Raw genomic sequence first — 57671 nt, forward strand, 5'->3', positions numbered from 1 at the left:
GCCGGAGGCGCAGCCCCTGCTGTCCTGGCGCTACCCGCCCACCGGCCCCCGCCCGATCGCGCGCCCCATGCGCACCGTCGCCCCGGGTAGCAGGTCGTCTGACCAGTTCACCCCGGAATCGGCGAACAGCAGGATTACCGTCGAGCCCATGTTGAAGCGCCCCATCTCCTCGCCCTTGCGCAGGAAGGGGGCGGGGCGGTCCTCGCCGTAGCGGGTGGTGGTGATGCGCCGGCCGTGGGGCGGGGTGACGAGGCCGGCCCAGACCGTCTCGATGGCGGCGACGTTGATGGCGCCGACCAGGACCATGGCCATGGCGCCCAGCGGGGTGTCGAAGACCGTGACCACGCGCTCGTTGCGGGCGAACAGCCGCGGCACGGTGCGCACGGTATGCGGGGCGACGCTGAACAGCCGGCCCGGGACATGGGTCATGCGGCGCAGGGTGCCGTCCACCGGCATGTGGATGCGGTGATAGTCGCGCGGCGAGAGGTAGAGGGTGGTGAAGCGGCCGCCCGCGAATTCCTCGGCCAGGCCGTCGGAGCCGCCGAGCAGTTCCAGCACGCTGTAGTCGTGTCCCTTGGCCTGCACGAGCCGGCCGCTCGTCACGGGGCCGGCCTGGCTCACGGTGCCGTCCACCGGCGAGGCCACCTGCTGCGGGTCCCTGGCCAGCGGTCGCAGCTCGGGGCGGATGGCCCGGGTGAAGAACGCGTTGAAGCTCGCATAGGCCCCGGGGTCCGGCTCCAGGGCCTCGCTCATGTCCACGCCGAAGTGGCGGATGAACCAGCGCAGGAAGGGGGCCTTCAGCGGCGTACGCAGCCGGGTGAGGGCGAAGATCACGCGGGAGATGGCGTGATGGGGCAGTGCATACAGCGGCAGGGACTTGAGGTAGTCCCCGACGGACGGCTTGTGATCGGTCATGCCTGTGTTCAGCGGTAGTGCTTGCGCAGCGTGGCGAGGTCGCGGGCCATGGCCAGCGGGTCGTGGGGGGCGCCGAACACGGCGCTCAGCCGGCCTTTGGGGTCGATGAGCAGGATCGAGGCGCTGTGGTCCACCAGGTAGTTGTCCGGGTCGTTCGGGTCCGGCGTCTTGACGGCGAGGATGCCGAGCGGGCCGGTCAGCCGGGTGATCTCGGCGTCGGGGCCGGTGATGCCGACGATGTCGTCGTGGAAGTAGCTGACGTAGTCGGCCATGCGTTCCGGGTGGTCGCGTTCCGGGTCCACCGAGACGAAGACGCCCTGCACGGGGTGTTCGCCGGGCTCGACGGCCTTGAGCGTCGAGCTGATGGTGGCGAGCGTGGTGGGGCAGATGTCCGGGCAGTAGGTATAGCCGAAGAAGACGAGGCTCCAGCGGCCTTCGAAGCGGGTCTGGTCGAAGTCGTCGCCGCGATGATCGGAGAGCCGGAATTCGGGGACCTGGTAGGCCTCGCCGCCCAGCGCGGTTCCGACCTCGAGACCGGGGGCCGTGTTGCTGGCCGAGGGGCCCGTGAAGCGGGCGGCCAGCAGGCCGAGCACGACGGCCAGTATGGCGACCCCGGCGTAGACGAGGGCGGTTTTGAGTTTGCGCGTATCCATAGGGGGCGTATTATTCCACAGCTTCCGACCTACTCACAGACAATCGCGATGCAGCAACGTTCCTCCACCACCGGCCTCGAGACCATCCGCGACTTCATCCGCTGGGGCATGAGCCGCTTCAACGAGGCGGGCATCCATTTCGGTCACGGCACCGACAACGCCCTGGACGAGGCCGCCTATCTCACGCTGCACGCCCTGCACCTGCCCACGGACCTGCCGCCGACCCTGCTCGACGCCCGTCTCACGCCCGAGGAGAAGCAGGCGGTCGCCAATCTGCTGGAGCGTCGCGTGAGCGAGCGCAAGCCGGCCGCCTATCTCACCCGCCAGGCCTTTTTCGCCGGGCTGGAGTTCTTCGTCGATGAACGCGTGCTGGTGCCGCGCTCGCCCATCGCGGAGCTGATCCACGACGGCTTCGCCCCCTGGGTGGCGGCGGACGAGGTGCGCCGGGTACTCGACCTGTGCACCGGCAGCGGCTGCATCGGCATCGCCTGCGCCCACGCCTTCCCCGAGGCGGAGGTGGATCTGGCCGACATCTCCCCCGATGCCCTCGCCGTGGCCGGGGAGAACATCCGCCGCCATCAGCTCGGCGAGCGGGTGCGCGCCATCGAGTCCGACCTCTTCGCCGCGCTGGGCGATGCCCGTTACGACATCATCGTCTCCAATCCTCCCTACGTGGACGCCGAGGACATGGCGGCCCTGCCCGAGGAATACCGTGCCGAGCCCGAGCTGGGGCTGGCCGCCGGCGACGACGGCCTGGACATCGCCCATCGCATCCTGCGCGAGGCGGGCCGTCACCTCAATCCGGGTGGCATCCTGGTGGTGGAGGTCGGCAACAGCGAGGCGGCGCTGGTCGCGGCCTATCCCGACGCGCCCTTCACCTGGCTGGAGTTCGAGCACGGCGGGCAGGGCGTGTTCCTGCTCACCGCCGAACAGCTCGCGGCGCTGGAACTGCCCGCGGCTTGACCGAGGTCATCGCCCGGGCGCATCCACGCGGGTAAGTTGCCCGGCATGACGACTTCCCAGCAGATCGAATTCGATACCGACCTGATCCGCCGCTACGACACGGCCGGGCCGCGCTATACCTCCTATCCCACCGCCGTGCAGTTCCACGAGGGGTTCACGGCGGCGCGTTATGCCGAGATCGCGCGGGCCACGAACGCGAAAGGCGGGCCGCTGTCGCTGTATTTCCACCTGCCGTTCTGCGACACGGTCTGTTACTACTGCGCCTGCAACAAGGTGGTGACGAAGAACCGCGACCGGGCGCAGCCCTACCTGGACCGCCTGCATCGCGAGATCGCGATGCAGGCGGCGTTGTTCGACGACCACCGGCCCGTCGACCAGCTGCACTGGGGCGGCGGCACGCCGACCTTCATCAGCCACGCGCAGATGCGCGAACTCATGCGCGTGACCGGCGAGCACTTCAACCTGCGCGGCGACGACAGCGGCGAGTACTCCATCGAGATCGACCCGCGGGAGGTGCACCCGGACACCATCGCCACCCTGCGCGAGATCGGTTTCAACCGGCTGAGCCTGGGCGTGCAGGACTTCGATCCGCGCGTACAGCAGGCCGTGAACCGCATCCAGAGCGAGGAAGAGACCCTTGGCGTGATCCGAGAGGCGCGCGCGGCGGGCTTCCGGTCGATCAGCGTCGACCTCATCTACGGCCTGCCGCTGCAGTCGCCCGGGAGTTTTCACGACACGGTGGCGCGCATCATCGACGTGAATCCCGACCGCGTCTCGGTGTTCAACTACGCGCACATGCCCGAGCTCTTCAAGCCGCAGCGACGCATCAACGAGACCGAGCTGCCCAGTCCCGCCGACAAGCTCGAGATCCTGCATCAGACCATCGATCAGCTGTCGGCGGCGGGTTACGTCTACATCGGCATGGACCACTTCGCCAAGCCCGATGACGAGCTCGCCGTGGCCCAGCGCGAGGGCACGCTGTACCGCAACTTCCAGGGCTACTCCACGCACGCCGAGTGCGACCTGGTGGCCATGGGCGTGACCTCCATCGGCATGGTGGGCGATGCCTATGCGCAGAACCTGAAAGGACTCGAGGACTACTACGCCCGCATCGATGCCGGCGAACTCGCCGTGTTCCGCGGCGTGGAACTCGATGCCGACGATAAACTCCGACGCGCCGTCATCACCGACCTCATCTGTCACTTCGTGCTGGATTTCGCCGTGGTGGAGCGGGGCCACGGCATCGTCTTTGCCGATTACTTCGCCGAGGAACTCGAGGCGCTGAGGGTCATGGAGGCCGATGGCCTGTTGAGCCTGGATGCCGGGGGCATTCGCGTGAGTCCGCGCGGGCGCCTGCTGATCCGCAACATCTGCATGGTGTTTGACCGCTACCTGCGCGAGGCGCGCGAGCGGCGTTTCTCCAGGGTGATCTGACCCCGCAGCTGCCCGCCGGGAGGTCGGCGGGCCTACGTCGTCAGACCGATGGCCGCTTCCAGCCGCTGCTTGATGTGTTCGGCCAGATGGGAGCCGGGAATGCCGTCACCCAGCGGTATCTTGCGCCCGTTGCGGGAGAGCGCGTGCAGCTGGTAGTACACCGTGCGCCTGCCGCCCACGGTGCTCGAGCCCCCCTGTTTGATCCGGATCTCCTCCACATCGTCGACAAAGCCACGGCGTGCGCGGCTCAGCCCGAGCAGGGTGCGCCGGCTGGTGATCTCGCCGTTGTGCACGATCACTTCCAGCGAGTTGCCGGCGATGTAGACGCCTGCGAGGAACAGGCCGAGGCCGACCAGGCCGAAGACGAGACCGAACAGCCCCCCGGCCCAGGCGAACCAGTCAGAAGGGTCTTCCACGATGCCGCGCCCGAGGAACACCACCGGCACGAAGAACACCACCCCGAACACGAGCAGGGCGACGCCCATGCCGCGCAGTCGCGAACTAGGGTAGGCGAAGCGATGGCTGTCGCCGCGGGTCTCGATCCCGACCACCTTCGCCGGGATCTCGATGTCGGCGTGCACGGACTCCAGCTCGGGGGCGGCACGGATGTGGCTGGGGCGTGGATTCTCGTTTTGCTCCACCGGGATCGTCACGCGTCGGTCCAGGTCCACGCCGGGCACCTCGGCGGTGAGATGCAGTTCCCACTCGTGGTAGTCGCGATCCGGCTCATCGCTCGGCGGCAGGTCGGGCGGCGTGTCGAAGCGGAACTCGAGCTGGGTGCCGCGGCCCACCGCCATGGGCGTGAGCGTCTGGGTACGCTCCCACAGCACGGTCTCGCTGCGGCTGGTGCTCTTGCCGCTGCGGCGGATACGCACGTGCTTGCACAGCAGCTGCACGTCCACCTGTTCCCGGCTGGCCAGCCGGCCTTCGAGTTTGATGGTGCCGGCCACCGCGCCACCGACCTGGCCCGGGTGCGGATCCAGTCGTACCTCGACCACGCCAAAGCGCTTCCAGCCGAGATAGCCCTTGACCGTCATGTATCCGAGCCACAGGGCGGCGAGCGGGAACAACAACACAACGAGAATGGCCAGGTTGCCCTTGCCGATCTCCTCCGGGATCGCCAGGACGCCGGGCAGCGGGATGAGCGTGAACATCGCCGTCATGAAGCCGAACACGTAGACCTGGGCCAGCCCCTTTTCGCGGATCACGGGGCGGCCGTGCAGGTCCTGCCCGGCCTTGCGCTGGGCAAGGCGGCCGATGAAGGTGAAGAACAGGCCGGCCCCCGCGAAGACGATGGCGAAGATGGACATGAAGCCCATGAGCGGCCAGCGCAGTTCGCGGTCGAGCAGGGCCTCGGTCGGATCGGCGGGGTTCACCCAGGCGGTGAGGTGGTGGTTGTTGCGCTGGGCATGGGCCAGCTTGCTGTGCCAGCGCTGGTGGTAGTCGCCGATGTTGTCGCTGCCGCCGTGCACGCTCACGCGGGTGCCCGTGTAGTCCCGGCCATCGAAGCGGTAGCGGTAGGTGGCATCGACCCGGTAGGTGGTGCCGTCGTCGCTGCGCGAGACGTGCAGGTCGGTGGCAAGCACCGTGGCCTGCACCGGCACCCAGTCGCGGGCCTCGAGATAATTGAGTGCCGCGCCACCGATCATGAAGATCCCGAAGCCGAGCCCGACGGCGACGAAGATCAGGCCGAAGTAGTTGAGGCCCTTGCCGGCCTTCTTTTTCGTGGTGGTTTTCACGCGCCGCTCCCGCCCAAAGACCGATGCATTATGCGGTTTTTGGCCGTGGCTGATAAGGCGGAAGGCGGGCACGCGCGAACGGCGACACGGCGCGGAAACCTGCTACAATGCGCGCCATGTCAGGAAACAGCATCGGCAAACTGTTCACGGTCACCTCCTTCGGTGAGAGTCACGGCCCGGCCATCGGCTGCATCGTCGACGGCTGCCCGCCCGGTATGGAACTCTCCGAGGCCGACCTGCAGCAGGACCTGGAGCGCCGCCGCCCCGGCAAGACGCGCCACACCACCCAGCGCCGTGAACCCGACCAGGTGGAGATCCTCTCCGGCGTGTTCGAGGGCCGTACCACCGGCACGCCGATCGCGCTCATGATCCGCAACGTGGACCAGCGCTCCAAGGACTACGGCGACATCATGAACACCTTCCGTCCGGGGCACGCCGATTACACCTATTACAGGAAATACGGCCTGCGCGACTACCGCGGCGGCGGCCGTTCCTCGGCCCGCGAGACGGCCATGCGCGTGGCGGCCGGCGCCATCGCCAAGAAGTACCTGAAGGAACGCCATGGCGTGCTCATCCGCGGCTACCTCGCCCAGCTCGGCCCCATCCGGGCCGAGGCCTTCGACTGGGACGAGGTGGAGAACAATCCCTTCTTCTGTCCGGACGCCGGCAAGGTGGCCGAGATGGAAAAGTACATGGACGCCCTGCGCAAGGAGGGCAACTCCATCGGCGCGCGCATCAACGTGGTGGCCCAGGGCGTGCCGCCGGGCTGGGGCGAACCCATCTTCGACCGGCTGGATGCCGACATCGCCCACGCGATGATGGCCATCAATGCGGTCAAGGGCGTGGAGATCGGCGCGGGCTTTGCCTGCGTGGAGCAGAAGGGCACCGAGCACCGCGACGAGATCACCATGGACGGTTTCCTCTCCAACCACGCCGGTGGCGTGCTGGGCGGCATCTCCTCGGGGCAGGACATCGCGGTGTCCATCGCGCTCAAGCCGACCTCCAGCATGCGCCTGCCCGGACGCAGCGTGGACCTCGACGGCAACCCCGCCGAGGTGATCACCACCGGCCGCCACGACCCCTGCGTGGGCATACGCGCCACCCCCATCGCCGAGGCCATGCTGGCCATCGTGCTGATGGACCACATGCTGCGCCACCGCGCCCAGAACGCCGACGTCACCACGGACCTCCCGGACATCCCGGCCTCTGCCTGACGGCATGCGTGCCACCGCCCCAGGCCCGGCCCCGTATTACCGGCTGTCCGGGCTGTACTTCTTCTATTTCGCGAGCATCGGGGCCTTCGTCCCGTTCTGGTCGCTGTACCTGGCCGACCTCGGCTTCGCCCCCGCCGCCATCGGCGAGCTGATGGCCATCCTGGTCGCCACCAAGATCATCGCCCCCAACCTCTGGGGCTGGATGGCCGACCACACCGGCCAGCGCATGCGCATCATCCGCATCGCCACCTTCCTCGCCTTCCTCATCTTCATGGGCGTGATCTTCGTCAGCGGCTACTGGCCGCTGGCCATCCTCATGGCCGCCTTCAGCTTCTTCTGGCACGCGACCCTGCCGCAGCTGGAGGCCACCACCATGGGGCACCTGCGCGAGGACGCCCACCGCTATGCGCACATCCGCCTGTGGGGGTCGATCGGCTTCATCGTCAGCGTGAGCCTGATGTCGCCGGTGTTCGATGCCATCGGTATCCAGTGGTTGCCGGTGATCGTGCTGCTGCTGCTGGGCGGCATCTGGCTCAATGCCCTGTTCGTGCCGGGCGAGGGGGAGGTGGTCGCGCAGGACGACGGCGTCTCGATCTGGCGGGTGCTGCGCACGCCGGCGGTGATCGCGCTGTTCGCCGCCTGCTTCTTCATGCAGGCCAGCCACGGCCCCTACTACACCTTTTTCAGCATCTACCTCGAGGACCACGGCTATGCGCGCAGCGTGGTCGGCTCGCTGTGGGCGCTGGGAGTGGTCGCCGAGGTGCTGGTCTTCACCCAGATGCACCGGCTGCTGCCGCGCTTCGGCGCCTCGCGCCTGCTGCTGTTCGCCATCGTCGTGACCACGCTGCGCTGGGTGCTCATCGCCCTGTTCGTGGACGTGGTGCCGGTGCTGCTGGTCGCCCAGCTCATGCACGCGGCGAGCTACGGGCTGTATCACGCCGCGGCCATCTCGCTGATCCACAGGCTGTTTCCCGGACGCCTGCAGGGGCGCGGCCAGGCCCTGTATTCCAGCCTGAGCTTCGGGGTGGGCGGGGCGCTGGGCAGCCTGGCCAGCGGGTATGTCTGGGAGGGCCAGGGCGGGGCGGCCACCTACCTGCTGGCGGCGATGCTCGCCGGCCTCGGCATCCTGGCCGCCATCGCCACCCGTGTCCTGGTCCCGCGCCTGCTGGCCGCGCAGGGGCGCTCGCTGAGGGACGTCTAGGCAGGGGAGGCGCCTGGCCGCTAGTCCGGGTGTGCGGCCAGTGTCTCGATGAAGGCCTGGGCGGCGTTGGACAGCGTGCGCTCGCGGTGGCGTACCGTGCCGAGCTGGCGAACCAGCCGTAATTCTTCTACATGGAGTTCCCGGAGTTCCGGGCCGAGCATGGTGCGGGGCAGCGCGCTCCAGCCCAGGCCGATGGAGACCATCATCTTGATGGTCTCCATGTAGTTGGTCTCGAGATTGACGTTGAGTGTGGTGCCCGTGGCCGCCACGGCGCCGGCGATGATCTCGCGGGTGTAGGTGCCCACGGCCGGCAGGATGGCGGGGTAGGCGGCCAGCTCGCGCAGCGCCACCTGGCCCCGCCCGGCGAGCGGGTGGTTGAGCCCGGTGACGACCACCAGCGGATCGTCCCAGACGAGGCCTGTGTCAAGGACGGGCGCGGGGGCCGAGGGTAACGTGACCACCGCCAGTTCCAGATCGCCGTGCTCCACCGCGGCGCAGGCGGCCTCCGAATCCATGAAGCGCAGGTCCAGTTCCACCTGCGGATGGTCGCGGGTGTAGCGGCGCAGCACCGGCGGCAGGCGATGCAGGCCGATGTGGTGGGAGGTGGCCAGGCTGAGCGGGCCGCGCACCTCCAGCGAGAGGTTGGCGATGAGCCGGCGGCTCTCCTCCAGCTCCTGCAGGATGCGCCGGGCATTGGGCAGCAGGGTGCGGCCCGCCTCGGTGAGCGCCAGGCGCCGGCCGATGCGGTCGAACAGCGGCGTACCGAGTTCGGTCTCCAGCCCCGCGAGCCGCTTGCTCACGGCCGGCTGGGTGAGGTGCAGGGCCTCGGCGGCGCGGGAGACCGAGGCCGCCTCGGCCACGGCGACGAAGGTCTGCAGGGCCTGGATCTCCATGGCGATGCCTCCTGATTGGATTCCTGTGAGGAATCAAATATATGAAAAATATGAATTGGCGTTATTCTAACGCGATGCGTAGACTGGTCGCCATCCTCAAGTGAGATCCGATACATGGCTGGAAAAACGCTCTACGACAAGCTCTGGGACGCGCACGTGGTGCGCGAGGAAAACGGCACGGCGCTGCTCTACATCGACCGCCACCTGGTGCACGAGGTGACCTCCCCGCAGGCCTTCGAGGGTCTGCGCCTGGCGGGGCGCCAGCCCTGGCGCGGCAGCTCGGTGCTGGCGGTGCCGGACCACAACGTCCCCACCACCGACCGCAGCCACGGCATCGCCGACCCGGTGTCGCGCACCCAGGTGGAGACGCTGGACGCCAACTGCCGCGAGTTCCGGATCACCGAGTTCAGCATGAACGACAGCCGCCAGGGCATCGTGCACGTGATCGGCCCGGAGCAGGGCGCGACCCTGCCGGGCATGACCGTGGTCTGCGGCGATTCGCATACCTCTACCCACGGCGCCTTCGGCGCGCTGGCCTTCGGCATCGGCACCTCCGAGGTGGAGCACGTGCTCGCCACCCAGACGCTGCTGCAGAAGAAGTCGAAGTCCATGCTCATCAGCGTGGACGGGCAGGTCGGCCCGGGCGTCACCGCCAAGGACATCGTGCTCGCCATCATCGGCGAGATCGGCACCGCCGGTGGCACCGGCTACGCCATCGAGTTCGGTGGCGAGGCGATCCGCGCGCTGTCGATGGAAGGGCGCATGACCGTGTGCAACATGGCCATCGAGGCCGGCGCACGCGCCGGCATGGTGGCGGTGGACGAGACCACCGTCGAGTATGTACAGGGCCGCCCCTACGCCCCGCGCGTCGACGAGTGGGATCGCGCCGTCGCGGCCTGGTTCGAGCTGCATTCGGACGAGGACGCCGAGTTCGATCGCGTGGTGCGCATCGATGCCGCCGGCATCAAGCCGCAGGTCACCTGGGGCACCTCGCCCGAGATGGTCGCACCGGTCAACGGCCGCGTGCCGGACCCGGAGCAGGAGATGGACGCGGTACGTGCCGACGGCATGCGCCGCGCACTGGAATACATGGGGCTTTCGCCGAACATGCCGATCAGCGATATTGCGGTCGACAAGGTGTTCATCGGCTCCTGCACCAACTCGCGCATCGAGGACCTGCGCGCCGCCGCTGCCGTGGCCAGGGGGCGCAAGGTCGCCGACAACGTCAAGCTGGCCATGGTCGTCCCGGGCTCGGGCCTGGTGAAGGCCCAGGCCGAGAAGGAAGGCCTGGACCGGATCTTCCTCGACGCGGGTTTCGAGTGGCGCGAGCCCGGCTGTTCCATGTGCCTGGCCATGAACGCCGACCGGCTCGAGCCGAGCGAGCGCTGCGCCTCGACCTCGAACCGCAACTTCGAGGGTCGCCAGGGGCAGGGCGGGCGCACCCACCTGGTGAGCCCCGCCATGGCCGCGGCCGCGGCAGTGGCCGGGCATTTTGTCGATGTGCGTGAACTGGTTTCCTGAGACAGGAGTGGTCGTGATGAAGCGAGTCGTGGCAATGGCATTGCTGGTGATGGTCCTGGTGGCACTGAGCGGCTGCGAGACCATGAAGGGCCTGGGCAAGGACATCGAGAACCTGGGCGAGAGCATGCAGAAGAGCAGCGAGAACAGAGACTAAGATCATGCAGGCATTTACCGTCGTGGATGGGCTCGTGGCCCCGCTGGATCGTTCCAACGTGGACACCGATGCCATCATCCCCAAGCAGTACCTCAAGTCGGTCAAGCGCACGGGCTTTGGCCCCAATGCCTTCGACGACTGGCGTTACCTCGATCCGGGCGAGCCCGGCATGGACATGAGCCAGCGTCGACCGAATCCCGACTTCGTGCTCAACCAGCCGCGCTACCAGGGCGCCGAGATCCTGCTGGCGCGCAAGAACTTCGGCTGCGGCTCCTCGCGTGAACACGCGGTGTGGGCGCTGACCGACTATGGTTTTCGTGCCGTGATCGCGCCGAGCTTCGCCGACATCTTCTTCAACAACAGCTTCAAGAACGGGCTGCTGCCGATCCAGCTCGACGAGGCGGTGGTCGACCAGCTGTTCCGCGAGACGGAGGCGACCGAGGGCTACCGCCTGGTCATCGACCTGGCGGCGCAGACGGTGACCACGCCTGCGGGCGAGGCCTTCGGCTTCGAGGTCGATCCCTTCCGCAAGCACTGCCTGCTGAACGGACTGGACGACATCGCGCTGACCCTGCAGCACGCTGACGCGATTCGCGCCTACGAGGAAAAACGCCGGGCCGAGGCGCCCTGGCTGTTCCGCGAGGCCGCGTCCTGAACACGATGCCTGTGACGCATCACGACTGACATATAAAGATACAGAGGCACTAGATCATGACGAGCAAACTGCTGGTACTGCCGGGCGACGGCATTGGTCCTGAGATCGTGGCCGAGGCCGTGAAGGTGCTCGAGGCCCTGCGCCGCGACCATGGCCTGTCCATCGAGATGGAAGAGGCCCCTATCGGCGGTGCCGGCTACGACGCCGAGGGGCACCCGCTGCCCGAGGTGACGCTGGAGCTCGCGAAGCAGTCCGATGCGGTGCTGCTCGGTGCCGTCGGCGGCCCGCCGTACGACACCCTGCCGCGCGAGCTACGCCCGGAGCGCGGCCTGCCCGGCATCCGCTCGGAACTGGATCTGTTCGCCAACCTGCGCCCGGCCATCCTCTATCCGCAGCTGGCCGAGGCCTCCACGCTCAAGCCCGAGGTGGTCGCGGGGCTGGACATCATGATCGTGCGCGAGCTCACCGGCGGCATCTACTTCGGCGAACCGCGCGGCATCCGCACCCTGGATGGCGGCGAGCGTGACGGCTACAACACCATGCGCTACAGCGAATCCGAGATCGAGCGCATCGCGCGCGCGGCCTTCGACGTGGCAATGAAACGCAACAAGCGCCTGTGCTCGGTGGACAAGGCCAACGTCATCGAGGTCTCCGAGCTGTGGCGCGAGGTGGTGACCGCCGTGGGCAAGGACTACCCGGAGGTCGAGCTGAGCCACATGTATGTCGACAACGCCGCCATGCAGCTGGTGCGTGCACCCAAGCAGTTCGACGTGATGGTCACCTCCAACATGTTCGGCGACATCCTCTCGGATGCCGCGGCCATGCTCACGGGCTCCATCGGCATGCTGCCCTCGGCCTCGCTGAATGCCTCGGGCCTGGGCATGTACGAACCCATCCACGGTTCCGCCCCCGACATCGCGGGCCAGGGCATCGCCAATCCGCTGGCCACCATCCTCTCCGTGTCCATGATGCTGCGCTACAGCCTGGAACAGCCGCAGCTGGCCGACCGTATCGAGGCCGCCGTCGGGCGCGTGCTCGACCAGGGGCTGCGCACCGCCGACATCTACTCGGCCGGCTGCCGCAAGGTGGGCACGGCCGAGATGGGCGACGCCATCGTCGCCGCGCTGGCCGACTGAACCGAGCCCCGCGCGCGACCTTCATTCACCGAATACAGACTGGGATAGATACTCATGAGCAAGACATACGATGTAGCCGTCGTCGGCGCCACCGGTGCTGTCGGCGAAACCATGCTGTCCATACTCGCCGAGCGCAGGTTCCCGGTGGGCAAGGTCTACCCGCTGGCCTCCAGCCGCTCCGCCGGCAAGAAGGTCGACTTCGGCGGCAAGCAGATCACGGTCGAGGACCTGGCCACCTTCGATTTCTCGAAGGTGCAGATCGGCCTGTTCTCCGCCGGTGCCTCCATCTCCGCCGAGTTCGCGCCCAAGGCGGCGGCCGCCGGTTGCGTGGTCATCGACAACACCTCGCAGTACCGCTACGACAAGGACATCCCGCTGGTGGTGCCCGAGGTCAATCCGCAGGCCATTGCCGATTACACCGTGCGGGGCATCATCGCCAACCCGAACTGCTCGACCATCCAGATGCTGGTGGCCCTCAAGCCGATCCACGACGCCGTGGGCATCGAGCGCATCAACGTCTGCACCTACCAGGCGGTGTCCGGCACGGGCAAGGAGGCCATCGAGGAACTGGCGCGCCAGAGCGCGGACCTGCTCAACGGCAAGGGCGAGGTGGCCTGCGAGGTCTACCCGAAGCAGATCGCCTTCAACTGCCTGCCGCACATCGACGTCTTCCAGGACAACGGTTACACCAAGGAAGAGATGAAGATGGTGTGGGAGACCCGCAAGATCATGGGGGACGAGAGCATCCTGGTGAACCCGACGGCGGTGCGCGTGCCCGTGTTCTTCGGCCACTCCGAGGCGGTGCACATCGAGACCCGCGAGAAGATCAGTGCCGAGGCCGTGCGCAAGCTGCTGGAAAAGGCCCCGGGTGTGAAGGTGCTGGACGATCGCAAGGACGGTGGCTACCCCACGGCCGTGACCGAGGGCGCCAACAACGATCCCACCTGGGTGGGGCGTATCCGCGAGGATATCTCGCACCCGCGGGGCATCAACCTCTGGGTGGTGGCCGACAACGTGCGCAAGGGGGCGGCACTAAATAGTGTTCAAATCGCCGAGATTTTGATAAAAGACTATTTGTAATCTATAGTTACAGCACTTATTTCGAGTGGCTTGCTTAAAGTAAACTCTCGGGAGTTGCTGTCAGGGCCCTGGTGTTGGAGAAAAATAAGGGAGGCTGGGGTGCATGGCCGGCATGAACGTCATAATGAGGGGAATAACAAGTGCGTAGATTGGCCTTGGGCTTAGCCCTGCTGGGAACCCTGATTCCGGCAATTTCCCACGCCCTGGGACTGGGGGAGATCGAAGTCGACTCGGCACTGCATCAGCCGCTCAAGGCCGAGATCGACCTGGTGTCGGCGACCGAGAGCGACCTGGCGACGTTGCGGGTCGAACTGGCCTCGGCCGAGGTCTTCGAGCGGGTCGGCATCGATCGTCCCTACCTGCTGCGGGAACTCCAGTTCGAGCCGGTGATGAACGCCAACGGCGAGCCCGTGATCCGCGTCACCACCGCCCAGCCCATTCGCGAGCCCTTCCTCAACTTCCTGGTCGAGATCCGCTGGCCCCGTGGCCGGCTGCTGCGCGAATACACCATTCTGCTCGACCCGCCGGTCTTCTTCGAGGAGCGGCGGGCCGCCGCGGCCGCCGCCCCGGAGGTCGCCCCCGAGCCGGCCGCCGTGCCGGTGCCGCCGGTGGCAGGTGCCCCCGAGCTGGCTCCTGCTCCTGCTCCGGCACCTGCTCCGGCGCCCATGCCCGAGGCGGTCGCGCCCGAACCCGAGCCTCTAGCGGCCCCCGTCGAGCCCGAGCCGGTGCCGGCCTACGAGCCCCCGCCGCCAGCCCCCGTGTCCCGTACCGAGCCGGTCCCGCGTGCCGGAGGGGACAGCGTGATCCTGCCGGCCCCGCGCGAGACCTATAGCTATGGGGACGCCGAGCCGGTCGCCACGGCGCCGGAAGAATTCGAGCTCTTCCCGCGCATCCCGATCGATGTGGCGGCGGCCCGTACCGAGGAGCTGCGTACCCAGCGGGGCGACACCCTCTCGCAGATCGCCCAGCAGGTCCGTCCCGACGACAGCATCTCCATGCCGCAGATGATGATGGCCCTGCTGCGCGCCAATCCCGAGGCCTTCTACAACGACAACATCAACAACCTCAAGAGCGGCTATGTCCTGCGCGTGCCCTCGCGCGAGGAGATCCAGTCCCTGAGCCGTGCCCAGGCCATGGCCGAGGTGAGCGAGCAGAATGCCCTGTGGCGCGAATACCGCGCCCAGGTGGCCGGCCAGGCCGTGCCCCAGGGCGTGGCCAGCGTGCCCGCCGGCGAGGCGGCTCCGGCCGCCGACGGCGAGACCGTGAGCGAGGCCCCGGCAGAGACTGCCGAGGGACGTCTGGAACTGGTCGGCACCGAGGAGCAACGTGGCACCGAGGGTGGACAGGTGGTTGGCGATGGCGAGGACACCGCCAGCCTGCAGCGCGAGCTCGCCATACTGCGCGAACAGGCCGAATCCCGCCGCATGGAGACCCAGGAGCTCCAGTCCCGGGTCCAGGAACTGGAAGAGACCCTGGCCCGCAAGGACCGCCTGATCGAACTGAAGGACGAAGAACTGCAGAACCTGCAGGCGCGGGTCGAAGCGGAGGCGTCTGCCGCCCCGGCAGCAGAACAGGCACCGACGGCCGGACCGGCCGAGGAGCCTGCCGCCGAGCCGATGCCGGAGGCAGCATCGGAGCCGGAGGTCGCGCCCACTACCGAGGAGCGTGCGGAACCGGCAGATACCGAGGCCGCCGCGCCGGAGACCGTCGAGCCCGCCCCGGCCGAAGCCCCCGTGGCTGAAGAAGCACCCGTGGCTGAAGCGCCCATGGATACCGAGACCGCCCCGGCCCCCGTGCCGGAGCCCAAGGTGACGCCGCCCCAGCCGGCGCCGGCACCGAGCTTCCTCGATGACCTGCTGGCCAACCCGAACATGTTGATGGCCGCGGGCTTTGGTGGCCTGCTGATCCTGGCCCTGGTCGCGCTGCTGCTGCGTCGCGGCAAGGGCGGCGACAAGCCGAAGGCCGAGAAGAAGCCCCGGGAGAAGAAGGAAAAGAAGGGAAAAAAGTCCGGGGCGGCTGAGGCAGCAGCTCCAGCCGCAGCCGTCGCGGCGGCGCCCCTGGCGAGTGAAGCGGCCGAGCCGGCACCGGCGGTCGAGTCGCCGGCCAGTACCAGGGCCGAAGCGCCAGCGGAGATGGATTTCGACCTCGAGGCCGAGGCCCCCGCAGCGGTGGATCTGGAGTCCACGCAGGCCCTCAGCGCTGCGGCGCCTGCGGCGCCCGGCGAGTCCGGCGACATCGAAACCGACGAGACCACGGAAGAGGCCGATGTCTACATCGCCTATGGTCTTTACCAGCAGGCGGAAGACCTGCTGAAGACGGCGATTGCCGGTCATCCGAACAAGCCGGTCTACCAGCTCAAGCTGGCCGAGACCCATTTCGCTGCACGCAATCTTGCCGGCTTCGAAGAGGCCGCCCGCGGCCTGCACGAGGCGCTGGGCGACGAGTCGAGCCCGATGTGGGCGCGTGTGGCGGCCATGGGCAAGGAGCTCAAGAGCGATAACCCGCTGTTTACGGGGACCGATACCGGCGGCTTCTCGGCGGCCGATTTCGAGCGCGAGAAGCCGGCCACCGCGGATATCGACCTCGGGGCCGATCTCGACGAGTCGCTCTCCGCCCCGCAGGACGATGCACTGGATCTGGGTGGTGATCTGGACCTGGGTGACTTCGACCTGGGCGAGCCGGAGCCGACGCAGGAAGAGACGTCCCTGGGCTTTGCCGGCGCCGACGAGACCATGAGCATGGACATGTCGGACGTCGCGGAGTCGGACGAGGCGGATGCCCTGGATCTCGGCGATTTCGGCGCCGATCTCGACCTGGGCGAGGGCGCCACGGCCGATACGGATGCCACCGGCGAGTCCCCCTCGCTGGCCGAGGAGACCGGCGAGCTGGAGTTCGATCTCGGTGAATTCGATCTGGGCGGCGGCGAGGCCGAAACGGAGACCAAGCCCGACACCGAGGCCACCGACGACGCACTGGACGTCGGTTTCGAGCTCGATACCAGCGATTTCGACCTGGGTGGCGAAGAGGCCATGGAAGAGCCCGCGACCGCGGCCGTGGACGAGACGGTGGAGCTGGATGTCGGCGATCTGGACTTCGGTCTGGACGAGGCGGCCACCGCCGAGACCGGGAGCGAGGGCCTGGCCTTTGGTGAAGAGGAGGAGGAAAGCGACCTCATTTCCGGTGGCGATGAAGTCGGCACCAAGCTCGATCTTGCCAAGGCCTACATCGACATGGGTGATGACGAGGGTGCCCGCAGCACCCTGGAAGAGGTCATGACCGAGGGCAACGCGGCACAGAAGCAGGAGGCGCAGGAGTTGCTGAACCAGATCGCCTGATCTGCCGACGCGCCGCGTGCGATCGAAGGCCGGGGCCCTGGTGGCCCCGGCTTTTTTTGTGCGCGTCAAACGGGGTACCATCGCCGCCCATGCATCCGCTCATCCGCATCCTCGGCCTGCTGGCCCTGCTGGTCTTTCTCGCCCGCGCCGACTGGCCGGCGTTGCTGGTTGCCGCACTGCTGCTCGCCTGTCTCTATGGACTATCCACCGTCGCCAACGGGGCGCGGCTGTGGCGCATGGTCGCGCGCCTGCGTTACTTCTTCCTCGCGATCCTGCTGGCCTTCGGTCTGGGGACGCCGGGCGAGGCGCTGGCGGACTGGCCGGGTCTCGCCTGGTTCAGCCGCGAGGGCCTGGTCCTGGGCGGCGAGCGGGTCGCGGGCCTGGTGCTGATCGTGGCCGCCGTCCACTGGCTGCTGGAGACAACCGCGCGCGACGAACTGGCCGCCAGCCTGTACTGGCTGCTGCGGCCGCTGGCCTGGCTGCGGGTGCCGGTCGACCGCTTCGTGCTGCGCCTGGTACTCACGCTCGAGCGTATCGAGGCCATGCTGGATCATGCCCGGCGCGTACGGGGGCGACCCGGGCAGCCGGAGGCCCGCGATGGCCTGGTTCAACGGGCCGCAGTGCTCGGCGAGCAGACGCTCGGTCGGGCGGAGGCGGAACAGGGTGCCGTGGTGAACCTGCAGCTGTCGTCCCTCCCCGGGGTGTGGCAATGGGCCGGCTGGCTGCTGTTCGTGGTCGCTCTGCTGCTGCTGGGGCCGGCGAGGATGCTGTCATGAGAATCGCCCTGGCCGTGGAATACGATGGCAGCCGTTACATGGGCTGGCAGCGCCAGTCGCATGGCGACACCGTGCAGGGGCGGGTCGAGGCCGCACTCTCGCGGGTGGCCGATCACCCCGTGGAGGTCTACTGCGCCGGCCGCACCGATGCCGGGGTGCATGCGCTGGGGCAGGTCATCCATTTTGACAGCGATGCCGATCGCAGCCTGCGCGCCTGGGTGCTGGGTACGAACTGCAACCTGCCGGACGACATCGCCATCCGCTGGGCCCAGCCGGTCGCCGACGACTTTCATGCCCGTTTCTCCGCCCGTTCGCGCCGCTATCGCTACGTCATCGACAACCGCTGGGTGCGTCCGGCCCTGCACCAGCGGCGCGTCACCTGGCACTATCATCGCCTGGACGAGGCGCGCATGCACGAGGCCGGTCAGGCCCTGCTCGGCGAGCACGACTTCTCTTCCTACCGGGCGCTGGGCTGCCAGGCCAAGCACCCTGTGCGCGAACTCTACGAACTCAGGGTCACCCGTTCCGGCGACTTTCTCTACCTGGACGTGCATGCCAACGGCTTTCTGCACCACATGGTGCGCAACATCGCCGGGGTGCTGATGGCCATCGGCCAGGGCGAGCGCCCGGTGGAATGGGCGGAGGAGCTGCTGGCGGTGCGCGACCGCACGCTGGGCGGGGTGACGGCCCCGGCGCATGGCCTGTATTTCGTCACCGCCTACTACGATGCGGACGTCGATCTGCCGCCACCTCCCGCCCCGCCGGTGTTCGGCTGAAGACCCCGCCAGGGGCGTGGTTTGCGTCGTCCAGCCCCGCGATTTCTGGTAGGCTAGGCGGTCCATTGAAAACCCGTGGCGAGGCCATGCGAACCCGCATCAAGATCTGCGGCATCACGCGTCTGGAAGACGCCCTCTGCGCGGCCGAACTCGGCGCCGATGCGCTGGGCTTCGTCTTCTATCCGAAGAGCCCGCGCCACATCGAGCCGGCCGCGGCGCAGGCGATCGTGGCGGCCCTGCCACCCTTCGTCACCACGGTGGGGTTGTTTCTGGATGCGCGCGCCGAGGTCGTACGCGAGACCCTGGCCGAAGTGGCGCTGGACGTGCTGCAGTTCCATGGTGACGAGTGCCCGGCCGACTGCGGCCTCTACGGGCGGCCCTATCTCAAGGCCGTGCCCATGGGTGGGGCCATCGACGTGGCTGGCTACATGAACACCTATCCGGATGCCGCGGGTTTTCTGCTCGACAGCCACGCCCCGGGCGCGGCCGGCGGTACCGGCGAGACCTTCGACTGGCGGGTGATCCCGCCCAGACTGCCGCGTCCGGTGATACTGGCCGGCGGGCTCAACGCCGGCAACGTCGCCCAGGCATTGCACCAGAACCGGGTGTGGGGCGTGGACGTCAGCAGCGGGGTGGAGCAGGCCCCGGGCATCAAGGATGCCGTCAAGATGGCTGCCTTCATAGACGAGGTAAAAAGTGTCGACAGCGAGTGAGAAAACCCAGCCGATGATCTGGTCCGCCTATCCGGACGCACGGGGTCATTTCGGCCCCTATGGTGGCCGTTTCGTGGCCGAGACCCTGATGCAACCCCTGCTGGAGCTGCAGGCCGCCTACGAGGAGATGAAGGCCGACCCGGCCTTCCAGGCCGAGTTCGACCGTGACCTGGCCGATTACGTCGGGCGCCCGAGCCCGCTCTACCTGGCCGAGCGCTGGACGCAGAAGCTCGGCGGTGCGCGCATCTATCTCAAGCGCGAAGACCTCAATCACACCGGTGCGCACAAGGTGAACAACACCATCGGCCAGGCCCTGCTCGCCAAGCGCATGGGCAAGACCCGCATCATCGCCGAGACCGGCGCGGGCCAGCACGGCGTGGCCTCGGCCACGGTGGCCGCGCGCCTGGGCCTCAAGTGCGTGGTGTACATGGGCGAGGAGGACGTGCAGCGCCAGGCGCCCAACGTCTACCGCATGCGCCTGCTGGGCGCCGAGGTGGTGTCGGTGAAGTCCGGCTCGCGTACGCTCAAGGATGCGCTGAACGAGGCCATGCGCGACTGGGTGACCAACGTCGACGACACCTTCTACATCATCGGCACCGTGGCCGGCCCCCATCCCTACCCGGCCATGGTGCGCGACTTCCAGTCCGTGATCGGCCGCGAGGCGCGGCGCCAGATCCTGGAGAAGGAAGGCCGCCTGCCGGATGCGCTGGTCGCCTGCGTTGGCGGCGGCTCCAATGCCATCGGCCTGTTCCATCCCTTCCTCGACGATGCCGAGGTGGCGATGTATGGCGTCGAGGCGGCCGGCTTCGGCCTGGACACCGGCCGGCACGCCGCCCCGCTGTGCGCGGGCAAGCCCGGCGTGCTGCACGGCAACCGCACCTACCTGATGGAGGACGTGGACGGGCAGATCATCGCCACGCATTCCGTCTCCGCCGGTCTGGACTATCCCGGCGTCGGCCCCGAGCATGCCTGGCTGAAGGATGCCGGGCGCGCCAACTACGTGGCCGTGACCGACGAGGAGGCCATGCAGGCCTTCCACGAGATCACCCGCACCGAGGGCATCATCCCGGCGCTGGAGAGCAGCCACGCCCTGGCCTACGTGCGCAAGCTCGCGCCCCAGCTCGGCCCGGACAAGGTGATCGTGGTCAACCTGTCGGGCCGTGGCGACAAGGACATCAACACCGTCGCCCGCCTGGAAGGAATCACGTTATGAGCCGTATCCCGCATCGCTTCGCCGACCTCAAGGCGCAGGGCCGCAAGGCCCTCATCCCCTATGTCACCGCCGGCGACCCGCGGCCGGAGACCACCGTGCCGCTCATGCACGCGATGGTGGCGGCCGGCGCCGACCTCATCGAGCTGGGCGTGCCGTTCTCCGACCCCATGGCCGACGGCCCGGTGATCCAGCAGGCCTGCGAACGCGCGCTGGAACACCACGTCAGCCTGCGCAACGTCCTGGAGATGGTGGCCGAGTTCCGCGAGCAGGACCAGGACACCCCGGTGGTGCTCATGGGCTATCTCAACCCGATCGAGATCATGGGCGTGGAGGCCTTCGCCCAGGAGGCGGCGGCCGTGGGCGTGGACGGCGTGCTCACCGTGGACCTGCCGCCGGAGGAGGGCCACGAGCTGGTCGAGGCCCTGAAGGCCCAGGCCATCGATCCCATCTTCCTGCTCTCGCCGACCAGCACCGAGGCCCGCATCGACGCCATCTGCCAGGCGGCCAGCGGCTTCGTCTACTATGTCTCGCTGAAGGGCGTGACCGGGGCCGCCACCCTGGACGTGGAAGCCGTCGCGGCCAAGCTGGCGGCGATACGCCGCCATGCACAGACCCCGGTGGGTGTGGGTTTTGGCATCTCGGATGCCGACACCGCGGCACGCGTGGCCACCGTGGCCGATGCGGTGGTGGTCGGCAGCGCCATCGTGCGGCGCATTGCCGAAAACGTGACCCAGCCCGAGGTCGCCCGGGAGCAGGTCGGGGCATTGTTAAGCGCCATGCGCGAGGCCATGGATGCCGCGGTGAAGGCCGCCTGAGCGGTCCACGGAATCGAGACAGAGAACAACGACAGGATTGAGGACACCACCATGAGCTGGCTGGAACGACTGCTTCCTTCACGCATCCGCACCGACGCCACCGGCAAGCGCGGCGTACCCGAGGGATTGTGGAACAAGTGCGACGCCTGCGGCGCCGTGCTCTATCGCGCCGAGCTCGAGCGCAACCTCGAGGTCTGTCCCAAGTGCTCCCACCACATGCGCATCGATGCGCGCCGTCGCCTGGATGTCTTCCTGGACGAGGCCCCGCGCGAGGAGATCGGTGGCGAGATCGAACCCGTCGACATCCTCAAGTTCCGTGACAGCAAGCGCTACAAGGATCGCCTGGTCGCCGCGCAAAAGGCCACCGGCGAGAAGGACGCGCTGATCGTCATGCGCGGGGCGGTCAAGGGCCTGCCGCTGGTGGCGGCGGCCTTCGACTTCCGTTTCATGGGAGGTTCCATGGGCTCGGTGGTGGGCGAGCGCTTCGTGCGCGCGGCCAATGCCAGCCTGGAGGCCGAGATCCCCCTGATCTGCTTCTCCGCCAGTGGCGGGGCGCGCATGCAGGAGGCGCTGTTCTCGCTCATGCAGATGTCCAAGACCTCGGCGGCACTGGCCCGCCTGTCGCGCCGGGGCGTGCCCTTCATCTCGGTGCTCACCGACCCGACCATGGGCGGGGTGTCGGCCAGCTTCGCCATGCTGGGCGATGTGCACATCGCCGAGCCTAACGCCCTGATCGGTTTCGCCGGTCCGCGCGTCATCCAGCAGACCGTGCGCGAGACCCTGCCGGAGGGTTTCCAGCGCAGTGAGTTCCTGCTCGAGCACGGTGCCATCGACATGATCGTCGATCGTCGCGACCTGCGCGACCGGGTGGCGAGCCTGCTCGCCATCATGACCCATCGTCCGGCCCCCTGATCCCGCCCGGAACGCTGCGGGCCCATGCGCTTTCAGACCCTCGACGAATGGCTGGCCTGGCAGGAGACCGCGCATAGCACCGCCATCGACCTGGGCCTGGAGCGCGTCGGCGAGGTGGCCCGGCGGCTCGGCCTGACCCGGCCCGACGCCCCCGTCATCACCATCGCCGGCACCAACGGCAAGGGCTCCTGCGTGGCCTATTTCGAGGCCATCCACCAGGCCGCCGGCCGGCGCGTCGGTGCCTATACCTCGCCGCATCTGCTGCGCTACAACGAGCGTGTGCGCGTGGATGGCCTTCCTGTCACCGACGAGGCCCTCTGCGAGGCCTTCGCGCGCATCGATACGGCGCGCGGCGATATCAGCCTCAGCTATTTCGAGTTCGGCACGCTGGCCGCGCTGGAGGTGTTCCGCCAGCAGGCGGTGGACGTGATCCTGCTGGAGGTCGGTCTCGGCGGCCGGCTGGACGCCGTCAACATCCTCGACGCCGACCTGGCGCTGATCGCCAGCATCGGTCTCGACCACGTCGAGTGGCTGGGCGAGGATCGCGAGTCCATCGGCCGGGAGAAGGCCGGGATCATGCGTGCCGGACGCCCGGTGGTCTGCGGCGACCGCGAGCCGCCGGGCTCGATCCTGGCGCATGCCGCCTCCGTGGGGGCGACACTCTATCGCATCGGCGAAGAGTTCGACGTCGAGCTTGGGGAGGGCGACTGGAGCTGGCGCACGGACGATCGGCGGCTGGACGAACTGCCCCGGCCGGCGCTGGCCGGGGCCGTCCAGTACGACAACGCCGCCTGTGTGCTCATGGGTCTGGAACTGCTGCGCGAACGCCTGCCGGTCTCGCGTGCCCATATCGAGGTCGGGCTGTCCGCGGCCCGTCTGGGCGGGCGTTATCAGCGGCTGCCCGGGCCTGCCGAGACCATCCTGGACGTGGCCCATAATCCGGACAGTGCACGGGTCTTCGCTCAGACCCTGGCGGCAGATCCCGTCGCCGGACAGACCCTGGCCGTGTGTGCCGTGCTGGCCGACAAGGACCTGGAGGCCATCGCCCGGCCGTTCCTTCCCCTGGTCGACGCCTGGTACGTCGGCGGGCTCGACGTCGCCCGGGCGCGTCCGACCCAGGCGCTGGCCGACGAGCTGCAGGCGCTGGTGCCGGCCGGCATCGGTGTGGAGCGACACCCCACGGTCTTCGAGGCCTACGAGGCTGCCCGCCGCGCGGCCCTGCCCGGCGACCGCATCATCGTGTTCGGCTCCTTCTACACCGTGGCCGCCGTGCTGGACCGATGCCTATAATGCCCGTGCCCACTGAGTGACGAGAGACAGCGTGGATATCCCTATCAAGCAACGACTGGTCGGACTTGCCGTGCTGATCGCCCTGGCCGCGATCTTCCTGCCCATGCTGCTCGACGGCTCCGGCCGCGAGGGGCATGTGCGGGTGGACATGGACATCCCGCCGGAACCGCTGTTTCCGGCGCCCGAGCGCCTGCCGGAACGGCCGACGGCGCCCGAGCCGGTCGAACGCAGTCTGCCGGCCGAGGCGCCGGCCCCGGTGCAGGCGTCGGAGCCGGCCCCGGCACCTGCCGAGACGGCCAGGCCGCGGCCGGCCGAGCCCGTGGCCCGGGCCACGCCCTCCGCCCCCGCCGAGCGTGGTGAGGCCGTGACCGAAGAGGGTTGGGTCGTGCAGGTCGGCAGTTTCAGCGAGGAGGGGCGTGCGCAGACGCTGCGCAAGAGCCTGCGTGAGAAGGGCTTCGAGGCCTTCGTCGAGCCCTTCAGCAGTGGCGAGATTCACGTGTATCGCGTGAAGGTGGGGCCGCCGGCCGCGCGCGCCGACGCCGAGGGGCTGGCCGTACGCCTGGAGCAGGAGCAGGGGCTCAAGGGCCTGGTGGTCTCTCAGCCCTGAGGTTTTGCATGTCTTCACGCCGTCGGCTCTGTTAGAATTGCCGGCCTCACACACCACGACCGATCCCTTCGAGGACTGATCCCGCCAATCCAATGAGCTGGTTCGATCTTGTCATCCTGGGCGTGATTGCCATATCCGCCGTGGTGGGCGCCTATCGCGGCCTGATCAAGGAGGCCGTGTCGCTGGCCACCTGGATACTGGCCGTCTGGGTCGCCATCCGCTTTTCCGCCGCCTTCTCCTCGGTGCTGCCCGACGCGCTCTCCAGCGCGAGCTTCAGCCTGGGCGAGCTGGAATTCCGGCTCGACAATCTCAAGGTCGGCATCGCCATGGTCATCCTGTTCATCCTGACCTGGATCGTCGGTGCCATCGTCCAGTTCCTGCTGCGCTATCTGGTGCAGGTGGCCAATTTCACCGCCACCGACCGCCTGCTCGGCGCCGGCTTCGGCGTGCTGCGCGGCGGCCTGCTGGTGGTGGCGCTGCTGCTGCTCGCGGGGCTCACCACGGCACCGCGTGCCGGCTTCTGGCAGAACTCGCTGCTGATCCCGCCCTTCGAGCAGGTGGCCGTCTGGGCCCTGCAGCTGCTGCCGGATCACGTGGCCCACTACTTCTCCTATGCTAGTTAAGGCCTGATAAGGGCATCGTTACACAATCGTGAGGTTTGAATGTGCGGCATCATCGGAATCGTAGGTCACTCGCCCGTCAATCAGGCGCTGTATGACGGGCTGACCGTCCTGCAGCATCGTGGCCAGGATGCTGCCGGTATCGTCACCTACGACGACGGGCGACTGAACCTGCGCAAGGACAACGGCCTGGTGCGCGACGTCTTCCATACCCGTCACATGCGCCGCCTGAGCGGGCACATGGGTATCGGCCACGTGCGCTACCCGACGGCGGGCAGCTCCTCCTCGGCCGAGGCGCAGCCCTTTTACGTCAATTCGCCCTTCGGCATCACGCTGGGTCACAACGGCAACCTCACCAACGCCGACCAGCTGAAGCAGGAGCTGTTCCTGCAGGACCGCCGCCACATCAACACCTCTTCGGATTCCGAGATCCTGCTCAACGTCTTCGCCCAGGAACTGCTGCGCCAGGACAAGCTGCGCCTGAGCCCGGAGGACGTGTTTGCCGCGGTGAGCGGCGTGCATCGCCGCTGCGAGGGGGCCTACGCCGTGACCGCGATGATCGCGGGCTACGGCATCGTCGCCTTCCGCGATCCCTTCGGCATCCGTCCCGTGGTCTATGGCCGGCGCGAGGCGGAGCAGGGCCCCGAGTTCATGGTGGCCTCCGAGAGCGTGGCCCTGGATGCGCTGGGCTTCGAGATGGTGCGCGACCTGGCGCCCGGCGAGGCGATCTACATCTCCATCGACGGCGAGGTCAGCACCCAGCAGTGTGCGCAGAACCCGGTGTACTCGCCCTGCATCTTCGAGTATGTGTATTTCGCGCGCCCGGATTCGGTGATCGACAACGTCTTCGTGCACAAGGCGCGCATGCGCATGGGTGACAAGCTCGCCAAGAAGATCATGCGCGAGTGGCCCGATCACGACATCGACGTGGTCATCCCGATCCCGGACACCAGCCGCACCTCGGCGCTGGAGATGGCGAACACCCTGGGGGTGAAGTACCGCGAGGGCTTCATCAAGAACCGTTACATCGGCCGCACCTTCATCATGCCGGGCCAGACCCAGCGCAAGAAGTCCGTGCGCCAGAAACTCAATCCCATCGACCTCGAATTCCGCGGCAAGAACGTGATGCTGGTGGACGACTCCATCGTGCGCGGCACCACCTCGGGCGAGATCGTGCAGATGGCGCGCGATGCCGGCGCCAACAAGGTGTACTTCGCCTCCGCCTCGCCGCCGATCCGCTATCCGAACGTGTACGGCATCGACATGCCGGCCGCCAGCGAACTCATCGCCCACGGCCGTACCGAGCAGGAGGTCTGCGAGGCCATCGGCGCCGACCGGCTCATCTACCAGGACCTGCAGGACCTGATCGATGCCGTGCGCAAGGGCAACGCCAATCTGCAGCAGTTCGACTGTTCGGTGTTCACGGGCGAGTACGTCTCCGGGATCAGCCAGGCCTATCTGGACGCGATCCAGGAGGCGCGCAGCGACGCCAACAAGTCCAGGCGCGATCGCTCGCTGGCCACCATCGATCTGCACAACTCGGTCTGAGATGCGACGGCTCGGGCTGGCGCTGTGCCTGCTGGTGTCCGGCCTGCTGCCGCTTGTCGTGCAGGCCGCGGTGGATGACGCGAGGACCCAGGACCTGATGCCACGTATACCCCTCAGCGATCCCTGGCAGCCCGTCCTCGACGAGCTCGCCCTCCGCTATCCCGGGCATGACCGGCAACGGGTGGTGATCGTGAGCGTGGGCGAGCAGCAGCTGCATTACTTCGAGGAGGGCCGGCTGGTGCGCAGCTACCCGGTCTCCACCTCGCGCTATGGCATCGGCAGTGCCGAGGGCAGCAACCGCACGCCACTGGGCGTGCACCGGGTGCGGCGCAAGATCGGTGCCGATGCGCCCCTGGGCACCATTTTCAGGGCCCGCCAGGACACGGGTGTCGTGGCCGAGATCGTGCACGAGCCGCGCTTCACCGACGACGACTACGTCACCAGCCGCATCCTCTGGCTGGATGGCCTGGAGGAGGGCCGCAATCGCGGCCCCGGGGTGGATTCCTTCCAGCGCTACATCTATCTGCACGGCACGCACGAGGAGGGGCTGATCGGCCAGCCGGCCTCGCATGGCTGCGTGCGCATGTACAACCGCGACGTGGCCGAGCTCTTCGATGCCCTGCCCGAAGACAGCCTGGTGGTGATCGTCGAATAGCCTCCGAGTGACGGCCGTTTGACAGCCCGCCAGGGCTGGCATAGGCTTTTCGCAACGCGCCGATTTGAATCTCAGCTTGCGGGCGCTCAACAAATGCAGCTAAAGCGGGAGTCCATCAGGACCTGCTTTGGCATTGCTGAAGCGGGTTTTTTTGTGCCCGCATCAAATGATATGGAGAGGAACAGCCATGACCATTGATGACAGCGGCGACGCCTACGGCTTCGAGACCCTGGGCGTACGTGCGGGGCAGACGCGCACCGCCGAGGGCGAACAGTCCGAGCCCATCTTCCCCACCTCGAGCTTCGTCTTCGAGAGTGCCGCGCAGGCCGCCGCCCGCTTTGGCGGGCAGGAACCCGGCAACATCTACTCGCGCTTCACCAACCCGACGGTGCGCATGTTCCAGGACCGGCTGGCGGCGCTGGAGGGGGGCGAGTCCTGCGTGGCCACCTCGTCCGGCATGGCGGCGATCCTGGCCACCTGCATGGGCCTGCTCGAGGCCGGCGACCACGTGGTGTGCTCGCGCGCGGTATTCGGCACCACCACGGTGCTGTTCAACAACTACCTCAAGAAGTTCGGCGTGGCCACCGACTTCGTGCCGCTCACCGACATGGCGGCCTGGGAGGCGGCGATCCGGGACAACACCCGGCTGCTGTTCGTGGAGACACCCTCCAACCCGCTCACCCAGGTCGTCGACATCCGCGCGCTGGCCGAGCTCGCGCACCGGCGCGGCTGCCTGCTGGTGGTGGACAACTGCTTCTGCACCCCGGCCCTGCAGCGACCGCTGGAGCTGGGTGCGGACATCGTCATCCACTCGGCCACCAAGTACCTGGACGGGCAGGGGCGCTGCATCGGCGGTGCCGTGGTCGGCGATGCCGAGCGCGTGGGCAAGGACGTGTTCGGCTTCCTGCGCACCGCCGGCCCCACCATGAGCCCCTTCAACGCCTGGGTGTTCCTCAAGGGCCTGGAGACCCTGAAGCTGCGCATGGAGGCCCATAGCGCCAAGGCCCTGGAGCTGGCCACCTGGCTCGAACACCAGCCGCAGGTGGCGAAGGTGCACTATCCCGGCCTGGCCTCGCATCCGCAACACGCGCTCGCCGCGCAGCAGATGTCGGCCTTCGGCGGCATCATCGGCTTCGAGCTCGCCGCCGGCCAGGCGGACGCCTGGAGCGTGATTGACCACACGCGCATGATCTCCATCACCGCCAACCTGGGGGATACCAAGTCCACCATCACCCATCCGGCCACCACCACGCACGGGCGGCTCACGCCCGAGCAGCGGGCCGATGCCGGCATCAGCGACGGGCTGATCCGTATCGCCGTGGGCCTGGAGGACGTGGATGACCTCAAGGCCGACCTGCAGCGCGGGCTCGACCAGCTGCGCTGATGCGCATGACGGGCCCGCGCGACGACCTGCTGGCCATCTACGCCGCCGCGCTGGCGGCCGTGGGTGGCGAGCGGGCAGTACTGCGCGCGCTGGCCGACACCCCCTTGGCAGGCCAGTGGCAGGTGGTGGCCATCGGCAAGGCGGCCGCCGCCATGTGGCGCGGGGCGCGGCAGTCCCTGGGCGAACGGCTGGGCGCCGGTCTCGTCATCACCAAGACCGGGCATGCCGAGGGGCTGGTCACGGGGCCCGGGCTCGAGGTCATCGAATCCGACCATCCGGTGCCCGGCACGCAGAGCCTCGCGGCGGGTCGGCGCCTGCTGGCCTTTCTTGGGGACGCCCCGCCGGATGCCCGTTTCCTGTTCCTGATCTCCGGCGGTGCTTCCAGCCTGGTCGAGGTCCTGCCCGAGGGGGTCGATGCCGGGTGGCTGGCCCGCCTCAACACCTGGCTGCTTGGCAGTGGTCTCGATATCGCGGCCGTCAACGCCGTGCGCCGCCGTGCCTCGCGCATCAAGGGGGGTGGCCTGCTGTCCTGGCTGGCGGGGCGGGAGGCGCGCTGTCTGCTGATCTCCGACGTGCCGGGAGACGACCCGGCGGTGATCGGCTCGGGACTGCTGGTCCCGGGTGATGCGCCGCCGCTGCCCGCGGGGCTGCCGGACTGGATACGCGACGGGTTGCCGCCCCTGCCGCGGCCGGACAGCGGTGTTACCGTCGACTGCCGTATCGTGGCCGACCGTCGCCGTGCCCTGGATGCGGCCGCGGCCGCGGCGGCGGCGCGTGGTTACCCCGTGCACCGGCACGAGGCCTTTCTCGCCGGCGAGGCGCAGGCCGTGGGCGAGCGCCTGGCCGAGGCCCTGCGACAGGGGCCGGCAGGTGTCCACCTCTGGGCCGGTGAGACCACCGTGCGCCTGCCGGCACGGCCCGGGCGGGGCGGGCGCAACCAGCACCTCGCCCTGGCCGCCGCGCAGCGCCTGGCCGGTGGGGCCGGCATCTGGCTGCTGGCCGCCGGCACCGACGGCAGCGACGGCCCGACCGGGGACGCCGGCGCCCTGGTCGACGGGCAGAGCGCGGCGCGCATGGCGCTGGACGGCTGCGACCCGGGGGCGGCGCTCGCACGGGCCGACAGCGGCCCCTGCCTGGAGGCGGCCGGCGATCTCATCCGTACGGGCCCGACTGGGACCAACGTGATGGATCTCGTCATCGGGCTTAAAATCGACGGCCCGACCCAACCCCGCGCGACACCATGATCCGCAACCTCCACCAGGCGGCCCATGCCGCCCTCATGCTGGACGACCCGGCGGCCAAGCGCAGCGCCGCCGCCGAACTGCAGGCCCGCTGGGCGGCCGGCGAGCTGCTGCGCGAGACGGCGCCCGCAGCGGTGCCCATCGCGATCCCGGGCAGGCCGGACCGGCCCTTACTGGTGCATCCGCGCGACGTGCCCCAGCGTCGGCTCAACAGCGACGCGGGCCGGGCGGCACTGGTCCATGCCATTGCCCATATCGAGTTCAATGCCATCAATCTCGCCCTGGATGCCGTCTACCGCTTCCGTGACCTGCCAGATGCCTATTACGGCGACTGGTTGCGCGTGGCGGCCGAGGAGGCCAGCCACTTCGCCCTGCTGCAGGAGAGGCTGGCCGAACTGGGCCATGCCTACGGCGACCTGCCGGCGCACAACGGGCTGTGGGAGATGGCGGTGAAGACCGCCCACGATCCGCTGGTGCGCATGGCGCTGGTGCCACGCGTGCTCGAGGCCCGCGGACTGGACGTGACACCCGGCATGATGGAGCGGCTGCGCCAGGTGGGCGATACGCGCACCGTGGCGATCCTCGAGGTCATCCTGCGCGAGGAGATCGGGCATGTGGCGATCGGCTCGCGCTGGTATGCTTGGTGCTGCGAACAACGTGGCGTGGACCCGCAGGCGACCTTCCTCGACCTGCTGGACGAATACATGACGGGCCGCCTGCGTGGCCCCTTTCACGAAGAGGCGCGACGCCAGGCCGGCTTCACCGAGGCCGAACTGGCGAAACTCAACGCGCTCGACAGCAACTGAAGACGGGATGAAGACATGCGTTTGAAACTGACGATGGTCCTGGGCGTACTGGCCCTGGTGACACTGGCCGGCTGCTCCGGCCAGGACGATGAGACGGCCGGCGAGACCGCCCAGAAGGAGAACAGCCGCGAGCTGGTGCTGCACTTCCAGGAGAGCGAGCCGGGCATCGAGCCCTATCCGGTGCGCATGCTGGTGACGCCGGGCTTTCTGCGCATCGACGACGGCGTGGACGACGGCGGCTTCGTGCTCTACGACCGCAGCTCGCGCCAGATCTACAGCGTCAGCCACGAGGCGCGCCAGATCCTGTTCATCGAGCATCGCGACATCGCCATCGAGCCGCCGCATGCCCTGGTGGACGAGGTGGCGGTGTCCAGCGACCCGCAGGCCCCGACCATCGGCGGCCGTGCGCCCATGCAGGTCGAGCTGACCACCAACGGCGAGCTCTGCCACGAGCTGGTGGCCGTGGAGGGTCTGCTCGAGGAGGCGCGCCTCGCGCTGATCGAGTATCACGAGACCCTGGCGGGCGAGCAGGCCGTCAATCTCAACAAGACCCCGGTGGAGTACCAGACCGACTGCATGCTCTCCAGCCTGGTCTTCGGCGCCACCCGCTATCTCGATCACGGCTTCCCGATCCAGGAACGCAGCTACAACGGCTACACGCGTGCACTGGTGGATTACGAGGAGTATGCCGAGCTTTCGCCGGAGCTGTTCGTGCTGCCGGATTACCGGCACTACTCGATCACCCCGCTGGAAGACGAACCGGCCGGGGAGTCGTTGTAGGCGATCTTCGGAGGCCTGCCCGTGTGGCAGGAGGGGAGGACAGGGCCGGGCGGCAACGCCCGGCCCTGCTGCTGAAGCGGGTTACTGGCTGACGCTGGCCTTCTCGATGACCACGGGTTCCATGGGCACGTCCTGGTGCATGCCGGCGCGGCCGGTGCGCACGCCCTCGATCTCCTTCACCACGTCCATGCCCTCGACCACCTGGCCGAACACGCAATAGCCCCAGCCCTGCTGGGTCTCGCTGGTGAAGTTCAGGAAGTCGTTGTCCTTCACGTTGATGAAGAACTGGGCCGTGGCCGAATGCGGGTTCGGGGTGCGGGCCATGGCGATGGAGCCGGCCACGTTCTTCAGGCCGTTGCTGGCCTCGTTGCGGATCTCGGCACGGGTGGCCTTCTGTTCCATGTCCACGGTGAAGCCGCCGCCCTGGATCATGAAGTTGGGGATCACGCGGTGGAAGATGGTGCCGTCGTAGAAGCCGTCCTCGGCGTACTGGATGAAGTTCGCCACCGTTTCCGGCGCCTTGTCCGGGTAGAGCTCGATGACGATCTTGCCCTTGTTGGTGTCGAGGGTGACGGTGGGGTTGGTGGAATCATTCATGGCGTAGGCCCCTGCGGAAACGATGAGAAGAAGCAGCGCGATGCCCAGACGTGTGATGGTCTTCATGATTACGCAGCCGTTTGAAGTGGAAAGCGGCATGATAAGAGGGCGGCGCCGGCGAGTCCAACCCACACGCTGCGCATGTGGATAACTTTTGTCCGGTTGCGGTGATTCCGTTACCATTCGCGCCATGCCAGCCACCCCCGCCAAGACACGCTTCGCGCCCAGCCCCACCGGTGAGATCCACCTCGGCAACGTGCGCACGGCGCTGTTCAACGTCCTGCTGGCCCGCAAGACGGGGGGCAGCTTTCTGCTGCGCATCGAGGATACCGACCAGGCGCGCAGCCACGAGGACCATCGCCTGGCCCTGCAGGCCGACCTGCGCTGGCTGGGGCTCGACTGGCAGGAGGGGCCCGAGGCAGGGGGTGCGCACGGCCCCTACCTGCAGTCTGAACGCCATGCGATCTATGACCGCTATTATCACCAGCTGATCGACGCCGGCCTGGCCTATCCCTGTTTCTGTTCGGACGTCGCCCTCAAGCAGGTGCGCAAGCGCCAGCTGGCCGCCGGCCAGCCGCCGCGCTACCCCGGCACCTGCACGCGGCTCACGCCGGAGGAGGCGGCCGCGAAGCTGGCGCAGGGCATCCAGCCCACGCTGCGCTTCCAGGTGCCGAAGGGGCGGGTGATCGAGTTCGACGACCTGGTGCGCGGCCGGCAGTCCTACCGCAGCGACGACATCGGCGATTTCATCATCCGCCGGTCGGATGGCACCCCGGCCTTCTTCTTCACCAACGCCATCGACGATGCGCTGATGGAGGTTACCCACGTGCTGCGCGGCGAGGACCACATCACCAACACGCCGCGCCAGCTCTTGCTGCTGGAGGCGCTGGGTCTGCCGGCGCCGGTCTATGGCCACATCGCCCTTATCGTGGGCCCGAATGGCGGGCCGCTCTCCAAGCGCGAGGGCTCGGCCAGCGTGCGTGGTTTGCGCGAAGCGGGTTATCTGCCGCTGGCCATCAACAACCACCTGGCGCGCATCGGCCACACCTATGACAGCGACGCCTTCATGTCCATGGACGAGCTGGCGGCAAACTTCGATGTCGCGCGGCTGGGGCGGGCCGCGGCGCGCCATGACGCGACACAGCTGCGGCATCGTCAGCAGCAGGCAGTCGCGGCCCTGGATGATGAGGCCATGCTCGACTGGCTGTTGCAGTCCGATGCGGGGCTGGAGCGCCTCCCGGCGGGCGAGCGGCCGGCCTTTCTGCAGGCCGTGCGCGACAACGTGACGCTGCCGGCAGACGCCCGCCGCTGGGTCTGTGTCGTGTGTGACGACGAACTCGCGCCCTCGAGCGAGGCCCGCGAGGTGATCGAGCGCGCCGCGGGCGGCCTGTTCGCCGCCGCCATCGAGGCCCTGCCCGAGCGTGCCGACGACTTCCGTGCCTATGCCCGGGCCGTGGGCGAGGCGGCGGGCGTAAAGGGGAAGGAACTCTTCATGCCCCTGCGCGCGGCCCTCACCGGCGAGGTCCACGGCCCCGAGATGTCCCAGCTGTTTCCCCTGATCGGCGTGGAACGGGCGCGTGCGCGCCTGGCCCGCTGGCTAGCCTGAGAACCGACCATGTTGCAGATCTTCAACAGCCTCACGCGCAGCAAAGAGACCTTCACGCCCATCGAGCCCGGCAAGGTGCGGATGTATGTCTGCGGCATGACCGTGTACGACTACTGCCATCTCGGCCATGCGCGCGTGCTGGTGGTGTTCGACATCGTCTACCGCTACCTGCAGGCCCTGGGGCTGGAGGTGACCTATGTGCGCAACGTCACCGACATCGACGACAAGATCATCAAGCGAGCCAACGAGAACGGCGAACTCATCGGCGCGCTGACCGGGCGCTTCATCGAGGCCATGCACGAGGACGCCGCGGCACTCGGCGTGCTGCCGCCCACCCACGAGCCCCGGGCCACCGACAACATCGATGCCATCATCGCCATGATCGAGACCCTGATCGAGAAGGGCTACGCCTACGTGGCAGCGAATGGCGACGTGTACTACGACGTGCACAGGTTCGAGGCCTATGGCCGGCTCTCCGGCAAGCGGCTGGAGGACCTGCGGGCCGGCGCCCGCGTCGAGGTGGGCGAGATCAAGCGCGACCCGCTGGACTTCGTGCTGTGGAAGGCGGCCAAGCCGGACGAGCCGAGCTGGCCCTCGCCCTGGGGCGAGGGACGTCCCGGTTGGCACATCGAGTGCTCGGCGATGTCCACGCAGCTGCTCGGCAACCACTTCGATATCCACGGAGGTGGCCAGGACCTGCAGTTCCCGCACCACGAGAACGAGATCGCGCAGAGCGAGGCCTGCACCGGCGAGCACTTCGTCAATTACTGGATGCACAACGGCTTCGTGCGCATCAACGAGGAGAAGATGTCCAAGTCGCTGGGCAACTTCTTCACCGTGCGCGAGATCCTGGAACGCTACCGGCCGGAGGAGGTGCGCTACTTCATCCTCACCAGCCACTACCGCAGCCCGCTGAACTATGCCGACGCCCAGCTGGACAACGCCCGCAGCGCGCTGACCCGCCTCTATACCGCCCTGCGCGGTCTGCCGGCGGCGGCGCCCGCCGAGCTGCCGGCCGTCCGCGAGCGGTTTCACGCCGCCATGCAGGACGATTTCAACACCCCGGAGGCCCTGGCGGTGCTCTTCGACCTTGCCCGCGAGGTCAACCGGGCGCGGGAGGCGGGCGACGAGGCGGCCGCGGCCGCGGTCGGCGCCCTCCTGCGTGAGCTGGGCGGGCTGCTGGGACTGCTCGGCGATACGCCCGAGGCCTATCTGCGGGGTGCGGCCGGCGCCGCCGGGGGGCTGGCGGATGCCGAGATCGAGGCCCTGATCGAGGCCCGCAACGCCGCGCGCGCCCGGCGCGACTGGGCCGAGGCCGACCGCGTCCGCGACGAACTCAAGGCCGCGGGTGTGGTGCTGGAGGACGGCCCCGACGGCACGACCTGGCGCCGGGAATAGTCGCCGGCTACACTCGAATTCGGCGCCGATCCGGCGTTGACGAGGGCGGGTTGCTTGCGTATGATGCGCAGCTTGCGCCGCACTGGTCAGTTTTTTGCGTGTGCCAGGATACGTCCGGGGTATAGCGCAGTCTGGTAGCGCGCCTGCTTTGGGAGCAGGATGTCGGGGGTTCGAATCCCTCTACCCCGACCAATTCGGGGCAGGGGCCGGGTCCCACAGTTCATACTCTGCGCCCGTAGCTCAACCGGATAGAGCAACGGCCTTCTAAGCCGTCGGTTGCAGGTTCGAGTCCTGCCGGGCGTGCCATTTCCGGTCTGCCCGGCGGGAGGGAATGCAGATTCCCGTAGCAGTTCGATGGTGGGTGTAGCTCAGTTGGTAGAGCCCTGGATTGTGATTCCAGTCGTCGTGGGTTCGAGTCCCATCATCCACCCCATTATTTCCTGAAGTTTCAGGGCCGTTAGCTCAGTTGGTAGAGCAGCTGACTCTTAATCAGTAGGTCCGGGGTTCGAGTCCCTGACGGCCCACCAAATCAGAAAGCCGCCCTCGGGCGGCTTTCGTCGTTTCTGCATCCCGTGACTGGGTGTTGCCCCGCGGGCAATGTATAATGTCCCGTTTACGCCCGCCAGACGGGCCTCGCGGCGAAAGTGGCGGAACTGGTAGACGCGCTGGATTTAGGTTCCAGTGGGGCAACCCGTGAGAGTTCGAGTCTCTCCTTTCGCACCAGACAGGCGTGCCCGGGTAGCGGTGACTCATCGTGGTCTGGGCGCAAGCAGTTGATAACGTAAGAATTTTCAGTAATCGAGCATCCCCAGAGGTATCTTTGCCATGCAAGTTTCCGTGGAATCCCCCAGCGCGATCGAGCGCAAGATCACCGTCGAAGTGCCGGCGGAGCGCATCGACCAGGAAGTCGAGCAGCGCCTCAAGTCCATGTCCGGCCGCGTGCGCATCGACGGGTTCCGTCCCGGCAAGGTGCCCTTCAAGGTGGTGAAGCAGCGTTTCGGCAAGGAGGTCTTCAACGAGGTGGTGGGCTACGTGCTGCAGGCCACCTTCCAGGAGGCGGTGGTGCAGGAGAAGCTGCGCCCGGCCGGCAGCCCCGAGATCGAGTCCATGGACGCCCAGCCCGGCAAGCCGCTGTCCTACGTGGCGAAGTTCGAGGTCTACCCGGAGTTCGAGGTGGCCGCGGTGGACGCCCTGGAGGTGACCCGCCCGGTGGCCGAGGTGACCGAGGCCGATATCGACAAGATGATCGACAACCTGCGCCAGCAGCGCAAGGAATTCATCGCCGTGGAGCGCGCCTCGCAGAACGGTGACCGCATCACCATCGACTACGAGGGCTTCATCGACGGTGAGGCCTTCGAGGGTGGCAAGGCGGAGAACGCCCCGGTCGAACTCGGCAGCGGTCGCCTGATCGAGTCGCTGGAGAGCCAGCTCGTCGGCCTCAAGCCCGGCGAGGAGAAGACCCTGGATGTGAAGTTCCCGGACGATTACCACGCCGAGCAGCTCAAGGGGAAGGACACCCAGTTCAAGATCAAGGTGAAGGAAGTGGCCGAGCCGCAGCTGCCGGAGGTCACGGATGAGTTCATCCAGCAGTTCGGTATCACCGAGGGCGGGATCGAGGCCTTCCGTACCGAGGTGCGCAAGAACATGGAGCGTGAGCTGGAGCAGGCGATCAGCGGCCGGATCAAGCAGCAGGTGATGGACGGCCTGTTCGACAGCAACGACGTGCCCATGCCCGAGGCCCTGGTGAAGGAAGAGATCCAGCGCATGCGCGAGCAGACCACCGCGCAGATGGGCGGCGCGCAGGGCGTGAACCCCGCCATGTTCCCGGACGAACTGTTCGAGGGCGAGGCCCGCAAGCGCGTGAGCCTTGGCCTCATCATCGGCGAGGTCGTGCGCAGGAATGACATCAAGCTGGATCGTGATAAGGTGGAGGCGAAGATCAAGGAGTTCGCCGCCAGCTACGAGGATCCGGAGCAGGTCGAGCAGTTCTACCGCAGCAACCGCCAGGCCATGAACGGCCTGGAGGCCATGGTGCTGGAAGAGCAGGTGGTCGACTGGGTGCTCGGCAAGGCGAAGGTCTCGGAAGAGAAGACGGACTTCGACAGCCTCATGAACCCGCAGAAAGGAGCCGAATAAGCCATGAATGACTTCCTCAAGGGTGGTGCCGGCGCGCTCGACACCCGGGCGCTGAACCTGGTGCCCATGGTGGTGGAGCAGACGGCGCGCGGCGAGCGTGCCTACGACATCTATTCGCGCCTGCTCAAGGAACGCGTGGTGTTCATCGTCGGCCCCATCGAGGACCAGATGGCGAACCTGATCGTGGCCCAGCTCCTGTTCCTGGAATCCGAGAACCCGGACAAGGACATCAACATCTACATCAACTCCCCGGGCGGTTCGGTGACGGCGGGCATGGCGATCTACGACACCATGCAGTTCATCAAGCCGAACGTGAGCACCATGTGCGTCGGCCAGGCGGCCAGCATGGGGGCGGTACTGCTCACCGCGGGCGAGAAGGGCAAGCGCTACTGCCTGCCGCACTCGCGGGTGATGATCCACCAGCCGCTGGGCGGCTTCCAGGGGCAGGCCTCGGACATCGACATCCACGCCCGCGAGATCCTCAAGATCCGTGAGCAGCTCAACATGGTGCTGGCGCGCCACACCGGGCAGCCGGTGGAGCGCATCGCCCAGGATACCGACCGCGACCGCTTCATGAGCGGTGAGGAAGCGGTGGAGTACGGCCTGGTCGACAAGGTCCTGACCGACCGCGGCTAGGCCCGGCGAGGTGGCCGGTCGCCCTGGCGGCCGGCCCCGTCCCACCGCCCGAAAACGGGCAGATTTCCCATCCCTGGACTATCCTTTTCCTCAGGAAAAGCGCGAATTCCCGCGCCGTTTATCGGCTTGCATAATCAGCCCAAAACGGGCAATGTGTAATCAAATCGCATTATTGGGGATTGTCGATGAGCGACGACAAGCACAACGATCAGGACAACGGAAAACTGCTGTACTGTTCCTTCTGCGGGAAGAGCCAGCATGAAGTACGCAAGCTGATCGCCGGACCCTCGGTCTTCATCTGCGACGAATGCGTCGAACTCTGCAATGACATCATTCGCGAGGAGATGCAGGAGCAGACCACGACCGCGGGCAACAAGCTGCCCAAGCCCCACGAGATCCGCGCCATCCTCGACGAGTACGTGATCGGCCAGGACCGCGCCAAGAAGGTGCTGTCGGTGGCCGTGTACAACCACTATAAGCGCCTGGAATCCCGCGGCGCCAAGGACGAGGTGGAGCTGGCCAAGAGCAACATCCTGCTGATCGGTCCGACCGGCTCCGGCAAGACCCTGCTGGCCGAGACCCTCGCGCGCCTGCTCAACGTGCCGTTCACCATCGCCGATGCCACCACGCTGACCGAGGCCGGCTACGTGGGCGAGGATGTGGAGAACATCATCCAGAAGCTGCTGCAGAAGTGCGACTACGATGTGGAGAAGGCCCAGACGGGCATCGTCTACATCGACGAGATCGACAAGATCTCGCGCAAGTCCGACAACCCCTCGATCACCCGTGACGTCTCGGGCGAGGGCGTGCAGCAGGCGCTGCTCAAGCTGATCGAGGGCACCGTCGCCTCGGTGCCGCCGCAGGGCGGTCGCAAGCATCCCCAGCAGGAGTTCCTGCAGGTGGATACCTCGAACATCCTGTTCATCGTCGGCGGCGCCTTCGCCGGTCTCGACAAGGTGATCCTGGATCGCACCGAGAAGAGCGGCATCGGCTTCTCGGCCGAGGTGAAGAGCAAGTCGCAGAAGCGCCCGGTGGGGCAGGTGCTGCACGAGGTGGAGCCGGAAGACCTGATTCGCTACGGCCTGATCCCCGAGTTCGTGGGACGCCTGCCGGTGGTCGCCACCCTCGAGGAACTCGACGAAGAGGCCCTGGTGCGCATCCTCAGCGAGCCCAAGAATGCGCTCACCAAGCAGTACCAGAAGCTCTTCGACATGGAGGGCGTGGAGCTGGAGTTCCGCGACGATGCGCTGCATGGCATCGCCCGCAAGGCGATGGAGCGCAAGACCGGCGCCCGTGGTCTGCGCACCATCCTCGAGCACGTCCTGCTCGACACCATGTACGACCTGCCGTCGGCTGAGGACGTGAGCCGCGTGGTCGTGGACGAGGCGGTGATCCGCGGCGACGCGAAGCCCTACCTCATCTACGAGGGCGCGGAGTACCAGCAGAAGGCAGCGGCAGACTGAGTCTGGGGCCCGTCCGGCCCTTGGCGGGTCGGGCCGCCCGGCGTTCTCCTGCGCCGGCTTGAAATGACGTCTGTCGGCCCCATCTTATGGGACATGTCTCCACCCGGAGGCCAGGGCCCATACCGATCCCGGTTCGATATGACGACGTGCCTGACCATCCGGCCCCGCGACGATGCGTCGTCGGCGGCCGCCCGGATTCACCTCACGTCTTGATGAGGACATTGCATGACTGACCAGACCAATACCCCCGAAACCACGACCGCCGCCACCGGCCAGGTGCCGGTGCTGCCCCTGCGCGACGTCGTGGTCTATCCCCACATGGTGATACCGCTGTTCGTGGGACGGGAAAAATCCATCAAGGCGCTGGACGCCGCCATGGCCAGCGACAAGCAGATCCTGCTGGTCGCCCAGCAGAGCGCCGAGGTCGACGACCCGGGTCCGGACGAGGTCCATCGCATCGGCACCCTGTCCACCATCCTGCAGCTGCTCAAGCTCCCGGACGGCACCATCAAGGTGCTGGTGGAGGGGGGCGACCGCGCGCGCATCGACCGGCTGATCGAGGTCGACGACTACTTCGCCGCCGAGCTGAGCGTGCTGCCGGCCGGCCTGGGCGAGGACGAGCGCGAGGTCGAGGTGCTGTCGCGTTCGGTGATGAATCTCTTCGACCAGTACGTGAAACTGAACAAGAAGGTGCCGCCGGAGATCCTCACCTCCCTGGCCGGTATCGAGGACCCGGCACGCCTGGCCGACACCATCGCCGCGCACATGTCGCTCAAGATCGAGGAGAAGCAGAAGGTCCTCGAGATCGAGAGCGTGCGCGACCGGCTCGAGCACCTGATGGGCCTGATCGAGGGCGAGATCGACCTGCTGCAGATCGAGAAGCGCATCCGCGGCCGCGTCAAGCAGCAGATGGAGAAGAGCCAGCGCGAGTACTACCTGAATGAGCAGATGAAGGCCATTCAGAAGGAACTCGGCGACATGGAAGAGGGCCCCAACGAGCTCGAGGAGCTGGCCCGCAAGATCGAGACCGTGGGCATGCCCAAGGACGTGAAGGCCAAGGCCACCGCCGAGCTCAACAAGCTGAAGATGATGTCGCCCATGTCGGCCGAGGCCACCGTGGTGCGCAACTACGTCGACTGGCTGGTGGGCGTGCCGTGGAAGAAGAAGACCAAGGTGCGACACGACCTGTCCCGCGCCCAGGCGGTGCTGGACGAGGATCACTATGGCCTGGAGAAGGTCAAGGAGCGCATCCTCGAGTACCTCGCCGTGCAGCAGCGCGTGAAGAAGCTCAAGGGGCCGATCCTGTGCCTGGTCGGGCCGCCCGGTGTGGGCAAGACCTCGCTGGGGCGTTCCATCGCCCGCGCCACCAACCGCAAGTTCACCCGCATGGCCCTGGGTGGCGTGCGGGACGAGGCCGAGATCCGCGGTCACCGCCGCACCTACATCGGTGCGCTGCCGGGCAAGATCGTCCAGAACCTGTCCAAGGTGGGCGTGCGTAACCCGCTGTTTCTGCTCGATGAAATCGACAAGATGGCGATGGATTTCCGCGGCGATCCCGCCTCGGCCCTGCTCGAGGTGCTGGACCCCGAACAGAACCACACCTTTGGCGATCACTACCTGGAGGTGGATTTCGACCTCTCCGACGTGATGTTCGTGGCCACGGCCAACAGCATGAACATCCCGGGGCCGCTGCTGGACCGCATGGAGGTGATTCGTCTGCCGGGCTACACCGAGGACGAGAAGGCGAACATCGCCATGCGCTACCTCGTGCCCAAGCAGGTCAAGAACAACGGCGTGAAGGAAGGCGAGCTGGAGATCACCGAGGATGCGGTGCGTTCCATCATCCGCCACTACACTCGCGAGGCGGGCGTGCGCAGCCTGGAGCGCGAGATCTCCAAGCTGTGTCGCAAGGTGGTGAAGAACCAGCTGCTGGATCACAGCAAGGACAAGATCGTCATCACCGCCGACAACATCAACGACTACCTGGGGGTGCAGCGCTTCCGTTATGGCCGCGCCGAGGACAAGGACCAGGTCGGCCAGGTGACCGGTCTGGCCTGGACCGAGGTCGGTGGCGAGCTGCTCACCATCGAGGTGACCACCATGCCGGGGAAGGGGCAGCCGCCGATCCTCACCGGCCAGCTGGGCGACGTGATGAAGGAGTCGATCCAGGCGGCCCGCACGGTGGTGCGCTCGCGCGCGGCGGTGCTGGGCATTGCCGACGACTACTTCGACAAGCACGACATCCACTTCCACGTGCCCGAGGGCGCCACGCCCAAGGACGGCCCGAGTGCCGGTATCGGCATGTGCACGGCACTGGTCTCGGCCATCACCGGCATCCCGGTGCGCGCCGAGGTGGCGATGACCGGCGAGATCACGCTGCGTGGCGAGGTGCTGCCCATCGGCGGGCTCAAGGAAAAGCTGCTGGCGGCCCATCGCGGCGGCATCACCACGGTCGTGATCCCGGAGGAAAACGAGAAGGATCTGGCGGAAATTCCGGAGAACATCAAGGAAAAGCTCGACATCCGGCCGGTAAAGTGGATCGACCAGGTCCTGGAGATCGCCCTGGCCCGCATGCCGGAGCCGCGTACCGAGGACGTGGTCAAGGATGCGCCGGTGCGCAAGGAAAAGGCCGCGAAGAGTGCCAAAAAGGGCGGTGTCCGCCATCATTGAGCGGGTGTGACCGTCATCCCGATCGGGGCCCTGGCAGCGCCAGGGCCCTTGTTTTTCGCGGTTTGCGTCACGGGGGCTTTGTTGACAGCTTTCGAAGGCGCTTGGTATAAAGACCGGGCTTTTTCGCCGTACTACCGGCGAGGTTGGCTTGGGGAACAACTCACTATCCACCGCGAGACATTCGTCCGCCTGTCCGGTCCGGGACTGTGCACCCGGCGGCGCTGGACGATTCGAGTACCTGCCACGCACGTGGCCCTGAAAAATCGATTACAAGACTAAAGGAACCGATAATGAACAAATCCGAACTGATTGATGCGATCGCGAGCAATGCCAATCTGTCCAAGGCCGATGCCGGCCGTGCACTGGACGGTTTCATCGAGGCCGTGACCACCGCCATGAAGGGCGACGACCAGGTCACCATCGTGGGCTTTGGCACCTTCCTCGTGCGTTCCCGTGATGCGCGCACCGGTCGCAACCCGCGCACCGGCGAAAGCATCCAGATCCCGGCATCGAAAGTTCCGAGCTTCAAGGCTGGCAAAGCCCTGAAGGATGCCGTAAACTAGCGCCCTTTCTCGGCGCGGGTGCTTAGCTCAGTTGGTAGAGCGTCGCCCTTACAAGGCGAATGTCGGGAGTTCGAGCCTCTCAGCACCCACCAAAGAAAAAAGGTTTAGGAGCGGTAGTTCAGCTGGTTAGAATACCGGCCTGTCACGCCGGGGGTCGCGGGTTCGAGTCCCGTCCGCTCCGCCAAGATGGATTAAGGGCGCCTGGCGCGCCCTTATTCTTTGCCCGCAGGGAAGTCGGGCATCGCACGTTACCCCACGTGCTGGATACAAACACTCTGGAGCGGTAGTTCAGCTGGTTAGAATACCGGCCTGTCACGCCGGGGGTCGCGGGTTCGAGTCCCGTCCGCTCCGCCATCTTCGAAAAACGCCTCTTCCGCATGGAAGGGGCGTTTTTTTTCGTCCCTGGATTTCTTGCCCGTGACGCGGTCATGATAGCCAAAATCCGGTATCATCCGGCTTTCGTCTCGCGAAACAACCAGACAACACGGATTGCCCACACATGCTGTTACGTATACACGATCTCGCCAAGGGCTGGATTGCCTATGTCATCTTCGGCCTGCTGATCCTGACCTTCGCCCTCTGGGGTATTCACTCCTATATCGGTGGCGGGGGTGAGCGTTATGTCGCCGAGGTCAACGGCGAGATCATTACCCAGCGCGAGTTCCGTAACATCGTACAGACCGAGCGCGAGAACCTGCGCCAGATGTTCGGCGGCCAGCTGCCTGCCGACCTGGTGAGCGACGAGATGATCCGCGAGCGGGCCCTGGAATCGGCCATCGCCCGCAAGCTCATCGAGCAGATGCTGGCGACCTACGGCTTTGCCGTGAGTGATGCCGAGGTGCTGGCCCACATCCGCAGCCAACCCTTCTTCCAGGAAGAAGGACGCTTCAGCCCCCAGCGCTACGAGAACATCCTCAAGCAGCAGCAGATTGCCAAGGGCAGCTACGAGGCCTCGGTGCGTGAGCAGCTGCGCATGGAGCAGCTGCGACAGGGCGTGGCGGAAACGGCCTTCGTCACGCCGGCCGTGCGTGACGACTTGGTGCGCCTCAAGCGCCAGGAGCGCGAGTTGACCTATGCCCTGATTTCGCTGGAGCAGTTCCGCGCCGGATTCGAGCCGGACGAGGCCGAGATCCGCGCCTATTATGAGGCCAATCCGCAGGCCTTCATGAGCCCGGAGCGCGTACGCATCGACTACGTCATCCTCGACGAGCAGCGCCTGCGCGAGGAGGTGGCGGCCACCGAAGAAGACCTGCGTGCCTACTATCAGTCCAATCTGGATGCCTACATCACGCCGGAGACCCGGCGCGCGGCCCACATCCTCGTACCGGTGGAAGAGGGTGACGCGGAAGCGGCCCGCGCCCGCGCCGAGGCGCTGGTCGAGCGTATCCGGGCAGGGGAGTCCTTTGCCGACGTGGCTCGCGAGGCCTCTGCCGACAGCCTTTCGGCCCAGGCCGGCGGCGATCTGGGGTTCCTCGCCCGTGGCGACATGGAACCCGCCTTCGAGGACGTGCTGTTCGTGCTGGAGCAGGGACAGGTCAGCGCACCGGTGCGTACCGAGCTCGGCTGGCAGATCCTCACCGTCACCGAGATCGAGCCCGCCCAGCAGCGGCCCTTTGCCGAGGTGCGCGAGGCGATCGAGAGGGAATATCGCCTGCGCGAGGCCGAGGACCGTTTCTTCGTGCTCACCGAGCGCCTGCGCACCGCGAGCTTCGAGCAGCAGGACAGCCTGACGCCGGCCGCCGCCGCCATCGGCGCCGAGCTGCAGACCAGCGACTGGTTCACCCTGGATGAAGGCAGTGGTTTCGCCGCGGATGCCATGATCCGTCGCACCGCCTTCAGCCAGCGCGTGCTCGATGCCGGCCAGAACAGCGACCTGCTGGAACTCGCCGACGGTCGCCTGGCGGTACTGCGGGTGGCGGCGCACGAGCCTTCGGCACCGCGTCCCTTCGAGGCCGTGCGGGACGAGGCACGTGCCATGCTGGTGGAAGCGGGCGCGCGTGACCGCGTGCGCGAGCTTGGCCGTACGGCGCTGGTCCGCCTGCAGGAGGGAGCGACGCTCGAGGCGGCGGTACGCGGCATCCCGGCCACGCTGGAGCGCCCGGGCTTTGTTGCGCGTGATGCGGCCGAGGGTGTGCCTCCCGCCCTGCTGCGGCGTGCCTTTACCCTCACCCGGCCCGATACGGACGGGCAGAGCGTGGATGGTCTGCAGCTCGCCTCCGGCGACTATGCCCTGCTCGTGGTCTCGGCAGTGCGCGACGGCAGCGGCGACCAGGCGCATCAGGCCCGCTATGCCCTGGAGCAGCAGCGTGCCCGTGCCTCGCTCGAATTCGATGCCTTCTACGGTGCGCTGGAGTCCCGCGCCGAGATCCAGATCTATCGGGAAAACCTCGAATAGCTGACGGGGTGGCGGCATGCGTCTGAAACTGCACTGGCAGATCCTGATTGCCCTGGTACTCGCGGTCGTCGCGGGTCTGGTGGCGGGGGACGAGGGGCGGTTTCTCGGTGTGCGTGCCTATGCCGTATTCGACTTCGTCGGCACCCTGTTTCTCAATGCCCTGAAGATGATCATCGTGCCGCTGGTGGTCTCCTCGATCATCGTCGGCATCAGCGGGGCGGGGGAACAGGGCGGCTTCGGGCGCCTGGGGATCAAGACACTGGCCTATTATCTGGCCACCTCCACGCTGGCCATCCTTGTCGGTCTGTTGCTGGTGAATCTGCTGCAGCCGGGCATCGTCGATGGGGCCCCGGCCCAGGAGAGCCTGGGACTGGCCTCGGAGGAAGTGGCAGGCGAGATCGCCAGCAAGGTCGAGGGCAAGGACGCCACCGATGTGGTCGATGTCTTCAAGCGCATGCTGCCGCCCAATATCGTGGAGGCGGCGGCGGACAACGGCCAGCTGCTCGGCGTCATCGTCTTCGCCCTCCTCTTCGGTTTCTTCATGACCCGCCTGGTCTCGCCCCGCGGTGACGCCCTGCGCCAGTTCTGGCAGGACGTATTCGACGTGATGATGATGATCACCAACTTCGTCATGAAGTTTGCCCCCATCGGTGTCTTCGCCCTGGTGGCCAAGGTGGTGGCGGATACGGGCTTCGAGGTCTTCCAGTCGGTGGCCCTGTTCGCTATCACGGTGATCCTTGCCCTGGCAGTGCATGTCTTCATCGTCATGCCGCTCATCCTGGGGCTGGTCGGGCGGGTCAATCCGCTGCGCCATTACCGTGCCATGGCACCGGCCCTGCTCACGGCCTTTTCCACCGCCTCTTCCTCCGCCACGCTGCCGCTCACCATGGACTGCGTGGAAAAAAACGCCGGTGTCTCCAACCGCGTGAGCAGTTTCGTGCTGCCGCTGGGGGCGACGGTGAACATGGACGGCACGGCCCTGTATGAATGCGTGGCCGTGATCTTCATCGCCCAGGCCTTTGGCGTCGATCTCTCGCTTACCCAGCAACTGCTTATCGTGGTGCTGGCCCTGCTCACCTCGATCGGTGTGGCCGGCGTGCCTTCGGCAAGCCTGGTCGCCATCGTGGTGATTCTCTCGGTGTTCGGCATACCGCTGGAGGCCATCGGTCTCATCTATGCCGTGGATCGCGTGCTCGACATGCTGCGTACCAGTGTGAACGTCTTCGGTGATTCCTGCGGGGCCGTGGTGATCGCCCGCAGCGAGGGCGAGACGGAGATCCTCAAGGCCTGATGGGCCGCTGGTAACAGGACAAAAAAAGACCGCTTCGTCACCGAAGCGGCCTTTTTCGTCTGATGTCCCGGGCGGTCAGTAGCCGGTCATGCCGATGGTGTTGAACCCGCCGTCGACATAGGTGATCTCGCCGGTGATGCCGGAGGCGAGGTCGGAGCAGAGGAAGGCGGCGGCGTTGCCGACATCCTCGATGGTGACGTTTCGGCGCAGCGGGGCATTGGCCTCGACGTGATCCAGCATCTTGCGGAAGTCGCCGATGCCGGCCGCCGCCAGGGTGCGGATGGGGCCGGCGGAGATGCCGTTGACGCGGGTGCCTTCCGGACCCAGCGTGTAGGCCAGGTAACGCACGTTGGCCTCGAGGCTGGCCTTGGCCAGGCCCATCACGTTGTAGTTGGGCACGGCACGCACCGCGCCCAGGTAGCTCAGGGTGAGCAGGGCGCCGCTGCGGCCCTGCATCATCTGGCGCCCGGCCTTGGCCAGGGCGGCGAAACTGTAGGAACTGACGTCGTGGGCGGTGCGAAAGCCCTCGCGGGTGACGTTGTCGAGGAAGTCGCCCTCGAGCTGTTCCTTGGGGGCGAAGGCCACCGAGTGCACGATGACGTCCAGGTGATCCCAGTAATCGTCGAGGTGTTCGAAGACGGCCTCGATCTGCTCGTCACTGGAGACGTCGCAGGGCACGATGATCTCCGAGCCGCAGTCGGCGGCGATCTGGTCCACGCGGTCCTTGAGCCGTTCGTTCTGGTAGGTGAACGCCAGTTCGGCGCCCTCGCGCTGCATGGCCTTGGCGATGCCATAGGCGATCGAGCGGTTGCTGGCCACGCCCACGATCAGGACGCGTTTGCCGGACAGGAAGCCCATCGGTTCATTCCTCCAAAGATCGACAAGGTTCTGGCGCAGGGGGCCTGTGGTACCCGTCCGTGAACGGTGTCGGCAATGCCCCGGCGCCTGACCGGCCGGGTCGGCTGATGGATCATTGTATGTGGATTCCGTCGCCGGCATCAACGCCGCGGGCCGCTTGCGCCCGCGACGGTGATTCCATACCCTCGGGGTTTGCGCCCGCGCCATCCGTCCCGCGCCGGCCCGATTCCCGTGGTGCCCCTGCCGGCACCGCCACGACAAGAAAAAAGTGCAGACACATGGACCGCCAGTTCACCCTGAAAGACCTCGTCCTGTTCGCCACCCTGGGCCTGCTCATCGTGCTGCTGCTCGTGGCCATGTACATGGTGGATCGGCAGTGGCTCAAGCTCGCTGCGATGGAGCACAGCCTGCAGGAGCAGGCCCAGGACATGCGTGCCCTGCGAGGCCAGCTGGGCGAGCTGGAACGGCGGATACGCAGCGGCGAGGTGGTCGCCGGCGCGACGGGGGAGACGACGGCAGCGCAGCAGGGTGACGCCTTCGATCGTGCCTATGCGGCCTCACGTCAGCCCGATTATGCCGAGGGCGACTGGGTGGTGACGGCCTTCGGTACCGGACTGCAGACCATCACCCCGCTGGTCTCTTCCGATGCCTATGCCTCCCAGGTGCAGTCCCACGTCCTGGAATCCCTGCTCACCCGCGACCCGCAGACCCTGGAATGGGTGGGGCTGCTCGCCAGGAGCTGGCAGGTCAGCGACGACGGCCTGGAGTTCACCTTCCAGATGCACCCCGAGGCCCGCTTCTCGGACGGCGAGCCGCTGACGGCGAACGATGTCGCCTTCACCTTTGCCTTCATCATGAACCCGAGGATCGCCGCCCCGCGCGAGCGCGCCTATTACAGCAAGATCGAGTCGGTCACGGCCACCGGCACGCACGAGGTGGTGTTCCGCTTCCGCGAGCCCTATTTCAACGCCCTGTCGCTGGCCGGCGGGCTGGCCGTGCTGCCGCAGCACTTCTATGCCCCCTATCTGGAAAACCCCGAGGCCTTCAACCAGTCCAAGGGGCTGCTGCTGGGCTCCGGCCCCTACCGCCTGGGCGACGCCCGTGGCTGGACGCCGGACCAGGGGCTGGTGGAGCTCGAGCGCAACCCGCGCTACTGGGGGCGGGTGCAGCCGCCCTACGAGCGGGTGATCTGGCGCATCATCGAAAACGACAGCGCGCGGCTCACGACCTTCCGCAACGGCGACATCGACACCTATTCGGCCCGCCCGCTGGAATACCGCCGTCTGCTGGACGATGCGGCCCTGAGCGCACGCGCCCGGCACTTCGAATACATGAGCCCGGTCTCGGGCTATTCCTACATCGCCTGGAACCAGGGCAGTGCCGAGCGGCCCTCGCCCTTCGCCGACCGGCGAGTGCGCGAGGCCATGACCTGGCTCACCGACCGCCAGCGCATCATCGACGAGGTGTTCCTGGGCTATGCCGAGGTGGCAGTGAGCCCCTTCAATCCGCGCAGCCGGCAGCACGATCCGGCACTCAAACCCCGCGGCTTCAGCATCGAGAAGGCGCGCGCCCTGCTGCGCGAGGCCGGCTACGACGACCGTGACGGCGACGGCGTGATCGAGGATGCCGAGGGCCGTCCCTTCCGCTTCGAGCTCACCTTCTTCCAGGACAGCGAGGACACCAAGCGCATGGTACTGCTGCTCAGGGACATCTACGCACGCGCCGGGGTGCTGCTCGAGCCGAAACCCACCGAGTGGTCGGTGATGATCGAGGCGATCCAGAAGCGCGACTTCGACGCCATCACCCTGGGCTGGACCAGCGGACTGGAGACCGACATCTACCAGATCTTCCACAGCAGCCAGATCGAGGGGCAGGCCGACAACTACGTCGGCTATCGCAACCCCGAGCTCGACCGGCTGATCGACCAGGCCCGCGCCACCGTGGACGAGGACGCGCGCATGCCCCTGTGGCAGGCCGCCGAACGCATCCTCCACGAGGATCAGCCCTATACCTTCCTGATGCGACGTCAGCAACTGCTGTTCGTCGATCGGCGCTTCAGCAACCTGGAGATCACGCGTATGGGGCTCAATTTCCAGATGCTGCCGGTCGAGACCTACGTGCCCGCCCCGGAGCAGAAGTACCCGCGCTAGGCCCAGCCCGTGTCCACCTATATCCTGCGCCGCCTGCTCCTGATGATCCCGACCCTGTTCGGGATCACCCTCGTCGTGTTCGTGGTCATGGCCGCCTCACCGGGCGGCATCAGTGCCCAGACCCTGATCGAGGGGCAGGGGCTGGAACCCGAGGCGCGCAAGGCGCTGGAGGACTACTACAACCGCCTCTACGGCCTGGACGACCCGGCGCCGCTGCAGTATCTGCGCTGGCTCAACAACGTCTCGCCGCTGGGCTTCGAGTTCGACGCCGAGGGACAGGTCGCCGGCTTCGGCCTCAAGGGCAGCGATCTCGGCACCAGCTTTCGCTACGGCAGGCCGGTCACCGACCTGCTGGCTGAGCGCATCCCCATCACCCTGCTGCTCAACGCCCTCACGGTGCCGCTGATCTACGTGATCGCCATCGCCGTGGGGGTGCGTGCCGCCACCCAGCGCGGCAAGGCCTTCGATGTGGGGTCCAGCGTGACCCTGCTGACGCTCTGGTCCATCCCCAGCATGCTGGCCGGGGTGCTGATGATCGGCTTCTTCGCCAGTGACCAGCACTGGCACTGGTTCCCCACGGCGGGGCTCAATCGGCGCGAGGCCCTGGACATGCCCTTCCTGCCTCACTGGGGCTCGCTGGCTGACGTGCTGCTGCTGTTCGTCTGCGCCGCGGTCGGCACCGCCGTCTTCCTGGCCGCCGCCCTGCGCCTGCCCGCCCGCTACCGGGCGCTGCTGATGGGAGGCGTGGGGCTTGCCGCCGGGGTGGCCATGGCCCGGGCACATGCCGGGGCCCCGGATGGCCTCTATCTCTTCCTGCCGCTGCTGCTCGGCGTCCTGGCCGCGGCCGTGGGCCATATGCAGTACGTCGGCATGCGCGTGGTGGCCATGGGCAGCATCGGCCTGCTGCTCGGCATCGGCCTGGCGGTCAGCCTCGGCGGTGGCGGTTTCGTGCCGGGTTTTCTGCTCGACCGCCTGTGGCACTTGGCCCTGCCGGTGGTTTGCCTGGCCTACGGCAGCTTCGCCTTCCTCGCCAAGCTCACCCGTACCGCCGTGCTGGAGAACCTGCTGGCCGATTATGCGCGCACCGCGCGGGCCAAGGGCGTACCCGAATCGCAGGTGCTGTGGCGGCACGTGTTCCGCAACAGCCTGTTGCCGCTGATCACGGTGTTCGCGAGCCTGTTGCCGGGGCTGCTGGCCGGCTCGGTCATCGTGGAGCAGATCTTCAGCATCGACGGTATGGGCAAGCTGGCCGTCGAGGCGGTGAAGACCCGCGATCGCGAGCTGGTGCTCTCCATCACGCTCATCAGTGGCCTGCTGACCCTGCTGGGCTATCTGATCGCCGACCTGCTGTACGCGGTGGCCGACCCGCGGGTGAGCTATGACTGACGTGGCCCGCATGCGCCAGCGCAGCTACTCGGCCCGCATCGCGCGCGAGGTGCTGGGGGCCTGGGGGGCGCGCATCGGCCTGGCCTGGATCCTGCTGCTGGCCGGTGTGGCGGTGTTCGCACCGTTCCTCGCCAGCAGCCATCCCTGGTTGCTGAGCCGTGAGGGCAGCATCCAGAGCCCGGTGCTCGCCCATCTCACCGCCGGTGACGTGATGCTGCTGACCGCCTTCCTCGCCATGCTGATCCTGTGGCGGCTGCACCTGGCACTCTACCGCAAGGGGCTCATCCTGCTCGCTGCCGTGCTGCTCGCCGGGCTGGCGGGCGGCGCCTGGCTCAAGCCGCCGCAGATCGTCATCTACGAACAATACCGCGAGGCCGAGCGCGCGGGGGTTTACGACTGGGTGCTGCACGCGCCCATCCCGTACTCGCCCAAGGACTACCTGCGCGATGTGGGACAGACCGGCCTGCAGGGCCCGCTGGCCCATGCGCAGCATCGCCACTGGATGGGCACGGAGGAGAATGGGGCCGACGTGCTCAGCCGCATGATCCATGCCTCGCGCATCGCGCTCGGCATCGGCTTCGTCGCCACCGGCATCGCCATGGTGCTGGGCGTGATCATCGGCGGGTTGATGGGCTACTTCTCTGGCATCGTCGACATCATCGGCATGCGCCTGGTGGAGATCTTCGAGGCCATACCGCAGCTCTTTCTGCTGCTCACCTTCGTCGCCTTCTTCGGCCGCAGCCTGTACATCATGATGGTGATCATCGGGCTCACGGCCTGGCCGGGCTATGCGCGCTATGTGCGTGCCGAGTACCTCAAGCTGCGTCGTCAGGACTATGTGCAGGCCGCCGTTGCCGCGGGCATCCCGCTCACCTCGGTGCTGTTTCGCCACATCCTGCCCAATGGCGTGGCCCCCATCCTGGTGGCGGCGAGCTTCGGCGTGGCCTCGGCCATCCTCGCCGAGGCGGTGCTGAGCTTCCTCGGCCTGGGCCTGGTGGACGATCCCTCCTGGGGGCAGATGCTCAGCCAGGCCGTGAAGTCCTCCACCTTCAACTGGTGGATGGCGCTGTTTCCGGGCGGGGCGATCTTCCTCACCGTGCTGGCCTACAACCTGATCGGCGAGTCGATGCGCGATGCCATCGACCCCTATCTGAAGAAGTCGAGGTGAGGCCGTGCTGCTGGAGGTGAAGGGGCTCAGGACCTGGCTGAAACGCGCCGACGGTGTCGTCAGGGCGGTGGACGACGTGAGCTTCTCCATCGCCCCGGGCGAGACCTACTGCCTGGTGGGCGAGTCGGGCAGTGGCAAGTCGGTGACGGCACTCTCCATCATCCAGCTGCTGCCGCAGGACATCGCCTCGCACCCCGGGGGCGAGATCTGGTTCGACTACCGCCACGATGACGGCCGGCGCGAGCGCATCGACCTGCTCCGGTCGGGCACGAGCGTGCGCAGTATCCGCGGCGGGCGCATCGGCATGATCTTCCAGGAGCCGATGACCTCGCTCAATCCGGTCTTCACGGTGGGTGAGCAGCTGGTCGAGGCCCTGCGTGTGCATTACCCGGGCATCGGCGCCGCCGAGGCCCGGGCGCGCGCCATCGATGCCCTGGCGCAGGTGCAGATCCCGGACCCCGCCAGCCGTATCGACGACTATCCCCACCAGCTCTCCGGCGGCCAGCGCCAGCGCGTGATGATCGCCATGGCCATGGCCTGCGAACCGGATCTGCTCATCGCCGACGAGCCCACCACGGCACTGGACGTCACCGTGCAGCGGGAGATCCTGCGCCTGATGCGCGATCTGCAGGCGCGGCGCGGCACCAGCATCCTGTTCATCACCCACGACTTCGGCGTGGTCTCGGAGATGGCCGACCGCGTGGGCGTGATGCGTCATGGCAAGCTGGTGGAGGAGGGGGCGGTGGACGAGCTGCTACGCCACCCGGCCCATCCCTACACGCGCCAGCTGCTGGCGGCCCTGCCGGAGAACCTCGAACGCAGGCCTTCTACCGCGGTCCTGCCCCTGGGCACACCGAAGGTCCCGGGGCCACTGCTCTCGATCCAGGACCTGGAGGTGCATTTTCCGGTGCGCAAGGGCCTGTTCCGCCGTGTGGTGGATCAGGTGCGCGCGGTGGACGGGGTGAGTCTCGATGTCCATCCCGGCCAGATCGTTGCCCTGGTGGGCGAATCGGGCTGTGGCAAAACGACCCTGGGGCGGGCAGTGTTGCGCCTGGAAGAACCCACGGCCGGTTCGGTGCGCTTCGACGGGCAGGCGGTGACGGGGCTGTCGCGCAAGGCGTTGCGACCGTACCGCCGCGCCATGCAGATCATCTTCCAGGACCCCATGTCCTCGCTCAATCCCCGGCTCAATATCGCCACGACCCTCACCGAGCCCATGAAGGTGCATGGCATCGGCGCCGACCAGGACGAGCGCATCGCCCGGGCCGAGGCGGTGCTGCGCCGCGTGCAGCTCGAGCCGGACTCGCTGTGGCGTTATCCCCACGAGTTCTCCGGCGGGCAGCGCCAGCGCATCGGCATCGCCCGCGCCCTGGTGCTGGAACCGCGCTTCATCGTCTGCGACGAGGTGACCAGTGCGCTGGACGTCTCGGTGCAGGCCGAGATCCTCGAGATCCTCCTCGGGCTGCGCGAGGAGCAGGGCCTGAGTATGCTCTTCATTACCCACGACATCGGCGTGGTGGAATATCTGAGCGACATCACGGCCGTGATGAAGGATGGCCGCATCGTGGAGATGGGGGCGACGGCGCAGGTCTGCGGGCGCCCGGTGCATGCCTACACACAGAAGCTGCTGGCTGCCGTGCCGCGGCTGGGCGACCGACTGGCTGGCTGACCGGGGCTGGCTGCTGCTACCCAAAACGCAGAAGGCGCCCCGGGGGCGCCTTCTGCATGATCGGGCTTTCGCGAACGGCTACTGCTCGATGAAGAATTCCATCTTCACGCCCGCCACCTCGATGATGTCGTGGTCCTTGAGCGGGTGGGCCTGCGAGCCGACGTCCTCGCCGTTGACCATGGGCCGGCGGTTGTCCGTGCCGCCCTCGACGTGGATCAGGAAGAAGCCCTGCGGGCGGCGCGTGATGGCGGCGACCTGCACGCCGGGCTTGCCCAGGGTGGTCAGCGCCTTGGTCAGTGCCAGCTCCTTGCCGGTGTTGGCGCCACTGAGGATCTGCAGCTTGGCGTTGTGCTCCGGCGGGGTCTCGCGTACGGCACGCGTGGCCTCCTCGTGTTCGGCCTTGAGCATGCCGACCGACTCGGCGGAGAGCTGCTGTTCACCCGGGTTACTCGGCATGCCGGCGGCATCCGGGCGGATGATCATGGTACGTTCGAAGTCCTCGTTGCCGCCCTTGCGTGCCGACAGCTCGTTGACGTACTTGAGCTGGTGCTTGCCAATGGCGATCACATCGCCATCGCTCAGGGCATGCTTCTTGATGGACTTGGAATTGACGTAGGTCCCGTTGGTGCTGTTCAGGTCCTCGAGAAAGGAATCATTGAGGATGGTGATGATCTGCGCATGGTGCCCACTGACGGCCAGGTTGTCGATCTGGATGTCATTATCGGGTTTGCGGCCGATGGTGATGCATTCCTTGTTGAGGGGATGCTCGCCGATGACCTTGTCACCCATTGTCAGAACAAGTTTCGCCATGATCGTTTGATTTTTTTGTGGTTCGGGGGTCGGTTACGAGAACCAGTTGGTGACCTTGTCCACCCAGCCGCGCTGTGCAGGGAAGGGTTTGATCGGCCGCGCCAGGATGACGGAGATGTTGTCCTTGCCGCCGTTCTTGTTGGCCAGCTCGATGAGCCGGTCAGCAACCTCCTCAAGGTTATCACCAAAAGTCTTGATCGTTAAGTAAATTTCCTCGTCGTCGACCATGTCGTTGAGACCGTCGGAGCAGAGCACGTAGATGTCGCCCGGCAGGGCCATCTCCTCCTTCACGTCTACCGCCACGGTCGGTTCGACGCCCAGTGCACGAGTCACCAGGTTCTTGTTCAGCGACTGGCGCGCCTCCTCGTCGGTGTAGAAACCGCGGTCGACCAGTTCCTGCAAAAGGGTGTGATCCACCGTTACCTGTCCGAGTTTGCCGTCACGATAACGATAGACGCGCGAGTCGCCGACATGTGCGACGGAGACCCGATTATCGTAAAAAATCACCAGCGCAACCGTGGTGCCCATGCCCTGGTACTGGGGCTGGCTCTGTGAAGTCTGGTGGATGGTCCGGTTGGCCTTGATGATGGAGTCGCGGGCGGCGATGCTCTCGCGGGTATAGCCGGTCTGTTCGTCCATCTCGCCTGGCGTCAGCCCGGGAACGGACTTGTGCAGCTCGTCGAGGATGGTGTTGACGGCGATGGCGCTGGCCACCTCGCCACCCTTGTAGCCGCCCATGCCGTCGGCCAGCACCACGGTACCGATCTCGATGTCCTCGCCGATGCTGTCTTCATTGTGCGAACGAACCCGTCCCGTGTCCGTACGGCCGACGATTTCGAGCTTGCCTTTCAGGTTCATCCCGCCCTGGCTCCGTTTTTTGTTTTCAGTGTAACGTTTTTAAACAGTTGCGAATATCCTGCGCCATCTCGGCGCCGGTCGCGTAGCGCCGGTCGCGGTCCTTCTGCAGGGCGCGGTCGATGATGGGCGGGATGCAGTCCGGCACGTCCGGCCGCAGCACTCGCACCGAGGGGTGGGCCTCGTTGGCGATCTTGTACATGAGGTTGGCCATGGAGTCGGCGATGAACGGCAGCCGGCCGGTGATGAGCTGGAAGCACATCACGCCCAGGGAGAAGAGGTCGGAACGTCCGTCCACGCGCTTGCCCGAGAGCTGTTCGGGCGACATGTAGGAGGGGGTGCCGAGCACCATCCCGCTACGGGTGCGGCTGGCGCCGGCCACGCGGGCGATGCCGAAGTCGGTGATCTTGATCTCGCCGGTCTCCGGCCGGTACATGATGTTGGCGGGCTTGAGGTCGCGGTGGATGACGTCGTTGGCGTGGGCGTAGGCCAGGGTGTCCGCGCAGCGCGCGATCAGGTCGAGCACGGTGGCCACCGGCAGCAGGTTGTTGCTGCGGGTGTAGGGGCCGAGGTTCTCGCCCTCCAGGTATTCCATGGCGATATAGGCAAGCTGGTGGGCCTCGCCGGCATCGTAGATGGTGACGATGTTCGGGTGATTGAGGCGGCCGGCGGTCTCGGCCTCGCGGAAGAAGCGGGCCTTCACGTCCTCGACCTCCTTGCTGTCGAAGTCCTGGCTGAGATCCAGGGTCTTGATGGCCACGGTGCGGCTGATCTTCGGGTCCTGGCCGAGGTAGACCGTGCCCATGGCGCCCTTGCCGATCTCCTTCAGCACCTCATAGCGCCCGAGCATGGGGCGGTCCTCGCCCTCGTTGATCAGGAAGCGACCGCTCTTGCTGAGCCTGGGACTCGGCGCCCCCTCGCCCTGCATGGCCTTGGCGTGGATCATGCGCTGCTGCAGGTCGCGGTAGTCCGAGTCGTAGCCCGTCATGTACTCGTAGACGCTGCGGGCACGGTCGAACTGGCCGCGCCGTTCGAAATCCACACCCAGGTTGTAGAGTACCTCCATCAGGCCGTCGTCCAGCGGCACCTCGCGCAAGCGGGCGAAGGCCTCGTCGAGCTTGCCCTTGCCCTGCAGGGCAAGGCCGTCGAGGCGCGAGCGCTCGGCCTGCTGTTCGCGGCGGGTGGTGTCGCGATGGGCCAGCAAGATGCGCTTGATCTCGATGGACAGGTGTCCGAGCAGCAACAGCACCACCGCCAGTGAGAAGGGGATCCAGAGCGAGAGGCCGGCCAGCAGCCAGGTCTGTGTGCCCAGCAGGACAAGCAGCAGGCCGAGTGTCAGCAGGGTGGCCATTGCCGCGCGCAGGCGGGGCAGCAGCAGGATCAGGTAGGCACCGATCAGGGCATAGGCGGCCAGGACGACCCAGTAGCCCCAGGCCGGGCGTACGTTGAAGTCCCGTTGTATCAGGTTGGAGACGAGGTGGGCGGTGCGTGTGACCAGCGGCATGTCCTGATCGGCGGCGGTGGGCGCTGGCTGCGCGTAGCGAGGCGCGGTGGCACCGATCAGCACGGTACGATCGCGGAAGCGCTCGGCGGGTACGCGGCCGTCAAGGACATCGACGAAGCTGTGGGTCTCGATGGCCCGTCCGCCCCGATAGGCCGGATGGATGGCCAGGTCCGGGCCGGTGCGATAGAAAACGGGACCCAGGTGCAGGCCGCGTCCCGGTTCCACCGTTACGTCGGCCGGGGTCAGGCCGAGCTCACGCAGGGCCAGCAGCAGGGCCAGTGACGGGTAGTAGCGGTCACCCCAGGCCGCGGCCAGGGGTTCCTGCTGGATCTCCTCGATGCGCCAGGGGGTGCCCGAGACATGACCGATACCGGCAGCGGCACGGCCCAGCCGGTCGAAAGGCAGGGCCGCCTCACGCAGGGAGGGGGCGGGCGGCCCGCTGAGCGGGGGGAGTGGTTCGGCCGGGCCCGCGGCCAGTGCCATGCGGGTGACGGTGCCCGGTAGCGGGCCGCGGTTGCCGTCGCCACCACCGCTCTCGCGGAACTCCATGGCCAGCAGGACGTTGCCAAGGCGCTCGATGCGGGCGGCGAGCCGGGCGTCGGCATCGAGGTAGTGGCGCATTTGCCGCAGGTAGTCGAGCAGGGCGCCGGCATCGGCGGCAGCCGCCCCGCCCAGGCTGGACTCGGCGAGGAAGCGGCGCAGGGCCGCGAGCTCCTCCGGACCCTGCGCACCCAGGCGGGACTCCAGTGCCTCGATGCGGGCGCCGAGTTCCACCACCTCCTGCGACAGGCCGGGTAGTGAAGAACGGTCGATGAAGGCGAGCAGGTCGACGACGATGTCTGCCCCCGGGTCGGCCTGGGGGCGCAGGAACAGGGGGACAAAGGCGATGCTGCGGGGTGGAGCGGCTTCCAGGGTGCGCAGCAGCTCGTTATAGCGGCTGCGTGGCCAGGGCCAGGGACCGAGGGCGTCGAGGCTGGGTTCGTCGATGGCGATGATGGCGACGCGATCGCTGGGCGGGGCGCTGGACAGCCGCACGCCCCAGTCGTAGGTGGACTGGTCCAGGGGGGCGAAAAACCCGTACTGCGCGAGTGCGAGGATCGCCACCGTCATGACCGCGCCAACGAACCAGTCGGCGGTCCAGAACGCCGTTTTCATGGGCGGCCCGTCCATCGTCGGGCGTGACCCCGTTTGCCAGCACGGTGTTTCATGCGCGTATCTTCGGCGTGGGCCAACGGCCGGTCCTGTCCGGCGAGGCGGGGCAGGGCACGCGGGGGCGGTCAGCCACTGAGGTCGGTGACGTCGACATAGAGGGTGAGGCGCTGCCCCGGGCGCAGCAGGTTGCCATCGATGCGGTTCCAGCGCTGGATGTCATCGACCCCGACACTGAAACGCTGGGCGATACGGTACAGCGAATCGCCCTGCCGCACGGCATAGCTGAGCCGGCGCAGGGTCTGGCCGGGTATCTTCCGGTCGAGGTCCGGCAGGCG

The 57671-nt window shown here is 67.1% G+C and carries 48 protein-coding genes and 8 tRNA genes (1 of these 56 running past the window's edge); 46 read left to right on the plus strand and 10 right to left on the minus strand.

Annotated elements, in window-relative coordinates:
• Window positions 1-30: 30 nt before the first annotated feature.
• Window positions 31-915 (minus strand): phosphatidylserine decarboxylase, encoded by an 885-nt coding sequence (psd, locus tag HUJ28_02730; GenBank protein ID MBD3618370.1) that lies wholly within the window; start codon window positions 913-915, stop codon window positions 31-33.
• Window positions 916-923: 8 nt separating this feature from the next.
• On the minus strand, window positions 924-1568 hold the full coding sequence (locus HUJ28_02735) for an SCO family protein (protein ID MBD3618371.1): 645 nt from the start codon (window positions 1566-1568) through the stop codon (window positions 924-926).
• A gap of 48 nt (window positions 1569-1616) precedes the next feature.
• Between HUJ28_02735 and prmB the strand changes: the two genes are divergently transcribed.
• Window positions 1617-2531 carry a 50S ribosomal protein L3 N(5)-glutamine methyltransferase gene (gene prmB / locus HUJ28_02740; GenBank protein ID MBD3618372.1) on the plus strand — a complete coding sequence of 305 codons (915 nt, stop codon included), beginning with the start codon at window positions 1617-1619 and terminating at the stop codon, window positions 2529-2531.
• A 45-nt stretch (window positions 2532-2576) separates the two neighbouring features.
• Window positions 2577-3965, plus strand: a complete 1389-nt coding sequence (gene hemN, locus HUJ28_02745; protein ID MBD3618373.1) for an oxygen-independent coproporphyrinogen III oxidase — start codon at window positions 2577-2579, stop codon at window positions 3963-3965.
• Window positions 3966-3997: 32 nt separating this feature from the next.
• Here the strand turns inward: hemN and HUJ28_02750 are convergent, their stop codons facing one another.
• Window positions 3998-5704: a DUF3592 domain-containing protein gene (locus HUJ28_02750; GenBank protein MBD3618374.1), complete on the minus strand. Its 1707-nt coding sequence runs from the start codon at window positions 5702-5704 to the stop codon at window positions 3998-4000.
• 116 nt (window positions 5705-5820) lie between these two features.
• Here HUJ28_02750 and aroC point away from each other — a divergent pair, with 116 nt between their 5' ends.
• Together aroC and HUJ28_02760 are read left to right on the plus strand one after the other, a co-directional pair.
• Window positions 5821-6918 carry a chorismate synthase gene (gene aroC, locus HUJ28_02755; protein ID MBD3618375.1) on the plus strand — a complete coding sequence of 366 codons (1098 nt, stop codon included), beginning with the start codon at window positions 5821-5823 and terminating at the stop codon, window positions 6916-6918.
• Window positions 6919-6922: 4 nt separating this feature from the next.
• The gene (locus HUJ28_02760) at window positions 6923-8119 is read left to right on the plus strand and encodes an MFS transporter (GenBank protein MBD3618376.1); all 1197 of its coding nucleotides are present in this window, start codon (window positions 6923-6925) and stop codon (window positions 8117-8119) included.
• A gap of 20 nt (window positions 8120-8139) precedes the next feature.
• Here HUJ28_02760 and HUJ28_02765 read toward each other — a convergent pair whose 3' ends face one another.
• Complete coding sequence (locus HUJ28_02765) at window positions 8140-9012, minus strand: LysR family transcriptional regulator (GenBank protein MBD3618377.1); 873 nt, start codon at window positions 9010-9012, stop codon at window positions 8140-8142.
• A 114-nt stretch (window positions 9013-9126) separates the two neighbouring features.
• On the opposite strand from HUJ28_02765, the gene leuC reads away from it, so the two are divergent.
• The 21 genes from leuC (at window position 9127) to HUJ28_02870 (ending at window position 31029) form a co-directional block, all read left to right on the plus strand.
• Complete coding sequence (gene leuC, locus HUJ28_02770) at window positions 9127-10533, plus strand: 3-isopropylmalate dehydratase large subunit (protein ID MBD3618378.1); 1407 nt, start codon at window positions 9127-9129, stop codon at window positions 10531-10533.
• A gap of 16 nt (window positions 10534-10549) precedes the next feature.
• Window positions 10550-10687, plus strand: coding sequence for an entericidin A/B family lipoprotein (locus tag HUJ28_02775; protein MBD3618379.1), 138 nt, complete (start codon window positions 10550-10552; stop codon window positions 10685-10687).
• A 4-nt stretch (window positions 10688-10691) separates the two neighbouring features.
• Window positions 10692-11342: a 3-isopropylmalate dehydratase small subunit gene (gene leuD / locus HUJ28_02780; GenBank protein ID MBD3618380.1), complete on the plus strand. Its 651-nt coding sequence runs from the start codon at window positions 10692-10694 to the stop codon at window positions 11340-11342.
• A gap of 56 nt (window positions 11343-11398) precedes the next feature.
• Entirely contained in the window at window positions 11399-12478 is a 1080-nt protein-coding gene (gene leuB, locus HUJ28_02785; protein ID MBD3618381.1) for a 3-isopropylmalate dehydrogenase, read from the plus strand.
• A 54-nt stretch (window positions 12479-12532) separates the two neighbouring features.
• On the plus strand, window positions 12533-13558 hold the full coding sequence (locus HUJ28_02790; GenBank protein ID MBD3618382.1) for an aspartate-semialdehyde dehydrogenase: 1026 nt from the start codon (window positions 12533-12535) through the stop codon (window positions 13556-13558).
• Window positions 13559-13713: 155 nt separating this feature from the next.
• Complete coding sequence (locus HUJ28_02795; GenBank protein MBD3618383.1) at window positions 13714-16893, plus strand: hypothetical protein; 3180 nt, start codon at window positions 13714-13716, stop codon at window positions 16891-16893.
• Between the two features lie 89 nt (window positions 16894-16982).
• Window positions 16983-17669, plus strand: coding sequence for a hypothetical protein (locus HUJ28_02800; GenBank protein MBD3618384.1), 687 nt, complete (start codon window positions 16983-16985; stop codon window positions 17667-17669).
• The gene (gene truA, locus HUJ28_02805; GenBank protein MBD3618385.1) at window positions 17666-18445 is read left to right on the plus strand and encodes a tRNA pseudouridine(38-40) synthase TruA; all 780 of its coding nucleotides are present in this window, start codon (window positions 17666-17668) and stop codon (window positions 18443-18445) included. Before HUJ28_02800 ends, truA begins: the two co-directional genes overlap by 4 nt.
• 86 nt (window positions 18446-18531) lie before the next feature.
• Window positions 18532-19158, plus strand: coding sequence for a phosphoribosylanthranilate isomerase (locus HUJ28_02810; GenBank protein MBD3618386.1), 627 nt, complete (start codon window positions 18532-18534; stop codon window positions 19156-19158).
• A gap of 13 nt (window positions 19159-19171) precedes the next feature.
• A complete protein-coding gene (trpB, locus tag HUJ28_02815; GenBank protein ID MBD3618387.1) occupies window positions 19172-20371 on the plus strand; it encodes a tryptophan synthase subunit beta in 1200 nt (399 codons plus the stop codon).
• On the plus strand, window positions 20368-21186 hold the full coding sequence (locus HUJ28_02820) for a tryptophan synthase subunit alpha (GenBank protein ID MBD3618388.1): 819 nt from the start codon (window positions 20368-20370) through the stop codon (window positions 21184-21186). Before trpB ends, HUJ28_02820 begins: the two co-directional genes overlap by 4 nt.
• A 51-nt stretch (window positions 21187-21237) precedes the next feature.
• Window positions 21238-22098, plus strand: a complete 861-nt coding sequence (locus HUJ28_02825; GenBank protein MBD3618389.1) for an acetyl-CoA carboxylase carboxyltransferase subunit beta — start codon at window positions 21238-21240, stop codon at window positions 22096-22098.
• A gap of 24 nt (window positions 22099-22122) precedes the next feature.
• Window positions 22123-23388 (plus strand): bifunctional tetrahydrofolate synthase/dihydrofolate synthase, encoded by a 1266-nt coding sequence (gene folC / locus HUJ28_02830; GenBank protein ID MBD3618390.1) that lies wholly within the window; start codon window positions 22123-22125, stop codon window positions 23386-23388.
• A 31-nt stretch (window positions 23389-23419) separates the two neighbouring features.
• Entirely contained in the window at window positions 23420-23995 is a 576-nt protein-coding gene (locus HUJ28_02835) for an SPOR domain-containing protein (GenBank protein ID MBD3618391.1), read from the plus strand.
• A 92-nt stretch (window positions 23996-24087) separates the two neighbouring features.
• Window positions 24088-24618, plus strand: coding sequence for a CvpA family protein (locus tag HUJ28_02840; GenBank protein ID MBD3618392.1), 531 nt, complete (start codon window positions 24088-24090; stop codon window positions 24616-24618).
• 39 nt (window positions 24619-24657) lie between these two features.
• Window positions 24658-26163 (plus strand): amidophosphoribosyltransferase, encoded by a 1506-nt coding sequence (gene purF / locus HUJ28_02845; protein ID MBD3618393.1) that lies wholly within the window; start codon window positions 24658-24660, stop codon window positions 26161-26163.
• A gap of 97 nt (window positions 26164-26260) precedes the next feature.
• Window positions 26261-26818, plus strand: coding sequence for a L,D-transpeptidase (locus HUJ28_02850; GenBank protein MBD3618394.1), 558 nt, complete (start codon window positions 26261-26263; stop codon window positions 26816-26818).
• 187 nt (window positions 26819-27005) lie between these two features.
• Window positions 27006-28202 (plus strand): O-succinylhomoserine sulfhydrylase, encoded by a 1197-nt coding sequence (locus HUJ28_02855; protein ID MBD3618395.1) that lies wholly within the window; start codon window positions 27006-27008, stop codon window positions 28200-28202.
• Window positions 28203-28207: 5 nt separating this feature from the next.
• The gene (locus tag HUJ28_02860; protein ID MBD3618396.1) at window positions 28208-29446 is read left to right on the plus strand and encodes a DUF4147 domain-containing protein; all 1239 of its coding nucleotides are present in this window, start codon (window positions 28208-28210) and stop codon (window positions 29444-29446) included.
• Window positions 29443-30249, plus strand: a complete 807-nt coding sequence (locus tag HUJ28_02865; GenBank protein ID MBD3618397.1) for a ferritin-like domain-containing protein — start codon at window positions 29443-29445, stop codon at window positions 30247-30249. Before HUJ28_02860 ends, HUJ28_02865 begins: the two co-directional genes overlap by 4 nt.
• Window positions 30250-30264: 15 nt before the next feature.
• Window positions 30265-31029, plus strand: coding sequence for a hypothetical protein (locus HUJ28_02870; GenBank protein ID MBD3618398.1), 765 nt, complete (start codon window positions 30265-30267; stop codon window positions 31027-31029).
• 81 nt (window positions 31030-31110) lie between these two features.
• On the opposite strand, the gene HUJ28_02875 is transcribed toward HUJ28_02870, so the two are convergent.
• On the minus strand, window positions 31111-31626 hold the full coding sequence (locus tag HUJ28_02875; protein ID MBD3618399.1) for a peptidyl-prolyl cis-trans isomerase: 516 nt from the start codon (window positions 31624-31626) through the stop codon (window positions 31111-31113).
• Window positions 31627-31816: 190 nt separating this feature from the next.
• Between HUJ28_02875 and HUJ28_02880 the strand changes: the two genes are divergently transcribed.
• The 17 genes from HUJ28_02880 (at window position 31817) to HUJ28_02960 (ending at window position 45784) form a co-directional block, all read left to right on the plus strand.
• Complete coding sequence (locus HUJ28_02880; protein ID MBD3618400.1) at window positions 31817-33232, plus strand: glutamate--tRNA ligase; 1416 nt, start codon at window positions 31817-31819, stop codon at window positions 33230-33232.
• A 9-nt stretch (window positions 33233-33241) separates the two neighbouring features.
• Window positions 33242-34630, plus strand: coding sequence for a cysteine--tRNA ligase (locus tag HUJ28_02885; protein ID MBD3618401.1), 1389 nt, complete (start codon window positions 33242-33244; stop codon window positions 34628-34630).
• A gap of 115 nt (window positions 34631-34745) precedes the next feature.
• Window positions 34746-34822: transfer RNA gene (locus tag HUJ28_02890), tRNA-Pro, on the plus strand.
• A 37-nt stretch (window positions 34823-34859) separates the two neighbouring features.
• A tRNA-Arg gene (locus tag HUJ28_02895) sits at window positions 34860-34936 on the plus strand.
• Between the two features lie 51 nt (window positions 34937-34987).
• Window positions 34988-35063, plus strand: a tRNA-His gene (locus tag HUJ28_02900).
• Window positions 35064-35081: 18 nt separating this feature from the next.
• Window positions 35082-35157: transfer RNA gene (locus tag HUJ28_02905), tRNA-Lys, on the plus strand.
• A 111-nt stretch (window positions 35158-35268) separates the two neighbouring features.
• A tRNA-Leu gene (locus HUJ28_02910) sits at window positions 35269-35353 on the plus strand.
• 102 nt (window positions 35354-35455) lie between these two features.
• Complete coding sequence (locus HUJ28_02915; GenBank protein ID MBD3618402.1) at window positions 35456-36766, plus strand: trigger factor; 1311 nt, start codon at window positions 35456-35458, stop codon at window positions 36764-36766.
• A 3-nt stretch (window positions 36767-36769) separates the two neighbouring features.
• A complete protein-coding gene (gene clpP / locus HUJ28_02920) occupies window positions 36770-37402 on the plus strand; it encodes an ATP-dependent Clp endopeptidase proteolytic subunit ClpP (protein MBD3618403.1) in 633 nt (210 codons plus the stop codon).
• Between the two features lie 185 nt (window positions 37403-37587).
• Window positions 37588-38865, plus strand: coding sequence for an ATP-dependent Clp protease ATP-binding subunit ClpX (gene clpX / locus HUJ28_02925; GenBank protein ID MBD3618404.1), 1278 nt, complete (start codon window positions 37588-37590; stop codon window positions 38863-38865).
• 225 nt (window positions 38866-39090) lie between these two features.
• Window positions 39091-41535 carry an endopeptidase La gene (gene lon, locus HUJ28_02930; GenBank protein MBD3618405.1) on the plus strand — a complete coding sequence of 815 codons (2445 nt, stop codon included), beginning with the start codon at window positions 39091-39093 and terminating at the stop codon, window positions 41533-41535.
• Window positions 41536-41825: 290 nt separating this feature from the next.
• On the plus strand, window positions 41826-42098 hold the full coding sequence (locus tag HUJ28_02935) for an HU family DNA-binding protein (GenBank protein MBD3618406.1): 273 nt from the start codon (window positions 41826-41828) through the stop codon (window positions 42096-42098).
• 16 nt (window positions 42099-42114) lie between these two features.
• A tRNA-Val gene (locus HUJ28_02940) sits at window positions 42115-42190 on the plus strand.
• Between the two features lie 15 nt (window positions 42191-42205).
• Window positions 42206-42282, plus strand: a tRNA-Asp gene (locus tag HUJ28_02945).
• 93 nt (window positions 42283-42375) lie between these two features.
• Window positions 42376-42452 (plus strand) — tRNA-Asp (locus tag HUJ28_02950).
• A 145-nt stretch (window positions 42453-42597) separates the two neighbouring features.
• Complete coding sequence (locus HUJ28_02955; GenBank protein MBD3618407.1) at window positions 42598-44493, plus strand: SurA N-terminal domain-containing protein; 1896 nt, start codon at window positions 42598-42600, stop codon at window positions 44491-44493.
• 16 nt (window positions 44494-44509) lie between these two features.
• Complete coding sequence (locus HUJ28_02960; protein ID MBD3618408.1) at window positions 44510-45784, plus strand: dicarboxylate/amino acid:cation symporter; 1275 nt, start codon at window positions 44510-44512, stop codon at window positions 45782-45784.
• A 75-nt stretch (window positions 45785-45859) separates the two neighbouring features.
• On the opposite strand, the gene HUJ28_02965 is transcribed toward HUJ28_02960, so the two are convergent.
• Complete coding sequence (locus HUJ28_02965) at window positions 45860-46642, minus strand: enoyl-ACP reductase (GenBank protein MBD3618409.1); 783 nt, start codon at window positions 46640-46642, stop codon at window positions 45860-45862.
• Window positions 46643-46920: 278 nt separating this feature from the next.
• On the opposite strand from HUJ28_02965, the gene HUJ28_02970 reads away from it, so the two are divergent.
• From HUJ28_02970 to HUJ28_02985, 4 genes are read left to right on the plus strand one after another with little or no spacing between them, the layout of a single operon-like run.
• Window positions 46921-48792, plus strand: a complete 1872-nt coding sequence (locus HUJ28_02970) for an ABC transporter substrate-binding protein (GenBank protein MBD3618410.1) — start codon at window positions 46921-46923, stop codon at window positions 48790-48792.
• Window positions 48793-48801: 9 nt separating this feature from the next.
• Window positions 48802-50178, plus strand: coding sequence for an ABC transporter permease (locus HUJ28_02975; protein ID MBD3618411.1), 1377 nt, complete (start codon window positions 48802-48804; stop codon window positions 50176-50178).
• The gene (locus tag HUJ28_02980) at window positions 50171-51346 is read left to right on the plus strand and encodes an ABC transporter permease (GenBank protein MBD3618412.1); all 1176 of its coding nucleotides are present in this window, start codon (window positions 50171-50173) and stop codon (window positions 51344-51346) included. The genes HUJ28_02975 and HUJ28_02980 overlap by 8 nt, the downstream gene beginning before the upstream one ends.
• A 4-nt stretch (window positions 51347-51350) precedes the next feature.
• Entirely contained in the window at window positions 51351-53015 is a 1665-nt protein-coding gene (locus HUJ28_02985) for an ABC transporter ATP-binding protein (protein MBD3618413.1), read from the plus strand.
• A gap of 78 nt (window positions 53016-53093) precedes the next feature.
• Here HUJ28_02985 and HUJ28_02990 read toward each other — a convergent pair whose 3' ends face one another.
• From HUJ28_02990 to HUJ28_03005, 4 genes are all read right to left on the minus strand, one after another.
• Window positions 53094-53825: an FHA domain-containing protein gene (locus HUJ28_02990; protein ID MBD3618414.1), complete on the minus strand. Its 732-nt coding sequence runs from the start codon at window positions 53823-53825 to the stop codon at window positions 53094-53096.
• A 33-nt stretch (window positions 53826-53858) separates the two neighbouring features.
• A complete protein-coding gene (locus HUJ28_02995) occupies window positions 53859-54683 on the minus strand; it encodes a Stp1/IreP family PP2C-type Ser/Thr phosphatase (GenBank protein ID MBD3618415.1) in 825 nt (274 codons plus the stop codon).
• 25 nt (window positions 54684-54708) lie between these two features.
• Complete coding sequence (locus tag HUJ28_03000; protein ID MBD3618416.1) at window positions 54709-57339, minus strand: CHASE2 domain-containing protein; 2631 nt, start codon at window positions 57337-57339, stop codon at window positions 54709-54711.
• Between the two features lie 122 nt (window positions 57340-57461).
• On the minus strand, window positions 57462-57671 hold the final stretch of the coding sequence (locus HUJ28_03005; GenBank protein MBD3618417.1) for a LysM peptidoglycan-binding domain-containing protein. Its footprint extends 1431 nt past the window's final position; only the last 210 of its 1641 coding nucleotides appear in the window; its start codon lies beyond the right edge, outside the window — the gene reads right to left on this strand; the stop codon is at window positions 57462-57464.

This window comes from Chromatiales bacterium (assembly GCA_014762505.1).
In the GTDB taxonomy this organism is placed as follows: Bacteria; Pseudomonadota; Gammaproteobacteria; order SpSt-1174; family SpSt-1174; genus SpSt-1174.

Excerpts from the sequence above, each read along its gene's own strand:
- psd (MBD3618370.1), bottom strand. The coding sequence starts at position 915 with ATGACCGATCACAAGCCGTCCGTCGGGGACTACCTCAAGTCCCTGCCG.
- HUJ28_02735 (MBD3618371.1), bottom strand. The coding sequence starts at position 1,568 with ATGGATACGCGCAAACTCAAAACCGCCCTCGTCTACGCCGGGGTCGCC.
- prmB (MBD3618372.1), top strand. The coding sequence starts at position 1,617 with ATGCAGCAACGTTCCTCCACCACCGGCCTCGAGACCATCCGCGACTTC.
- hemN (MBD3618373.1), top strand. The coding sequence starts at position 2,577 with ATGACGACTTCCCAGCAGATCGAATTCGATACCGACCTGATCCGCCGC.
- aroC (MBD3618375.1), top strand. The coding sequence starts at position 5,821 with ATGTCAGGAAACAGCATCGGCAAACTGTTCACGGTCACCTCCTTCGGT.
- HUJ28_02760 (MBD3618376.1), top strand. The coding sequence starts at position 6,923 with ATGCGTGCCACCGCCCCAGGCCCGGCCCCGTATTACCGGCTGTCCGGG.
- HUJ28_02765 (MBD3618377.1), bottom strand. The coding sequence starts at position 9,012 with ATGGAGATCCAGGCCCTGCAGACCTTCGTCGCCGTGGCCGAGGCGGCC.
- leuC (MBD3618378.1), top strand. The coding sequence starts at position 9,127 with ATGGCTGGAAAAACGCTCTACGACAAGCTCTGGGACGCGCACGTGGTG.
- HUJ28_02775 (MBD3618379.1), top strand. The coding sequence starts at position 10,550 with ATGAAGCGAGTCGTGGCAATGGCATTGCTGGTGATGGTCCTGGTGGCA.
- leuD (MBD3618380.1), top strand. The coding sequence starts at position 10,692 with ATGCAGGCATTTACCGTCGTGGATGGGCTCGTGGCCCCGCTGGATCGT.
- leuB (MBD3618381.1), top strand. The coding sequence starts at position 11,399 with ATGACGAGCAAACTGCTGGTACTGCCGGGCGACGGCATTGGTCCTGAG.
- HUJ28_02790 (MBD3618382.1), top strand. The coding sequence starts at position 12,533 with ATGAGCAAGACATACGATGTAGCCGTCGTCGGCGCCACCGGTGCTGTC.
- HUJ28_02800 (MBD3618384.1), top strand. The coding sequence starts at position 16,983 with ATGCATCCGCTCATCCGCATCCTCGGCCTGCTGGCCCTGCTGGTCTTT.
- truA (MBD3618385.1), top strand. The coding sequence starts at position 17,666 with ATGAGAATCGCCCTGGCCGTGGAATACGATGGCAGCCGTTACATGGGC.
- HUJ28_02810 (MBD3618386.1), top strand. The coding sequence starts at position 18,532 with ATGCGAACCCGCATCAAGATCTGCGGCATCACGCGTCTGGAAGACGCC.
- trpB (MBD3618387.1), top strand. The coding sequence starts at position 19,172 with ATGATCTGGTCCGCCTATCCGGACGCACGGGGTCATTTCGGCCCCTAT.
- HUJ28_02820 (MBD3618388.1), top strand. The coding sequence starts at position 20,368 with ATGAGCCGTATCCCGCATCGCTTCGCCGACCTCAAGGCGCAGGGCCGC.
- HUJ28_02825 (MBD3618389.1), top strand. The coding sequence starts at position 21,238 with ATGAGCTGGCTGGAACGACTGCTTCCTTCACGCATCCGCACCGACGCC.
- folC (MBD3618390.1), top strand. The coding sequence starts at position 22,123 with ATGCGCTTTCAGACCCTCGACGAATGGCTGGCCTGGCAGGAGACCGCG.
- HUJ28_02840 (MBD3618392.1), top strand. The coding sequence starts at position 24,088 with ATGAGCTGGTTCGATCTTGTCATCCTGGGCGTGATTGCCATATCCGCC.
- purF (MBD3618393.1), top strand. The coding sequence starts at position 24,658 with ATGTGCGGCATCATCGGAATCGTAGGTCACTCGCCCGTCAATCAGGCG.
- HUJ28_02850 (MBD3618394.1), top strand. The coding sequence starts at position 26,261 with ATGCCACGTATACCCCTCAGCGATCCCTGGCAGCCCGTCCTCGACGAG.
- HUJ28_02855 (MBD3618395.1), top strand. The coding sequence starts at position 27,006 with ATGACCATTGATGACAGCGGCGACGCCTACGGCTTCGAGACCCTGGGC.
- HUJ28_02860 (MBD3618396.1), top strand. The coding sequence starts at position 28,208 with ATGACGGGCCCGCGCGACGACCTGCTGGCCATCTACGCCGCCGCGCTG.
- HUJ28_02865 (MBD3618397.1), top strand. The coding sequence starts at position 29,443 with ATGATCCGCAACCTCCACCAGGCGGCCCATGCCGCCCTCATGCTGGAC.
- HUJ28_02870 (MBD3618398.1), top strand. The coding sequence starts at position 30,265 with ATGCGTTTGAAACTGACGATGGTCCTGGGCGTACTGGCCCTGGTGACA.
- HUJ28_02875 (MBD3618399.1), bottom strand. The coding sequence starts at position 31,626 with ATGAATGATTCCACCAACCCCACCGTCACCCTCGACACCAACAAGGGC.
- HUJ28_02880 (MBD3618400.1), top strand. The coding sequence starts at position 31,817 with ATGCCAGCCACCCCCGCCAAGACACGCTTCGCGCCCAGCCCCACCGGT.
- HUJ28_02885 (MBD3618401.1), top strand. The coding sequence starts at position 33,242 with ATGTTGCAGATCTTCAACAGCCTCACGCGCAGCAAAGAGACCTTCACG.
- HUJ28_02915 (MBD3618402.1), top strand. The coding sequence starts at position 35,456 with ATGCAAGTTTCCGTGGAATCCCCCAGCGCGATCGAGCGCAAGATCACC.
- clpP (MBD3618403.1), top strand. The coding sequence starts at position 36,770 with ATGAATGACTTCCTCAAGGGTGGTGCCGGCGCGCTCGACACCCGGGCG.
- clpX (MBD3618404.1), top strand. The coding sequence starts at position 37,588 with ATGAGCGACGACAAGCACAACGATCAGGACAACGGAAAACTGCTGTAC.
- lon (MBD3618405.1), top strand. The coding sequence starts at position 39,091 with ATGACTGACCAGACCAATACCCCCGAAACCACGACCGCCGCCACCGGC.
- HUJ28_02935 (MBD3618406.1), top strand. The coding sequence starts at position 41,826 with ATGAACAAATCCGAACTGATTGATGCGATCGCGAGCAATGCCAATCTG.
- HUJ28_02955 (MBD3618407.1), top strand. The coding sequence starts at position 42,598 with ATGCTGTTACGTATACACGATCTCGCCAAGGGCTGGATTGCCTATGTC.
- HUJ28_02960 (MBD3618408.1), top strand. The coding sequence starts at position 44,510 with ATGCGTCTGAAACTGCACTGGCAGATCCTGATTGCCCTGGTACTCGCG.
- HUJ28_02965 (MBD3618409.1), bottom strand. The coding sequence starts at position 46,642 with ATGGGCTTCCTGTCCGGCAAACGCGTCCTGATCGTGGGCGTGGCCAGC.
- HUJ28_02970 (MBD3618410.1), top strand. The coding sequence starts at position 46,921 with ATGGACCGCCAGTTCACCCTGAAAGACCTCGTCCTGTTCGCCACCCTG.
- HUJ28_02980 (MBD3618412.1), top strand. The coding sequence starts at position 50,171 with ATGACTGACGTGGCCCGCATGCGCCAGCGCAGCTACTCGGCCCGCATC.
- HUJ28_02990 (MBD3618414.1), bottom strand. The coding sequence starts at position 53,825 with ATGGCGAAACTTGTTCTGACAATGGGTGACAAGGTCATCGGCGAGCAT.
- HUJ28_02995 (MBD3618415.1), bottom strand. The coding sequence starts at position 54,683 with ATGAACCTGAAAGGCAAGCTCGAAATCGTCGGCCGTACGGACACGGGA.
- HUJ28_03000 (MBD3618416.1), bottom strand. The coding sequence starts at position 57,339 with ATGAAAACGGCGTTCTGGACCGCCGACTGGTTCGTTGGCGCGGTCATG.